Source organism: Fluviibacterium sp. S390 (genome assembly GCF_049800695.1).
Classification (GTDB): domain Bacteria; phylum Pseudomonadota; class Alphaproteobacteria; order Rhodobacterales; family Rhodobacteraceae; genus Meridianimarinicoccus.
On sequence record NZ_JBNAFN010000007.1, the window covers coordinates 111,994 to 167,611 of the forward strand.

At 64.9% G+C, this 55,618-nt stretch carries 56 protein-coding genes and 1 tRNA gene (2 of these 57 running past the window's edge); 24 read left to right on the forward strand and 33 right to left on the reverse strand.

Features of this window, described 5'->3' with window-relative positions; translation table 11 throughout:
- From ACP15K_RS07855 to cysE, 5 genes are all read left to right on the forward strand, one after another.
- A protein-coding gene (locus ACP15K_RS07855; RefSeq protein WP_193141634.1) for a DUF2163 domain-containing protein crosses the window boundary here: on the forward strand, positions 1-93 show its end. The gene continues 795 nt to the left of window position 1, outside the view; the window shows 93 of its 888 coding nt (coding positions 796-888); its start codon lies off the left edge, out of view; it ends in the stop codon at positions 91-93.
- Positions 90-530, forward strand: a complete 441-nt coding sequence (locus ACP15K_RS07860; RefSeq protein ID WP_193141633.1) for a peptidase — start codon at positions 90-92, stop codon at positions 528-530. Before ACP15K_RS07855 ends, ACP15K_RS07860 begins: the two co-directional genes overlap by 4 nt.
- Before the next feature lie 2 nt (positions 531-532).
- The gene (locus ACP15K_RS07865) at positions 533-4,456 is read left to right on the forward strand and encodes a baseplate multidomain protein megatron (RefSeq protein ID WP_424990214.1); all 3,924 of its coding nucleotides are present in this window, start codon (positions 533-535) and stop codon (positions 4,454-4,456) included.
- Positions 4,449-5,159 (forward strand): DUF2793 domain-containing protein, encoded by a 711-nt coding sequence (locus ACP15K_RS07870; protein WP_424990215.1) that lies wholly within the window; start codon positions 4,449-4,451, stop codon positions 5,157-5,159. Before ACP15K_RS07865 ends, ACP15K_RS07870 begins: the two co-directional genes overlap by 8 nt.
- A gap of 69 nt (positions 5,160-5,228) precedes the next feature.
- The gene (gene cysE, locus ACP15K_RS07875) at positions 5,229-6,026 is read left to right on the forward strand and encodes a serine O-acetyltransferase (protein WP_193141630.1); all 798 of its coding nucleotides are present in this window, start codon (positions 5,229-5,231) and stop codon (positions 6,024-6,026) included.
- 14 nt (positions 6,027-6,040) lie between these two features.
- Here cysE and ACP15K_RS07880 read toward each other — a convergent pair whose 3' ends face one another.
- From ACP15K_RS07880 to ACP15K_RS07895, 4 genes are all read right to left on the reverse strand, one after another.
- Positions 6,041-6,331, reverse strand: coding sequence for an FtsB family cell division protein (locus ACP15K_RS07880; protein ID WP_193141629.1), 291 nt, complete (start codon positions 6,329-6,331; stop codon positions 6,041-6,043).
- 88 nt (positions 6,332-6,419) lie between these two features.
- Positions 6,420-7,628 (reverse strand): MFS transporter, encoded by a 1,209-nt coding sequence (locus ACP15K_RS07885; RefSeq protein ID WP_193141628.1) that lies wholly within the window; start codon positions 7,626-7,628, stop codon positions 6,420-6,422.
- 241 nt (positions 7,629-7,869) lie between these two features.
- Positions 7,870-8,796 (reverse strand): class I fructose-bisphosphate aldolase, encoded by a 927-nt coding sequence (locus ACP15K_RS07890; RefSeq protein WP_193141627.1) that lies wholly within the window; start codon positions 8,794-8,796, stop codon positions 7,870-7,872.
- 99 nt (positions 8,797-8,895) lie between these two features.
- The gene (locus ACP15K_RS07895) at positions 8,896-10,086 is read right to left on the reverse strand and encodes a phosphoglycerate kinase (protein ID WP_193141626.1); all 1,191 of its coding nucleotides are present in this window, start codon (positions 10,084-10,086) and stop codon (positions 8,896-8,898) included.
- 213 nt (positions 10,087-10,299) lie between these two features.
- Here ACP15K_RS07895 and ACP15K_RS07900 point away from each other — a divergent pair, with 213 nt between their 5' ends.
- The 3 genes from ACP15K_RS07900 (at position 10,300) to ACP15K_RS07910 (ending at position 12,218) form a co-directional block, all read left to right on the forward strand.
- Positions 10,300-10,812, forward strand: coding sequence for a peptidylprolyl isomerase (locus ACP15K_RS07900; RefSeq protein ID WP_193141625.1), 513 nt, complete (start codon positions 10,300-10,302; stop codon positions 10,810-10,812).
- Positions 10,805-11,362 carry a peptidylprolyl isomerase gene (locus ACP15K_RS07905; protein WP_424990260.1) on the forward strand — a complete coding sequence of 186 codons (558 nt, stop codon included), beginning with the start codon at positions 10,805-10,807 and terminating at the stop codon, positions 11,360-11,362. Before ACP15K_RS07900 ends, ACP15K_RS07905 begins: the two co-directional genes overlap by 8 nt.
- A gap of 568 nt (positions 11,363-11,930) precedes the next feature.
- On the forward strand, positions 11,931-12,218 hold the full coding sequence (locus tag ACP15K_RS07910; protein ID WP_424990216.1) for a hypothetical protein: 288 nt from the start codon (positions 11,931-11,933) through the stop codon (positions 12,216-12,218).
- Here the strand turns inward: ACP15K_RS07910 and ACP15K_RS07915 are convergent.
- Positions 12,182-13,153: a GNAT family N-acetyltransferase gene (locus ACP15K_RS07915; RefSeq protein WP_424990217.1), complete on the reverse strand. Its 972-nt coding sequence runs from the start codon at positions 13,151-13,153 to the stop codon at positions 12,182-12,184. The genes ACP15K_RS07910 and ACP15K_RS07915 overlap by 37 nt on opposite strands.
- A gap of 45 nt (positions 13,154-13,198) precedes the next feature.
- Here ACP15K_RS07915 and ACP15K_RS07920 point away from each other — a divergent pair, with 45 nt between their 5' ends.
- Complete coding sequence (locus tag ACP15K_RS07920) at positions 13,199-13,348, forward strand: hypothetical protein (RefSeq protein WP_193141937.1); 150 nt, start codon at positions 13,199-13,201, stop codon at positions 13,346-13,348.
- A 93-nt stretch (positions 13,349-13,441) separates the two neighbouring features.
- Here the strand turns inward: ACP15K_RS07920 and tyrS are convergent, their stop codons facing one another.
- On the reverse strand, positions 13,442-14,695 hold the full coding sequence (gene tyrS, locus ACP15K_RS07925; RefSeq protein ID WP_424990218.1) for a tyrosine--tRNA ligase: 1,254 nt from the start codon (positions 14,693-14,695) through the stop codon (positions 13,442-13,444).
- Between the two features lie 99 nt (positions 14,696-14,794).
- On the opposite strand from tyrS, the gene ACP15K_RS07930 reads away from it, so the two are divergent.
- The 3 genes from ACP15K_RS07930 (at position 14,795) to ACP15K_RS07940 (ending at position 16,627) form a co-directional block, all read left to right on the forward strand.
- Positions 14,795-15,916, forward strand: a complete 1,122-nt coding sequence (locus tag ACP15K_RS07930) for an anhydro-N-acetylmuramic acid kinase (RefSeq protein ID WP_424990219.1) — start codon at positions 14,795-14,797, stop codon at positions 15,914-15,916.
- Between the two features lie 105 nt (positions 15,917-16,021).
- The gene (locus tag ACP15K_RS07935; protein WP_424990220.1) at positions 16,022-16,423 is read left to right on the forward strand and encodes a hypothetical protein; all 402 of its coding nucleotides are present in this window, start codon (positions 16,022-16,024) and stop codon (positions 16,421-16,423) included.
- A 30-nt stretch (positions 16,424-16,453) separates the two neighbouring features.
- Positions 16,454-16,627 carry a hypothetical protein gene (locus ACP15K_RS07940; protein WP_193141620.1) on the forward strand — a complete coding sequence of 58 codons (174 nt, stop codon included), beginning with the start codon at positions 16,454-16,456 and terminating at the stop codon, positions 16,625-16,627.
- Positions 16,628-16,655: 28 nt separating this feature from the next.
- Here ACP15K_RS07940 and ACP15K_RS07945 read toward each other — a convergent pair.
- The 8 genes from ACP15K_RS07945 to ACP15K_RS07980 all read right to left on the reverse strand — a co-directional run bounded on the left by ACP15K_RS07945 (position 16,656) and on the right by ACP15K_RS07980 (position 25,386).
- Positions 16,656-16,729 (reverse strand) — tRNA-Gly (locus tag ACP15K_RS07945).
- 304 nt (positions 16,730-17,033) lie between these two features.
- Positions 17,034-18,437 (reverse strand): M20 family metallopeptidase, encoded by a 1,404-nt coding sequence (locus ACP15K_RS07950; protein ID WP_424990221.1) that lies wholly within the window; start codon positions 18,435-18,437, stop codon positions 17,034-17,036.
- A gap of 8 nt (positions 18,438-18,445) precedes the next feature.
- The gene (locus ACP15K_RS07955) at positions 18,446-19,852 is read right to left on the reverse strand and encodes an amidohydrolase (RefSeq protein WP_424990222.1); all 1,407 of its coding nucleotides are present in this window, start codon (positions 19,850-19,852) and stop codon (positions 18,446-18,448) included.
- Between the two features lie 20 nt (positions 19,853-19,872).
- Positions 19,873-20,877, reverse strand: coding sequence for an ABC transporter ATP-binding protein (locus tag ACP15K_RS07960; protein ID WP_226925849.1), 1,005 nt, complete (start codon positions 20,875-20,877; stop codon positions 19,873-19,875).
- Entirely contained in the window at positions 20,874-21,851 is a 978-nt protein-coding gene (locus tag ACP15K_RS07965) for an ABC transporter ATP-binding protein (protein ID WP_226925848.1), read from the reverse strand. The genes ACP15K_RS07960 and ACP15K_RS07965 overlap by 4 nt, the downstream gene beginning before the upstream one ends.
- Entirely contained in the window at positions 21,848-22,771 is a 924-nt protein-coding gene (locus ACP15K_RS07970) for an ABC transporter permease (RefSeq protein WP_424990223.1), read from the reverse strand. Before ACP15K_RS07970 ends, ACP15K_RS07965 begins: the two co-directional genes overlap by 4 nt.
- The gene (locus ACP15K_RS07975) at positions 22,768-23,745 is read right to left on the reverse strand and encodes an ABC transporter permease (RefSeq protein WP_424990224.1); all 978 of its coding nucleotides are present in this window, start codon (positions 23,743-23,745) and stop codon (positions 22,768-22,770) included. The genes ACP15K_RS07970 and ACP15K_RS07975 overlap by 4 nt, the downstream gene beginning before the upstream one ends.
- A 60-nt stretch (positions 23,746-23,805) precedes the next feature.
- On the reverse strand, positions 23,806-25,386 hold the full coding sequence (locus tag ACP15K_RS07980) for an ABC transporter substrate-binding protein (RefSeq protein ID WP_193141614.1): 1,581 nt from the start codon (positions 25,384-25,386) through the stop codon (positions 23,806-23,808).
- Between the two features lie 181 nt (positions 25,387-25,567).
- Between ACP15K_RS07980 and ACP15K_RS07985 the strand changes: the two genes are divergently transcribed.
- Positions 25,568-26,479, forward strand: a complete 912-nt coding sequence (locus ACP15K_RS07985) for a LysR family transcriptional regulator (protein WP_424990225.1) — start codon at positions 25,568-25,570, stop codon at positions 26,477-26,479.
- Here ACP15K_RS07985 and ACP15K_RS07990 read toward each other — a convergent pair.
- The 7 genes from ACP15K_RS07990 to ACP15K_RS08020 form a co-directional block, all read right to left on the reverse strand.
- Positions 26,476-28,017: a M81 family metallopeptidase gene (locus ACP15K_RS07990; protein ID WP_424990226.1), complete on the reverse strand. Its 1,542-nt coding sequence runs from the start codon at positions 28,015-28,017 to the stop codon at positions 26,476-26,478. The two genes, ACP15K_RS07985 and ACP15K_RS07990, sit on opposite strands and share 4 nt — an antisense overlap.
- A 113-nt stretch (positions 28,018-28,130) precedes the next feature.
- The gene (locus ACP15K_RS07995; RefSeq protein ID WP_424990227.1) at positions 28,131-30,185 is read right to left on the reverse strand and encodes an ASKHA domain-containing protein; all 2,055 of its coding nucleotides are present in this window, start codon (positions 30,183-30,185) and stop codon (positions 28,131-28,133) included.
- Positions 30,186-30,574: 389 nt separating this feature from the next.
- Positions 30,575-31,072 carry a cupin domain-containing protein gene (locus ACP15K_RS08000; protein WP_424990228.1) on the reverse strand — a complete coding sequence of 166 codons (498 nt, stop codon included), beginning with the start codon at positions 31,070-31,072 and terminating at the stop codon, positions 30,575-30,577.
- Positions 31,073-31,186: 114 nt separating this feature from the next.
- A complete protein-coding gene (locus tag ACP15K_RS08005) occupies positions 31,187-32,137 on the reverse strand; it encodes a methyltetrahydrofolate cobalamin methyltransferase (RefSeq protein ID WP_424990229.1) in 951 nt (316 codons plus the stop codon).
- Positions 32,134-32,808 (reverse strand): HAD family hydrolase, encoded by a 675-nt coding sequence (locus ACP15K_RS08010; protein ID WP_424990230.1) that lies wholly within the window; start codon positions 32,806-32,808, stop codon positions 32,134-32,136. Before ACP15K_RS08010 ends, ACP15K_RS08005 begins: the two co-directional genes overlap by 4 nt.
- Complete coding sequence (locus ACP15K_RS08015; RefSeq protein WP_424990231.1) at positions 32,808-33,752, reverse strand: methylenetetrahydrofolate reductase; 945 nt, start codon at positions 33,750-33,752, stop codon at positions 32,808-32,810. Before ACP15K_RS08015 ends, ACP15K_RS08010 begins: the two co-directional genes overlap by 1 nt.
- 26 nt (positions 33,753-33,778) lie before the next feature.
- Positions 33,779-34,075 carry a virulence factor gene (locus ACP15K_RS08020; RefSeq protein ID WP_193141606.1) on the reverse strand — a complete coding sequence of 99 codons (297 nt, stop codon included), beginning with the start codon at positions 34,073-34,075 and terminating at the stop codon, positions 33,779-33,781.
- A gap of 176 nt (positions 34,076-34,251) precedes the next feature.
- Here ACP15K_RS08020 and ACP15K_RS08025 point away from each other — a divergent pair, with 176 nt between their 5' ends.
- Positions 34,252-35,370, forward strand: a complete 1,119-nt coding sequence (locus ACP15K_RS08025) for a Ppx/GppA phosphatase family protein (protein ID WP_424990232.1) — start codon at positions 34,252-34,254, stop codon at positions 35,368-35,370.
- A 12-nt stretch (positions 35,371-35,382) separates the two neighbouring features.
- A complete protein-coding gene (locus ACP15K_RS08030; protein WP_424990233.1) occupies positions 35,383-36,105 on the forward strand; it encodes an RlmE family RNA methyltransferase in 723 nt (240 codons plus the stop codon).
- Positions 36,106-36,676: 571 nt separating this feature from the next.
- Here the strand turns inward: ACP15K_RS08030 and ACP15K_RS08035 are convergent.
- The 5 genes from ACP15K_RS08035 to ACP15K_RS08055 form a co-directional block, all read right to left on the reverse strand.
- The gene (locus tag ACP15K_RS08035) at positions 36,677-37,531 is read right to left on the reverse strand and encodes a UDP-2,3-diacylglucosamine diphosphatase (RefSeq protein WP_424990234.1); all 855 of its coding nucleotides are present in this window, start codon (positions 37,529-37,531) and stop codon (positions 36,677-36,679) included.
- Between the two features lie 89 nt (positions 37,532-37,620).
- Positions 37,621-39,222 carry a response regulator gene (locus ACP15K_RS08040; protein ID WP_424990235.1) on the reverse strand — a complete coding sequence of 534 codons (1,602 nt, stop codon included), beginning with the start codon at positions 39,220-39,222 and terminating at the stop codon, positions 37,621-37,623.
- 103 nt (positions 39,223-39,325) lie between these two features.
- Positions 39,326-41,044 carry a methionine--tRNA ligase gene (gene metG / locus ACP15K_RS08045; protein WP_424990236.1) on the reverse strand — a complete coding sequence of 573 codons (1,719 nt, stop codon included), beginning with the start codon at positions 41,042-41,044 and terminating at the stop codon, positions 39,326-39,328.
- 82 nt (positions 41,045-41,126) lie between these two features.
- Entirely contained in the window at positions 41,127-41,696 is a 570-nt protein-coding gene (locus ACP15K_RS08050; protein ID WP_193141600.1) for a YceI family protein, read from the reverse strand.
- Positions 41,697-41,782: 86 nt separating this feature from the next.
- The gene (locus ACP15K_RS08055; RefSeq protein ID WP_193141599.1) at positions 41,783-42,376 is read right to left on the reverse strand and encodes an ImuA family protein; all 594 of its coding nucleotides are present in this window, start codon (positions 42,374-42,376) and stop codon (positions 41,783-41,785) included.
- Positions 42,377-42,516: 140 nt separating this feature from the next.
- Here ACP15K_RS08055 and ACP15K_RS08060 point away from each other — a divergent pair, with 140 nt between their 5' ends.
- Entirely contained in the window at positions 42,517-43,560 is a 1,044-nt protein-coding gene (locus ACP15K_RS08060) for an aldo/keto reductase (RefSeq protein WP_193141598.1), read from the forward strand.
- Here the strand turns inward: ACP15K_RS08060 and ACP15K_RS08065 are convergent.
- Together ACP15K_RS08065 and ACP15K_RS08070 are read right to left on the reverse strand one after the other, a co-directional pair.
- Entirely contained in the window at positions 43,554-44,246 is a 693-nt protein-coding gene (locus ACP15K_RS08065) for an NUDIX hydrolase (protein WP_226925847.1), read from the reverse strand. The two genes, ACP15K_RS08060 and ACP15K_RS08065, sit on opposite strands and share 7 nt — an antisense overlap.
- A 17-nt stretch (positions 44,247-44,263) precedes the next feature.
- Positions 44,264-44,656, reverse strand: a complete 393-nt coding sequence (locus ACP15K_RS08070; protein WP_193141596.1) for a DUF983 domain-containing protein — start codon at positions 44,654-44,656, stop codon at positions 44,264-44,266.
- A gap of 198 nt (positions 44,657-44,854) precedes the next feature.
- Between ACP15K_RS08070 and ACP15K_RS08075 the strand changes: the two genes are divergently transcribed.
- From ACP15K_RS08075 to ACP15K_RS08090, 4 genes are all read left to right on the forward strand, one after another.
- Positions 44,855-45,364 (forward strand): EF-hand domain-containing protein, encoded by a 510-nt coding sequence (locus tag ACP15K_RS08075; protein ID WP_424990237.1) that lies wholly within the window; start codon positions 44,855-44,857, stop codon positions 45,362-45,364.
- Between the two features lie 65 nt (positions 45,365-45,429).
- Entirely contained in the window at positions 45,430-46,017 is a 588-nt protein-coding gene (locus ACP15K_RS08080) for an RNA polymerase sigma factor (protein ID WP_394355461.1), read from the forward strand.
- Positions 46,010-46,390 carry a hypothetical protein gene (locus tag ACP15K_RS08085; RefSeq protein ID WP_424990238.1) on the forward strand — a complete coding sequence of 127 codons (381 nt, stop codon included), beginning with the start codon at positions 46,010-46,012 and terminating at the stop codon, positions 46,388-46,390. The genes ACP15K_RS08080 and ACP15K_RS08085 overlap by 8 nt, the downstream gene beginning before the upstream one ends.
- Before the next feature lie 4 nt (positions 46,391-46,394).
- Positions 46,395-46,895 carry a periplasmic heavy metal sensor gene (locus tag ACP15K_RS08090; RefSeq protein WP_424990239.1) on the forward strand — a complete coding sequence of 167 codons (501 nt, stop codon included), beginning with the start codon at positions 46,395-46,397 and terminating at the stop codon, positions 46,893-46,895.
- 2 nt (positions 46,896-46,897) lie between these two features.
- Here the strand turns inward: ACP15K_RS08090 and ACP15K_RS08095 are convergent, their stop codons facing one another.
- The gene (locus ACP15K_RS08095; RefSeq protein ID WP_424990240.1) at positions 46,898-48,301 is read right to left on the reverse strand and encodes a diguanylate cyclase; all 1,404 of its coding nucleotides are present in this window, start codon (positions 48,299-48,301) and stop codon (positions 46,898-46,900) included.
- Between the two features lie 77 nt (positions 48,302-48,378).
- On the opposite strand from ACP15K_RS08095, the gene ACP15K_RS08100 reads away from it, so the two are divergent.
- The 4 genes from ACP15K_RS08100 to ACP15K_RS08115 all read left to right on the forward strand — a co-directional run bounded on the left by ACP15K_RS08100 (position 48,379) and on the right by ACP15K_RS08115 (position 51,178).
- Positions 48,379-48,666: a DUF3572 domain-containing protein gene (locus ACP15K_RS08100; RefSeq protein WP_193141591.1), complete on the forward strand. Its 288-nt coding sequence runs from the start codon at positions 48,379-48,381 to the stop codon at positions 48,664-48,666.
- An 81-nt stretch (positions 48,667-48,747) separates the two neighbouring features.
- Entirely contained in the window at positions 48,748-49,464 is a 717-nt protein-coding gene (locus ACP15K_RS08105) for an HAD family hydrolase (RefSeq protein ID WP_424990241.1), read from the forward strand.
- Positions 49,465-49,535: 71 nt separating this feature from the next.
- Entirely contained in the window at positions 49,536-50,129 is a 594-nt protein-coding gene (locus tag ACP15K_RS08110; RefSeq protein ID WP_424990242.1) for a heme NO-binding domain-containing protein, read from the forward strand.
- Positions 50,126-51,178: a diguanylate cyclase domain-containing protein gene (locus ACP15K_RS08115; RefSeq protein WP_424990243.1), complete on the forward strand. Its 1,053-nt coding sequence runs from the start codon at positions 50,126-50,128 to the stop codon at positions 51,176-51,178. Before ACP15K_RS08110 ends, ACP15K_RS08115 begins: the two co-directional genes overlap by 4 nt.
- Before the next feature lie 37 nt (positions 51,179-51,215).
- On the opposite strand, the gene ilvN is transcribed toward ACP15K_RS08115, so the two are convergent.
- The 4 genes from ilvN to gyrA all read right to left on the reverse strand — a co-directional run.
- On the reverse strand, positions 51,216-51,785 hold the full coding sequence (ilvN, locus tag ACP15K_RS08120) for an acetolactate synthase small subunit (protein ID WP_193141588.1): 570 nt from the start codon (positions 51,783-51,785) through the stop codon (positions 51,216-51,218).
- Between the two features lie 27 nt (positions 51,786-51,812).
- Entirely contained in the window at positions 51,813-52,928 is a 1,116-nt protein-coding gene (locus tag ACP15K_RS08125; RefSeq protein WP_424990244.1) for a gamma-glutamylcyclotransferase family protein, read from the reverse strand.
- A gap of 23 nt (positions 52,929-52,951) precedes the next feature.
- Positions 52,952-54,703 carry an acetolactate synthase 3 large subunit gene (locus ACP15K_RS08130; RefSeq protein WP_193141586.1) on the reverse strand — a complete coding sequence of 584 codons (1,752 nt, stop codon included), beginning with the start codon at positions 54,701-54,703 and terminating at the stop codon, positions 52,952-52,954.
- A 291-nt stretch (positions 54,704-54,994) separates the two neighbouring features.
- Positions 54,995-55,618 carry the 3' end of a DNA gyrase subunit A gene (gyrA, locus tag ACP15K_RS08135; RefSeq protein ID WP_424990245.1) on the reverse strand. The gene runs 2,133 nt beyond the window's last position, so the window shows 624 of its 2,757 coding nt (coding positions 2,134-2,757); its start codon lies off the right edge, out of view; it ends in the stop codon at positions 54,995-54,997.

A 55,618-nucleotide genomic window follows, 5' to 3' on the forward strand; every position in this document is an offset into this window, starting at 1 on the left:
TTCCGTGGCTTTCCGGACATTCCCGGCGACGATTGGCTGATGGCCGTGCCCAAACGCGCGGGTCGCAACAACGGCGGGAGCCGGGTGCGATGAGCCGGGCACAGCAAAGCATCGCGGTTGCGCGTGGCTGGATCGGCACGCCCTATCTGCACCAGGCCACCACCTGTGGCGCGGGCTGCGATTGCCTTGGGCTGCTGCGCGGGATCTGGCGCGAGCTCTACAGCGCCGAGCCCGAACCGGTGCCACCCTACAGCCCCGACTGGTCGGAACCGCAGGGCGAGGAACGGCTGCTGGCCGCCGCCCGCCGCTGGCTGGTGGCGCGACCGCCGGGGTCCGAGGCGGCGGGCGATGTGCTGCTGTTCCGGATGCGTGACGGCATGGTGGCCAAGCATCTGGGGCTGCAATCGGCGACCGGACCGGAAGCGGCCTTCATCCACGCCTACGCGCGGCACGGGGTGGTCGAAAGCCCCCTGTCGCAGCCGTGGCGGCGGCGCATCGTGGCGCGTTTTGCATTTCCCGAAGGAGCCTGATCATGGCGACACTACTTCTTTCAGCCGCCGGTGCGGCGGCGGGCAGCGCGCTTGGCGGCTCGTTCCTGGGCCTGTCGGCGGCGGTCATCGGCCGGGCGGCAGGGGCGACCATCGGACGGGCGATCGACCAGCGGATCATGGGCAGCGGCTCGCAGGTGGTGGAGCGCGGGCAGGTGGACCGCTTCCGCGTCACCGGGGCCTCGCAGGGAGCGCCGATCCCGCAGGTCTTTGGCCGCATCCGGGTGCCGGGACAGGTGATCTGGGCGTCGAATTTCGAGGAAAGCCGCAAGGCCACCCGCGTCGGCGGCGGCAAGGGCGGCGCGCCGAAATCCAAGGTGCGGACCTACAGCTACAGTGTCAGCCTCGCGGTGGCCCTGTGCGAGGGTGAGATTTCCCGCGTCGGGCGGATCTGGGCCGACGGGCAGGAGATCCGCACCGACCAGCTGTCGTTGCGGGTCTATCGCGGCAGCGAGACACAATTGCCCGATCCCAAGATCGCCGCCGTGGAGGGAGGCGCCAATGCCCCGGCCTATCGTGGCACGGCCTATGTGGTGTTCGAGGATCTGCAACTGGAAGCCTATGGCAACCGGGTGCCGCAATTCAGCTTCGAGGTGATCCGCCCCGAGCAGCCCGCCTTTCAGGATGCCGACGGCGCGATGGTGGACGGGGTGCAGGCGGTGGCGCTGATCCCCGGGACCGGCGAGTACGCCCTGTCGCCCGAGCGGGTGCACTATGTCGAAGGGTTCGGGCTGAAACGGTCGGCCAATGTGAACAGCCCCGGGGGTCGCACGGATTTCACGGTGTCCATGGACGCGCTTGAAGAAGAGCTTCCCAACTGCAGGGCGGTGTCGCTGGTGGTGTCCTGGTTCGGCGATGACCTGCGCTGCGACCGCGCCAAGATCCGCCCCAAGGTCGAACAGAGGTTGGCCGATGGCGACCCGGATGCCTGGCGGGTTGCCGGGCTGGAGCGGTATCAGGCGCAGGAGGTGCCCAAGGATGGTGGCCGGTCGATCTATGGCGGCACGCCCTCCGATCGCAGCGTCATCGGTGCGATCCGCAACCTGAACGCACGCGGGCAGAAGGTGATATTCTATCCCTTCATCCTGATGGACCAGATGGCGGGCAACGGGTTGAGCGATCCCTGGACCGGGGCGGCAAACCAGCCGCCGCTGCCGTGGCGCGGGCGGATCACGACCTCGAAAGCGCCGGGACAGCCCGGCAGCCCGGACAAGACGGCGGCGGCGGCAGGGCAGGTGCGGGCCTTTTTCGGCACGGCGCGGGCATCGGATTTCAGCATCTCGGGCGACACGGTCACCTATACCGGCCCCAACGAATGGTCGCTGCGCCGGTTCATCCTGCACAACGCGGCGCTGTGCAAGGCGGCGGGCGGGGTGGAGTCGTTCTGCATCGGCTCGGAAATGCGCAGTCTGACCCAGATCCGCGACAGCCAGAGCGGCTTTCCGGCGGTGGCCGAGTTCAAGGCGCTGGCGGGCGAGGTGCGGGCGCTGCTGGGCGGCGCGGTCAAGCTGGGCTACGCGGCGGATTGGTCGGAATATTTCGGCTACTCGCCCACGGATGGCAGCGGCGATCACCTGTTTCACCTTGACCCGCTGTGGGCCGATCCCGAGATCGATTTCATCGGCATCGACAATTACATGCCGTTGTCTGATTGGCGCGACGAGGCCGGTCATGCGGACGCGGGCTGGGGCTCGATCTATGACCTCGACTACCTGAAGGCCAATGTGGCGGGGGGCGAGGGCTATGACTGGTATTATGCCAGTGCCGCCGACGCGCAGGCGCAATTGCGCAGCCCGATCACCGATGGTGCCTATGGCCAGCCCTGGGTGTTCCGCTACAAGGATCTGCGCGGCTGGTGGAGCAGCCCGCATCACAACCGCATCGGCGGGGTGCGGGCAACGGGGGCGACGCCCTGGGTGCCGCGCAGCAAGCCGATCTGGTTCACCGAGCTGGGTTGTGCGGCCATCGACAAGGGCACCAACCAGCCCAACAAGTTCCTCGATCCCAAGTCGTCGGAATCGGTGCTGCCACGGGCCTCGACCGGGGCGCGGGACGATCTGATCCAGATGCAATACCTGCGCGCCATGTTCGGGTTCTGGTCCGATCCGGCGCAGAACCCGGTGTCGGGGGTCTATGGTGGGCCGATGGTGGACATGAGCCGGGCCTTTGTCTGGGCCTGGGACGCGCGGCCTTATCCGTGGTTTCCCGGCCGCAGCGATGTCTGGAGCGATGGCGACAACTACTTGCGCGGGCATTGGCTGAACGGGCGGACGGGGGCGCAACTGCTGTCCACCGTGGTCCGCGAGATCTGCCAGCGTGCCGGGGTGGCCGACCCGGATGTGACCGGGTTGCACGGGTTGGTGCGCGGCTATGCGGTGGGCCAGCCCGAGAGCGCCCGCGCCGCACTTGAACCGCTGATGCTGGCGCATGGGTTCGACGCGCTGGAGCGTGAAGGGCGGCTGGTGTTTCGGTCGCGCGGCGGGGCGGCGGATGCGGTGCTGGGCAAGGACGACCTGGCGCAACATCCCGAGGAGGACGGCGATCTGTCGGTTCTGCGCGCCGCTGACAGCGAGGTGCCCGGAAGGGTGCGGCTGGACTATGTGGCCGCTGATGGCGGGTTCGACGTGGCCTCGATCGACGCGGCGGTGCCGGGGGGCGAGGTTGAAAACGTGGCCCGGTCCGAGTTGAACATGGTGCTGACCAAGGCCGAGGCGCGCGGGCTGGCCGAACGCTGGCTGGCCGAAGGCCGGATCGCGCGGGACACGGTGAAACTGGCGCTGCCGCCCAGCCGCATGGATCTGGGGGCGGGCGATGTGATCGACTTGCCGCATGGCGGCAGTATGGGTCGGTTCCGGGTGGATCGCTGCGAGGACGTGGGCGTGCATCTGCTGGAAGCGGTGCGCGTGGAAACGCCGGTCTACCAGCCGGGCCCGGCCATCGAGGAGTTGTCGCGGATCGCCGCCTTTCCCGCGCCGGTGCCGCCGTCGCCGGTGTTTCTGGACCTGCCCTTGCTGCGGACCGAGGATGTGCCGCACGCGCCCTATCTGGCGGTGGCCGCACGGCCCTGGCCGGGAGAGATTGCGGTCTATGGTTCGGGCAGCGACAGCGACTATGACCTGAACACGCTGGTGGACCTGGGCGCGCGGGTCGGGCTGACCCGGACTGAATTGCTGCGTGCGGCGCCCGGGCGGCTGGATCGCGGCGCGCCGCTGACGGTGGAAATCCCCGATGGCGCGCTGAGTTCGGTGAGCGAGGCGGAATTGCTGAACGGCGCCAACGCGCTGGCCATCGGTGACGGCAGCCCCGGCAATTGGGAAGTGCTTCAGTTTCGCCGCGCCGATCTGGTGGGACCGGATCTGTTCGATCTGTCGGAGCGGTTGCGCGGCCAGTTGGGCAGCGACGGGATGATTCCGGATATCTGGCCGGCGGGCAGTCTGGTGGTGGTGCTGGACGCGGCTCTTGTGCAGATCGCGCTGGCCTCGGGCGCGCGGGGTCTGACCCGGCACTATCGCATCGGGCCGTCGGACCAGCCCTATACCGATCCCAGTTTCGTGCATCAGCAGGCGAGTTTCGCGGGCAACGGGTTGCGGCCCTATGCGCCGGTGCATCTGCGCGCCGAGGTCACCCTGTCGGGCGATCACCGGCTGCGCTGGATCCGCCGCAGCCGGATCGACGGCGATCTGTGGTCGCTGCCCGAGATCCCGCTGGGCGAGGCGCAGGAGCGGTATTTGCTGCGCATCCGGCAGGGCGCGATCAAGCGCGAAGTTACGGTGACCAGCCCGCAATGGACCTATGACGCCGCCAGCCGCGCAGCGGATGGTGTCAGCGGACCTTACACGCTGGAAGTGGCGCAATTGTCGGACCGTTTCGGTCCGGGACTTTTCGGAAAGGTGACGATCAATGGCTAATACGGCAAACCTTGGGCTGCCCCTTGTGATGGAAGCGCAGGCCCAGAAGCATGTGACGGTGAACGCAGCGCTGGCGCGGTTGGATGCGGTCTGTAAGACCACCCTGCTGTCGGTGACGCAAACCACGCCGCCGGTCAGTGCCGTCGATGGTGCGGCCTATGGCGTGCCGCAGGGCGCGAGCGGGGTCTGGGCGGCGGAAGTCGGCAAGCTGGCGGTGTTCGACAATGGCGGCTGGGTCTATGTGACCCCGGCGGCGGGCTGGCGCGGCTGGGTCGCGGATCAGGGCGTGCCGGTGTTGCACGACGGGCAGGGATGGGTTGCACACGCGGTGGCGGTTTCGCCCAATGGGGCGGCCAGCCTGATGCAGGTGATCGAGGTGGATGTGCCGGTGGGGACGGGGGCGTCGGTGACCACGGCGGCCATTATTCCGGCGCGTTCCGTGGTGCTTGGCGTCACCGGGATCGTCACCTCGGCGGTGAGCGGCGCGTGCAGCAGCTGGCGGCTGGGCGTGCCCGGCGGGTCGGGGCAATACGGCACCGGGCTGGGCCTTGGACTGGGGTCTTGGGTCGAAGGGCTGAGCGGTCAGCCGCAGGCCTTTTACGCCGACACACCGTTGTTGATCGAGGCCGAGGGCGGCAGTTTTGCGGTAGGCAATCTGCGGCTTGCCGTGCATCTGATGCGGCTGCAAGTCCCGCGAGTGTGAACGGGTCGGGGTGGAAACCGGCGGTCAATCGGCTTAAGTTGCTTCGGTACGCAACGTCGGGAGGCCGCCATGTCCAACCCAAAGACGCAGTTCGCTGCCTTCGATCCTGTCTGGGCACAGGTGACCGAAGAAGCGCAGGCGACCATCCGTGACGAGCCGCTTCTGGGCGGGCTGGTGCATTCGAGCATCCTGCATCACCCGTCGCTGAGCCGCGCGCTGTCCTACCGGTTGTCCATGAAGCTGGCGTCGGCGGAAATGCCGGACCAGCTTTTGCGCGAGATCGTCGAGCAGGCTTTCATCTCGGATCCCGGGATCGAAGAAGCCGCGCGCGCCGACCTTGTGGCGGTCTATGAGCGCGACCCGGCCTGCCATCGCATGATCCAGCCGATCCTGTTCTTCAAGGGCTACCAGGCCATCCAGGCCTACCGCGTGGCCCATTGGCTGTGGCAGGAGGGCCGCCGCGACATGGCCTATTTTGTTCAGATGCGGGTGTCGGAACTGTTCGGCGTCGATGTGCATCCGGCCGCACGGCTGGGCAAGGGGATCATGATCGACCACGCCCATTCCATCGTCATCGGCGAAACCGCCGTGGTCGGCGACAACGTCTCGATGCTGCATTCGGTGACCCTTGGCGGCACCGGCAAGGAAGATGACGATCGTCATCCCAAGATCAGCGACGGGGTCTTGATCGGGGCCGGGGCCAAGGTTCTGGGAAACATCCGGGTCGGCCATTGCTCGCGCATCGCGGCCGGGTCGGTGGTTTTGGACGAGGTGCCGCCCTGCACAACGGTGGCCGGCGTGCCGGCGAAGATCGTGGGCGAGGCCGGCTGCGATCAGCCCGCCGTCACCATGGATCAGCATATCTGAGGACGGGCGCGGCCCTAGCGGATGATCAGATCATCGGCGCGCATCAGGCCCAGAACCTCGCGCGCGCGCTCGTCCAGCAAATCCAGATCCAGGAAATTGTCGGACAGGCGGTGGGTCTTGTTCTTCAGGGCATCCACCTGTGTCTGAAGCGCGTCGCGTTGCGCTTCAAGTCGGGTCTGGTCGGCCTCGATCTCCAGCCGGCGCAACACGCCGAGATCGCCTTGCAGGGCTGCAAAGGCGAAGTAACCGCCCAGCATGACGGCGACGGTGGTGTAGATCAGGAAGCCGAAGCCCGAACCCTGCATGTGACTGCCTCAGATATTTTGGACCGACATTGCCACAGGATGTGTGCCCTGTGAATCCCAAATCGGCGGGCGCGCGCGGGTCGGGCGGCTAGGACGCAGACACCGACCGGCGCCGGACCAGCAGCAGGATGGTGCCCAGGACCGTCAGATTGACCAGTCCGGCGATGACCGCGTTGGCGTAGGTCCAGTAGTAGGCCCCGGTCAGGTCAAAGAACAACCCGCCCTGCCAGCCGCCCAGGGCATGACCCAGCCAGGCCACGGCCAGAACGACCCCGGTGGACATGGCCCGCCGCGCAGGGGGGGCGAAGGCCTGAACCGTGACCAGAACGCCGGTCATCACGCCGCCGTAGCCAAAGCCATACAGCGGCGAAAACAGCCAGAACGCCTGCATCGATCCCAGCAGGACGAAGCCCATCATCAGGGTCGTTTGCCAGGCCGTCGCGGCCATCCATGACCGGGCGGCGCCGATCTTGTCGGCCAGCATGCCAAAGAAGATGCGTCCGCCGATGGCGGCGATCAGTACGACCAGCAGCGGGCCGCCCGCCTCGGCGCCGACGCCGCAGACCTCCTGGATCAGTGGCACCAGATGCATCAGCGGCACCGCCATGCCGGTGCAACAGCCCAGAGCCGCCAGCGACAGGGCCGGCAGGATGATCCAGGCGGGCAAGACAGGAGCGGTTGCCGTTGCCGCCGTGGCGCGACCTTGCGATTGCGGCGGGGATCGCATCAGGAACGACAGCGGCACCACGGTCACGGCAACGACCACCCCGAGGATTGTCATCGCCGACTGCCAGCCGGAGGCCTGTATCAGATGCCCCGCCGCGAAGGGCACCATGCCCTGACCTAGCGCCTGACCGGCCGACGCGATGCCAATGGCCAGCCCGGTGCGGGTTCGAAACCAGCTGCCAACCAGGGCGATGACCGGGGCGAACAGGCTGCCGCCGCCGACGGCGCCCGCAAAGAAGAACAGGGTGTAGAACTGGGCCAGCGACTGCGCATTGGCGGCCAGCATCAGCGCGCCGGACAGCGACAGCGCGCCGATCAGGCAGATGGTGCGCGTGGCGATCCGGTCGGCCAGAAACCCCATGACGATGCCGCCGGTGGCAATGCCGATCAGGCCGAAGGAATTGATCGCCGAAACCTGTGCCCGTTCCCAGCCGAAATGGACTTCCAGCGGCACCAGGAACGCCGACAACCCGTTGACCAGGGTGCCCATGGAAATGCCCAGGATGAGGGCTGCCGCAGCGACAATGGTCCAGCGATACGCAGGTTGGGAAATGTCGGTTCCAGCCGTCATGGTCAGCCCTTCTCATACAGCATTCGGCCGCCCGAAGACGGCCATGGCTGATCCCTGCCGGTCCAGTCTATGCGCGCCCTGTGTCATTTGCCACGAAAATGCGGGGCAGGGGGCGTCGCTGGGGCGGTCCTGAACGCGCAGCCGCCCGGTTGTTTGCATTGCGCCGTCGGCCTGTCGGCGGGCGACGCGGAAAACGCCCGAAGCAGGCTCCGGGCGATTCTTCAGGGCTTAGCGCCTGGGATCAGGCTTCGCCCTTGTAGATGGCAATCAGCTTGCCCAGCATGTCCAGCGCGTCGGCCTTGGTGCGCTGGAAGCTGTTGCGGCCGATGATCGAGCCGTTGCCACCGCCGTCGCGGATGGCGCGGGCGTCGTCATAGACGCTGTCGGCGCCTTTCTTGGCACCGCCCGAGAAGACGATGATCCGGCGACCGTTCATCGAGGACTGCACGCAGTGGCGCACGCGCTCGGCCTGTTCGGCGATCGAGATCTGCTGCTCTTCATAGACCTTCTTGGCCTCGGGCAGCATCAGATGATCGGTGGACAGTTTCACCTTGATGACATGGGCGCCCAGCAAGGCGGCCATATGGGCGGCATAGGCGGCCACGTCGATGGCGGTTTCGCCGTCCTTGGTGACACCTTCGCCCCGCGGGTAGGACCAGATCACCGTGGCGATGCCCTTGGCGGCGGCCTCTTTGCGCATCGCGACGATCTCTTCCATCATCGAGATGGCGCAGTCGGAGCCGGGGTAGATGGTGAAGCCGATGGCGGCACAGCCCAGACGCAGCGCGTCATCGACCGAGGCGGTCACGGCCTGATCCTTGCCGGCGGAACCTGACATCAGCGAGTTGGCCGAGTTGCACTTCAGGATGGTCGGGATCTGACCGGCAAACGTGTCGGCACCCGCTTCCAGCGGCCCCAGCGGCGCGGCATAGGCCGAAAGCCCCGCGTCGATGGCCAGCTGGTAGTGGTAATGCGGGTCATAACCTTCGGGGTTGGGCGCAAAGCTGCGGGCAGGGCCATGTTCGAACCCCTGATCCACGGGCAGGATGATCATCTTGCCGGTACCGCCAAGCGCCCCCTGCATCAGCATGCTGTGCAGCTTTGCCTTCACGCCGGGGGTCTCGCCCTCGTAGTTCTTCAGGATGTTCTTGACGATTTCAGTGGTCATGCGTTTGCACCTTTCACGGGTGAGGACTGGTTAATCTGATAGGCAAGCGCCCTCGGCGGTTCAACGTCTGTGACCGCTAACAGGCACAATATATCGCGTTCAGCCTTCCAGAGCAGCCACGCCCGGCAGGGTCTTGCCCTCCATCCACTCAAGGAACGCGCCGCCTGCGGTGGAGATATACGAGAAATCCTGCGCCGCGCCGGAGGTGTTCAGGGCCGCCACGGTGTCGCCGCCGCCGGCCACCGAAACAAGCTTGCCGTCGCGGGTCAGCTCTGCCGCCGCAAGAGCGGCCGCGTTGGTGGCCGTGTCGAAGGGCGGGATTTCGAAGGCGCCGAGCGGGCCGTTCCAGATCAGTGTCTGGGACTGGGAAAAGACGGCCTTGATGGCTTCGACAGCCTCGGGGCCGGCGTCCAGGATCATCGCATCTTCGGGGCAGGCGTCGCTGGACACGGTTTCGCTGTCGGCCCCGGCCTTGAATTCGCGTGCCACCACCACATCGGCGGGCAGCAGGATCGTGCAGCCCTCTTCGCGGGCCTTCTCGACGATTTGCAGCGCGGTTCCGGCCATGTCGGGTTCGGCCAGGGAATTTCCGATCTGGGCGCCCTGCGCCACCAGGAAGGTGTTGGCCATGCCGCCGCCGATCACCAGCGTGTCGACCTTGGCCACCAGGTTGCCCAGCAGATCCAGCTTGGTCGAGACCTTGGCCCCGCCCACAACCGCCGCCACCGGGCGCCTGGGGGTTCCAAGCGCGCCTTCCAGCGCCTCAAGCTCGGCCTGCATCAGACGTCCGGCGCAATTGGGCAGCAGTTTCGCGATGCCCTCGGTCGAGGCATGGGCGCGGTGGGCGGCGGAAAAGGCATCATTGCAATAGACATCGCCAAGGGCGGCCAGCGAGGCGGCGAAACGCGCGTCGTTCTCGGTTTCCTCGGCATGAAAGCGGGTGTTTTCCAGCAGCAGCACCGTGCCCTCGGCCAGGCCGCCCACGGCCAGTTTCGCGGGCAGGCCGATGCAATCCTCGGCGAAGGCGACCGGCACGCCCAGAATTTCTTCGACCGCGCCGCGGATGTGGCTGAGCGACATCTCCGGCACCACCTGTCCCTTGGGTCGGCCGAAATGCGCCAGCAGGACCGGTTTGCCGCCCTTGGCGAGAATGGTGTCGACGGTGGGCTTGATCCGTTCGATGCGCGTGGCGTCGGTGACCTGGCCATCAGCCATGGGGACGTTGATGTCCACCCGGGTCAGGACCACCTTGCCGGTCAGATCCATGTCATCGAGTGTTTTCCAGGCCATCCGGCATCTCCCTTAACTGGTCTGCTTTCCTTTCACCCTGAAACCGGCAAGAGGTCAATCGCCTCCTCTCAAGGGGGCCGTGGTCGCGGCATTGCGTCTCAAGCACACAACGGTGATCTGGCGCTGAGGCGGATCGGGTCTGGACCTTCGGGGCGGACCCGGCCTAGGGTCGCGCGGATTCATTCTAGTCGAACCACACGAACGGAGATCGGTATGGCCGAGATCAAAGACCCTGAAAACACCATCCTGATGGAACTGAAGGGCGGCACCGTGGTGATCGAACTGCTGCCGGACATCGCGCCGATGCACTGCGATCGCATGAAAGAACTGGCGCGCAGCGGCGCCTATGACAACGTCGCCTTCCACCGGGTGATCGACGGCTTCATGGCCCAGACCGGGGACGTGCAGCACGGCAACATGGAAAAGGACTTCAACATCCGTCGCGCCGGAACCGGCGGCTCGGACCTGAAGGATCTGCCGGCGGAATTCTCGGGCATCCCGCATGATCGCGGGACGCTGGGCGCGGCGCGGTCGCAAAACCCGAATTCGGCCAACAGCCAGTTCTTCATCAACTTCACCGACAACCACTTCCTGAACCGCCAGTACACGGTCTATGGCCGGGTGATCGACGGGATGGAGCATGTGGATGCCATCACGCGGGGCGAGCCTGCGGCCAACCCCGACCGGATGATCAGCGTCAAGGTGGCGGCCGATGCAGATGCGTAACACCGCCTTTGCCGTTGCGTTGAGCCTGTGCGCCGCGCAGGCCGGCGCCACCGGCCTTGAGATCGAGGTCGATGGCGAGGCCCAGGGCACCATCACCATCGACCTGCTGGAAGACGTGGCGCCGAAACATGTGGAGCAGATCACCGCGCTGGCCTCGGAAGGGGCCTATGACGGGGTGGTGTTTCACCGCGTCATCGACGGTTTCATGGCGCAGACCGGCGATGTGAAATTCGGCAAGACCGGTGATGATTTCAACATGCGCATGGCGGGGCGCGGCGGGTCGGACCGGTCCAACCTGCCGGCGGAATTCTCGGACGTGCCGTTTGAGCGTGGCACGGTGGGCATGGCCCGGTCGCAGGATCCCGACAGCGCCAACAGCCAGTTCTTCATCATGTTCGGGCAGGGCAGTTTCCTGAACGGCCAGTACACGGTCGTGGGTCGGGTCACCGACGGGATGGACGTCGTTGACGCCATCAAGCGCGGCACCGGCGCCAATGGCACCGTGGTCGGCGCGCCCGACCGGATGGTGACCGTCAAGGTCACCGAGTAAGCCAAACCTGACCCGTCCCGGTGCAAGGGGCGGGTCTTTTGGCTTCGCAAATCCCTCAGAAAATGGTACAACTTCCCCTGCGTCAATGGCCTGATCGGGTGCTGGCGCACAGGGAGGAGACCAGGATCAGACGTGTTTGAGCGGCCTTTTTTGGCGGCCCCTTCGGCGCTGTGCTGAGTGCGTTGTTTCAGGCTTGTGCCGAGGTCAACGCCAACGTGCCATTCGGGTGGCCTCACAGTTTGGGCCGACCGGAATGCCCCGGCCAAGGGGCGGGCGTCCATGACGGTCAAAACGTACTGATTGCCTCGTCCCTGGAGTTTCACGATGCCATCCCCACCAGCGACGTTCCGTTGCCGGCGGGGCTTGGCCTGGTTGCCTCGGCCCTCGCGGGTCTGGGGTTGTTGCGCTATCGTCGCCGGACTGCCTGAGCCGGTGGCGCGCGCACGGGGCGTCGCCATCGCGTGACACCCCCTTCGCATGGGCCCTCTTTGTGGCCATCCTGATCCCAAAGCGGTTCGAGGAGTGTCCATGCGAAGCACTATCCAAAAAACCCACGTACCGGCCCGGAATGGGGGTGTTGGCCCGTGTGGCCGCGACCGATCCGGTGCGCCGGTTGCGGATTTTTTCCGCTGTGCAGCTTCGGCATGGCCGTCGAACGCCGGGTGGAGCGGCCGGTGTTGAGGGTGCGCGGGTTGGGGTGCTGACGGGACCCGACCTGGCGCTGCTGCCGGTGCAGTTGGAAAGCAGGGCCGACCTTTCCGCCCGCGGGCGCGACGCGGCCACGGACCGGGATGTGAGCAAAGGTGTGCTGCCTGCGTTTCATGCCTTCTGGCCCGACGGCACCTGGATGCGCTGACCTCTGGGCCACAGCCGCGCCACCAGCCGCGTGCCCGGCGCGTCGATCCAGGTGTGCCCCAGTGCGCGGGGGATCGCCCCGGTGCCCAGCTTGAACCGCGCCAGTCCCGGGGCCGTCTCGGTGTCCACCAGATCCAGATCCAGCCGCGTGCAGCCCTGCGCCGCCGCCCAGAGCATCGCCCGCCACAGCAGCAGGTTGGCCGCCCCGGTGTCGCGCCCCTGCGGCGAGGACCATGCCATGTGATAGCTGGCGGTGGGCGCATGCAGCAGCAGCAGGATACCGGCCACGCGCACCCCCGCAAGATGGGCCGTGAACACCTGCGCCGCACCGGGAGAGGCCGCCGCGAAAGCCGCCGTGAACCCCGGCGGCAATCGCCGATAGCCGCGCGCCCGGGCCTGCTGCGCCTCGGCCCGCAGCAGCCAGTGGCCGGTGTCGCCGGTCATTGGCGTCTGCTGCACCTCAAGGCCCGAGGATTCAGCCCGCACCAGCCGGTTGCGCCATTTGCCCCGCAGCCGCGCCCGCATCGCCGCCGGGCCGCCGCGCAGGTCCAGTTCCGCCACATGCGCTGGGGTCATCATCGGCAGGTAGCCGAAGCCTTCCAGCGGATCACCCTGCGCCCCGATCTCAGGCGTGGCGATGAGGCCCGCATGTTCAAGCCGCAGCCGCGCCAGCAAATCCCGCAACGCGGGTCTTCGCGCAGCCACCGGAACCTGCGCGCCCCAAACCGGCCCGCGCGACAGAAGCGCCACCCGGCCAAGCCCCGGCCAGCGCCGTACCAGCACCTGCGCGGTGGCCAAAGGGGCGGCCGCGTCGCCCAGCACGAAACTGCGCACCTCGCGCCCCCACACCCGGCAGGCGCGCCCATAGGCCGGATGCTGCTGCAAGGCGGCCTCGGCCACGGGATGTTTGAAAGGGGTCTCGCGCCACTCTGCCATGCCCCTGTTAACCCCGATGCAAGCTAAGCCGGGGTTAATGCGGCTATGAAACCCCGCCTGACATCGGTGTTCGGTCACCGCATCCCCAGCCCCCGCGCCACGCCGGCGGGGCTGTTCTGGCTGGCGGCCCTGATGTCGGTGCCGGTCTTCGTGCTGCTCAGTCTGCTGGAAGCGGTGCTGCGCTGGCTCTTGTAATGCCGGGGATCACCGCCTGTCCGCGCCCGTGCAACGCAAAACAGGCGCCCGACCCGAGGATCGACCGCCTGCCTGATCGCCGCCCATGGCGGGTCAGTTTTGCAGAACCACCAGCGCGTGCCGCTTCTTGCCCGCCGACAGTTTGATCGGGGCCGAAAGCGCGCCCGCGTCGATCATCAACCCGGCGTCGGTCAGCGGCGCATCGTCCAGCTTCGCGCCATTGTCCGAGATCAGACGCTTGGCCTCCTTGCCCGATTTTGCCAGACCGGTTTTCACGATCAGCTGCACGATCGAGATGCCATCGCCCAGATCGGACGCGCTGAGGGTCAGGGTTGGCAGGTCGTCGCCGGCACCGCCCTTTTCGAACACCTCGCGCGCGGTGGCCTCGGCCGCCGCCGCCGCTTCGGCCCCATGCAGCAGGCCGGTGACTTCGTTGGCCAGACGGATCTTGGCTTGGTTGATTTCCGAGCCTTCCAGCGCGCCCAGACGGTCGCATTCGTCCAGCGGCAGTTCGGTGTAAAGCTTCAGGAAGCGGCCCACATCGGCGTCGGTGGTGTTGCGCCAGAATTGCCAGAACTCATAAGGGCTGAGCATGTCGCCGTTCAGCCAGACCGCGCCGCCCTGGCTTTTGCCCATCTTCTTGCCGTCCGAGGTGGTCAGCAGGGGCGAGGTCAGGCCGAATATCTGGTTGTCCAGCACCCGGCGGGTCAGGTCGATGCCGTTGACAATGTTGCCCCATTGGTCCGAGCCGCCCATCTGCAACCGGCAGCCGTAGCGGCGGTTCAGTTCAAGGAAGTCATAGGCCTGCAGGATCATGTAGTTGAACTCAAGAAAGCTGAGCGATTGTTCACGGTCCAGCCGCGATTTCACCGATTCAAAGCTCAGCATCCGGTTGACCGAGAAATGACGCCCGATGTCGCGCAGGAAATCCAGGTAGTTCAGGCTGTCCAGCCATTCGGCATTGTTCAGCATCAGCGCGCCGGTGTCGCCCGCACCGTAGTCGAGGTAGCGGTCGAAGACCTTCTGCATGCCGGTGATGTTGGCGTCGATCTGCTCGGGGCCCAGCAGCGGGCGTTCATCCGACCGGAACGACGGGTCGCCCACCTTGGTGGTGCCGCCGCCCATCAGGGTGATCGGCTTGTGCCCGGTCTTCTGTAACCAGCGCAGCATCATGATGTTCAGCAGATGGCCGACGTGCAGCGACGCCGCCGTGGCGTCATAGCCGATATAGGTCGGCACCACCCCGGCCAGCATGGCCTCGTCCAGTCCTTCAAGATCGGTACAGTCCGCCAGAAAGCCGCGGCTGACCATCACGTGCAGAAACTCTGATTTCGGGTGGTAGGTCATATCGGATCGGTCCATCTTTGCGCAGGGGCGCGCGTGTTGGCGCGCGCGGAAACAAGGATGGCGCGCGCGAGTTGCCGGGCGCTTATACGGGGTAGGCCGATGAAGGGAAAGACCATCACAGCGGGCCAGGTGGTGCGCGCCATCGGCTGCATGACCGGCACCTCGCTGGACGGGGTGGACGTGGCCGGTCTGGACACCGATGGCGAGCGGATCTTCGGCTTTGGCCCGTCCAGCTATCGCGGGTTTTCGGACAATGAAACGGCGGTGCTGCGCGCGGCGCTGGGGCGCTGGCCGGGCGATCCGGGGGTGGCCGAAGCCGCACAGGTGATCGAGGCGGCGCATCTGGATCTGCTGCGTGATATGGGCGGCGATCTGATCGGCTTTCACGGCCAGACGCTGGCCCATGATCCGGGCCAGCGCGGCACCCATCAGACCGGCAATGGCGCGCGGTTGGCCCGCGAGCTGGGCCTGCCGGTGGCCTGGGATTTCCGCAGCGCCGATGTGGCCGCCGGCGGACAGGGGGCGCCGCTGGCCCCGGTGTTCCACTTCGCCCTGGCGCAATGGATCGGGGCTGTGTCCCCGGTGGTGTTCCTGAACCTGGGCGGCGTCGGCAACATCACATGGGTCGATCCACGGGCCGAAGCGCCCTTTGCCCCCGGTGCGATGCTGGCCTTCGACACCGGCCCGGCCAATGCGCCGATCAACGATCTGATGCGCACGCGGCGCGGGGTGGGGCAGGATGCGGGTGGCGCACTGGCCGCACAGGGCCGCCCCGACCGCCAGATCGTGGACGCCTTCGGCGCGCATCCGTATTTTCGCAAACCGCCGCCGAAAAGCCTGGACCGCGACGATTTTGCCGGGCTGGCCGAGGCGGTGGCCGGGCTGGACGATGCCGATGCAGCGGCGACCCTGACCGAAGCGGCGACGCTGGCCGTGGCCCGCGCGCTGCAAATGGTGCCACGCCCGCCGTCGCGGGTCATCGTTTGCGGGGGTGGCCGGCGCAATGCCACGCTGATGGACCGCCTGCGCCACCATCTGTCCTGCGACACGGCTCCGGCCGAGGATGCCGGGCTGGATGGCGACATGATCGAGGCGCAGGCCTTCGCCTATCTGGCCGTGCGCTGTGCCCGCGGCCTGCCGATCAGCGGGCCGGACACCACCGGCGCTCCGGCCCCGATGAGTGGCGGACAGCTCTCATGGCCTGCAACGGGGCGGCCATAGCCCCCTGTTTTCACCGTGCCTGCCTTTCCTTGTGCCGGTGCGCTGCTATCCTCATCGCGGAGCGCGCATGTGTTCCCCAACAACGCCCTACTGCGAGGAGATCCCATGTTTCGCATTCCCCTGCTGGCCGCCGCCCTGGCCCTGGCCAGCCCCGCTTTCGCGCAGATGTCCGAGGACGTGCATTTCCAGAAGGGCAACTTTGGCGCGATGGTCACGGGCACCATCAAGGGCCACGACTATTTCGATCACAAGCTGCGTGCGAAGGGCGGGCAGCAGATGTTCGCGGAATTGCGCGTCGCCGAGACCAACGGCAACGGCACGATCTATTTCAACATCCTGCCGCCGGGCAGCGATAGCGCGGCAATCTACATCGGGTCGCGGGATGGCAATTCTGCCCTCATCGACCTGCCCAAAGACGGCATCTACACGATCCGCACCTACCTGATGGGCAACGACAGGGACAGCGGCAAGACCGTGAGTTACAACCTCGATCTTTCAATCCAATAGTCTCTAGACACACAACACCAGGAAACAACCATGCATATCGACCTCGTCCACGCCGCCATCTCGGCGGTACTGATCCTGCTCACCATCGCTGGCATGCGCCACTTTGGAATCGTTGATCGCGAGCACAAGAAGTGGGACTGGAAACTCTTTGCCGGGGTCTTCGTGGTGATGCTGGTGTTCAACCTCATCTGGCCGGCCTTCTGAGGCGGCAAGGGGTCTGACACGCAAGGACTGGAGCGGGTGAAGGGAATCGAACCCTCGTCTTAAGCTTGGGAAGCTCCTGCTCTACCATTGAGCTACACCCGCAGCGGTGTTCCGATTATCACTTGGTGCGAACCGGCTTCAAGCCGAAAGTGTATCGGCGGCCCATACAGATCGAAATCCCCGCGATCACGGACAATCAGGCGTGACGCGCAGCCACCACATTTCACCAAAGAACTGCGGAACAGAAGTTCCGAGATCTCAGTCGCGGCGTCCGGCGCTCTTTCGGGGTCATGTTTGTTCGCTGCATCGCCAGGGCGCGCGCCGAATGGGTCGCCCGCCCTGGCGACGAAGCCCTGGTTGCCAAAGCCGCTGGCCTCGATTTGTTCGCGCCACTTTCTGTTGTGTTCTAGGCAGGCGCTGCGGTTCGGGCGGGCCCGCCCGCGTGACCGATATCCCAGAAAAGACCGGCCATCAGGGTCAAGGCGTCGTGCGAGACAGACTTCAGAACATGCTCGTTCGGGGCATGCTGGGAACAGCCGCGATAGGAGTGCGGCACCCAGACGGTCGGAAGCCCCAGGATATCCGCGAAAACCTCGTTGGGAAGCGACCCGGCCAGGTTGGGAAGGACATGCGGTGCTTTGCCAGAGGTGTGTTCCAGCGAGCGCGCGACGAACTTCACCCATGGATGATCCGGGGGCAGCCGCGTGGCGTTGAAGAACGCGCGTTCGTGTGGGACGATCTGAATGTCCTTGAACCCTTGCGCATCAAGATGCCTGCGCAACGCAGGCAAGATGTCATCCAGATTTGTGCCGACGACAAAGCGCAGCTGACACGCCGCTTTGGCATGACCCGAAATCGCGTTTACGGGTGCTTCTGGGACGCCGCTTTTCATGGCAAGCACTGCGAAGCTGTTCCAGCCGAACACGCGCTCGGCGGGTGTCAGGTCTTCCTGTCCCCAGTCCTCGTCGATCTCGGGACCACCGTCCCCCTTGAGCGGCAGGTCTCGCAGAGCGGCGCGAATATCGTCGGTCAGGCTGGTGGTGCGCCATTCCGGCACCTGAATTTGCCCGCGCGCATCCGTGATTGTCGCCAAGGCCTGTGCAAGGATCATGGCAGGATCAGCAAGCAAACCGCCCCAATTGCCGGAATGGTGTGCCCCGTCTCGCAGATCCACGATGAGGTCGAATGATATGCCGCCGCGTGCGCCCATGAACATCGTGGGGGTGTCGGACTGAAGGCGAGGGCCATCGGAGGCAATCAGGACATCTGCAGCCAAGGCATCGGTGTTTGCCGCGCAGAATTCTGACAGTCCCGGAGAGCCCATTTCCTCGCCCATCTCGACAAGGATGCGGCTGTTGAACCCGAGCGATCCGCGGGTGTCGATGACGGCTTTCAAGGCCGCCAGGTTGATCAGATGTTGTCCCTTGTTGTCGGCCGTGCCGCGCCCGTAAAGCCGGTTCCCCTCGTCGACAAGGCGGAACGGGTGAAGGCCGTCGCGCCACTGATCGGTTTGCGCTCGGATCACGTCACCATGGCCGTAAGTCAGGATGGTAGGGAGTGTGTCGCCCTCGATACGTTCGGCGACAAGGAACGGGCCAGCGTCCGGAGCCGGGTTTTCATGGATCTGGCATGTGAAGCCCATGGCGTTCAGGCGCGGTATCAGCGCTTGTTCCAGGTATCGGGGCAGTTCGGCGGCCTTGTCGGGCGTCTGGCTCTCTGTTTCATGGCTGACCAACGCGCCCAAATCGCGGGCGAAGCCGCCGGTTTCGAAGTACCGGGAGGCGGCGTGAATGGCGGCTGCGCGTGTCATGGTATCTGTCAGACCGGAGGGCGCACATCATCCGGAATCGGACAGGTATAGGGCGTCTCCTCAAGGTGTTCCTGATGGGTCTCGCGCGCGGCGGCGAGCAGGGCCTGGTTTTCGACCAGTCGGCACGCCGTGGCCGCCATTGTCTTGGCCGCATAGATCATCCCCTTGTGGGCGGCTGGGGCCTTGCCTTGCGCGACGGTTTGCCAGGTGTGGAACGGCGTGCCGATGGCACAGGTGGCCACGCGCGCCTGCACTGTGGGCACCGCCCAGCTTACGTCACCCACATCCGTTGAACCCTCACCGCCGTCGCTGTGACGGTCGAGCGGTGCGATGAAATCGCAAAGCGCGAGGTCTTTCACCGGCTTCGCGCCGATCCGCTTGAAGGTCGTGTCGATGTCCGCGGCCGTCAGTGTTGTCTGGATTTCGCGGGCAAAGGCATCATCGGCGTCATCAAAGGGAACCGGTCCGAGCTTTTCAAGCTCGAGTTGCATCGCTTCTTCCAGCGGGCGGTTTCCAAGCAGGTTGGAGACGCCGGAGAACACCTGGCTTGTAACCTGGGTGCTGGTCATCAGGGCCGCGCCATCGGCAATGTTGCGGACGCGTGTGACGAGATCAGTCAGTTCTGGTAGTGAACTGGCGCGAATGAGCTGTCGTACGGTGGCTTTCGCCTGAACCACGTTCGGCGCGACACCCCCCGCATCAAGATAGGCGTAATGCACGCGCGCGCTGTCGGGCATGTGCTCGCGCAGGTAGTTGACGCCGATATTCATCAATTCGACAGCGTCGAGCCCGGACCGGCCCAATTCGGGTGCGCCGGCTGCGTGCGCGGCCTTTCCGTGGAATGTGAAATCGATCCGGGTGTTCGCGAGCGATCTTGCTTCGTTCACACCGGTAAAGGTCGCAGGGTGCCAGGAGATGGCCGCGTCCACGTCATCGAACAGTCCTTCGCGCACCATATAGGTCTTGGCTGCACCCCCTTCTTCGGCAGGACAGCCATAGTAACGGACGCGCCCCTTGATGCCGTTCTCGGCCATCCAGTTCTTGACGGCAGTCGCCGCCAGAAGGGCGGCGGCACCAAGAAGGTTGTGCCCGCAGCCATGGCCATTTCCGCCTTCTTCAAGCGGTTGATGCGAGGCCACACCGGGGGATTGGCTGAGATAGGGCAGCGCGTCGAATTCGCCGAGGATGGCGATGACGGGACCTTCGTCGCCGGCCTCCCCGATCACGGCGGTCGGGATGCCAGCGGCGTTTTCGGTGACCTTGAAGCCCTGCGACTCCAGCATCCGCGTGTGCTCTGCTACCGACTTGTATTCAGCGTAGAGAGTTTCGGGCGTGTCGAAAACGCGATCTGACAGGTTGATGAATTCATCGCGATGACGGTCGACGTGGTCCCAGATTGGATCGGCGTTCTTCAAGGGTGTCTCCATTTTCAAATTCAAACGGTCTCGCCGTGTTCCAACAGGCAGGCGGTTTCGCGTCCGCCGCGACCAGGTTTGAGGTCGGGAACGGTGGAACGGCATTGGGCCGTTGCAACAGGACAGCGTGGGTGAAACGTGCATCCCGGCGGCGGGTCGAGCGGCGAGGGAATTTCCCCCGTGATCGGTTCGAACGCGCGGCGGCGTTGATCAAGGCGGGGGGCTTCGGCCAGAAGCGCCTTGGTGTAGGGATGGCGCGGATCAGAGAAAATCTCTTCGGTCGTTGCGCTCTCGACGATCCGGCCCAGATACATGATCGCGACACGGTCGGCGATATGTTCGACCACGCTCAGGTCATGGCTGATGAACAGATAGGTCAGGCCCAGTTCCTCGCGCAGGTCCATGAACAGGTTGATCACCTGCGCCTGGATCGAAACATCAAGCGCGGCGATGGCCTCGTCGCAGACCAGGAACTTCGGCTTCACGGCCAGTGCCCGCGCGATGCCGATCCGCTGGCGCTGGCCGCCGGAAAACTGGTGCGCATAGCGCTTCTTCAACGATGGGTCGAGCCCGACCTTGCGCATCACGTCATCTACGTACTGGGGAATTTCGGCCTTGCTGACGATCCCCTGCATCCGGGGCGCTTCACCGATGATGTCCTCGACCCGCATCCGCGGATTCAGGCTGGCGAACGGGTCCTGAAAGATCATCTGGATGGCCAGCGTGGCCGCGCGTTTGTCTGCCCCGGTCAGCGTGGCGACGTCCTTGCCTTCATAGAACATTTGCCCGTCGCTTGCCGCATGAATGCCGGCAACGACGCGCCCCAACGTGGACTTCCCGCAACCGGACTCGCCCACAAGGCCCAGCACTTCGCCCTTCAGGATCGACAGGTTGACGTTGTCGACCGCGTGAACGGTTTCTTCGCGAATGTTGGCGCCCAGCCGCTGGGCAATCTTGCCCGCCACGTCCAGCCGCTTTGTGAAACGTTTTGAAACGCCGCGAATTTCGACCAATGGTTCCGTCAAATCACGCTCTCCGCCGCTTGCTGCGGATTGAAACACCGCAGGCTCCGACCGTCGATGTCTTCGATGGAAGGCCGGCGGCCACACGCCTCGGTCCGGGCATGGCAGCGCGGCCCGAACGCGCATCCGTCTGGAAGTGCGAGCATGTTCGGCGTCATGCCTTCGATCTGGAACAGGCGCTTGCCGCGACGGTTCGCTGTCGGTACCGACCCGAGAAGGCCAGCGGTGTAGGGATGCAACGGGCGGTCGATCACGTCGTCGATGCCGCCCTGTTCGACGATCCGCCCGGCGTACATGACCGAAATCCGCTCGGCCAGACCGGCGACGACGGCCAGGTCATGGGTGATCCAGATCATCGCGGTGCCGGTCTGCTTCGTCAGCTTTTGCGCCTCATGGATGATTTGTGCCTGAATGGTCACGTCGAGCGCCGTGGTCGGCTCGTCGGCGATGATAAGATCCGGCTTGTTCAGGAAGGCCGTAGCAATCGCCACGCGCTGCCGCATCCCGCCTGAAAGCTGATGCGGATAGGCTCGCAGACGCTCTTCCGGTGACGGAATGCCGACCAGGCCAAGTGCATCGCGGCTCCGCTCCCACGCGGCGTGCTTGGATACGGACTCATGCGCAAGGATGGCCTCGATCATCTGCGTGTCCACCCGCAGCACCGGGTTGAGGGTCATCATCGGATCTTGAAAGATCATCGAAATGCGGTTGCCGCGGAGGCTTTGCAGACGATCCTCTTTCGCGTTCGCGATCTCTTCGCCGTTGAACTTGATGGAGCCTTCGACGATCCGGCCCGGCGGGTCGATCAGGCCGAGAATGGAAAAGCCGGTGATCGACTTGCCCGAACCGGACTCGCCGACCAGACCCATGATTTCGCCCTTGGAGACGGTGAAATCCACCCCGTCCACGGCCTTCACCACGCCGGCATGTGTGAAGAAGTGGGTCTTCAGCCCGCGAACGTCGAGAACCGCACTCATTTCTTCAACCTCGGGTTCAGAACGTCGCGCAGATGGTCGCCCACAAGATTGATCGAGACGACCGTCAGCAACAACGCCAGCCCCGGGAACACGGAAATCCAGTAGCGCCCGGAAAGCATGTATTCGAACCCGTTGGCGATCAGAACGCCAATCGACGGCTCGGTCTGGGGCAGGCCCACGCCAAGGAAGGACAATGTCGCTTCCAGCGAGATTGCGCTTGCCGTCTGGACGGTGCCCACCACGATCAGCGGGGCCATGCAGTTGGGAAGAATGTGCCGGAAGACAATCCTGAAGCGTGAAATGCCAAGGCATTGCGCCGCTTCGACATATTCCTTGCCACGCTCGACCATTGCGGTCGCGCGCACCGTTCTGGCGTAGTAGGCCCACTGCGCGATCACCAGTGCAAAAATGATCTTGTCGACCCCTTTGCCCAGGGCCGCAACCATCATCAGCGCCACCAGCGACGCCGGGAATGACAGTTGAAGATCGACGATGCGCATGATGATCGCCTCGATGCGTCCTCCCGCGTATGCCGCGATCAGCCCGATCGCCATGCCGATCAGAAGTGCAATGACACCAGAGGCAAGACCGACCGTCAACGAGATGCGCAGGCCGTACAGAATGGCCGAATAAAGATCGCGCCCGGAGCCATCCGACCCCAGCCACATCGTGTATCCATCGAAGGATTCTGAACCCGGCGGCAAACGCCCGTCCATGACGCTGACTTGCGCAAGGTCGTAAGGATTTTGCGGTGTGATCCACGGCGCGAGGACAGCGAGAAGCACGATGATCAAAAAGACAGCCAGCGCCCCTGTCGCGATCCTGCTTTCGAAGAACTCGGCGCGAAAACGCTGGAACGGCGTTTCAACCTTGGCAGGTATGCTGGAACTCAGCGCGGGATCTGCAGCCGTGTCGGTCATGCGCCTTGATCCTGCAAACGGACCCTGGGATCGAGGATCGAATAGAGGATATCCACGATCAGATTGATCAGGACGAAGAAGAGCACGATGATCATCAGATAGGCGACAACAACAGGCCTATCGAGTTGCAGGATCGCGTCGATCAGAAGCTTTCCCATCCCGGGCCAGGCGAAGATCGTCTCGGTCACGACGGAAAAGCCGATCAGGCTTCCGAATTCCAGTCCCATCACCGTGACAACCGGGATCATGATGTTCTTCATCACATGTACAAGGATGATGCGCCGGGTCGATAGCCCCTTGGCGCGGGCATATTTCACATAGTCCAGCCCCATTGCCTCCCGGACACCCGCGCGTGTCAGCCGGATGGCGAGCGAGATCTTCAGGAGTGCAAGATTCAGCGCGGGCAGGAAAATATGGCTCAGGCCGTCCAGCGTGAAAAGGCTGCTATGGATGCCGAGAAAGGTTCCGAGATCGCCACGACCCGTCGCCGGAACCCAGCGAAGTTCGACAGCGAACAGCATGATCAGCATGAGGCCGACCCAAAACGTGGGCAGTGAAAAGCCGAGGATAGAGGCCGCCATGATGCCCTTGGATATCCCGCTGTCCGGGTAAAGTCCGGCAAAGAGCCCCAGGGGGATGCCGATGACAATCGCCAGGATAAGGGCCGAGAAGGCCAATTCCATCGTCGCCGGCATATGGTGCAGGATCAGTTTCAGCGCGGGCTCGCCGAAAATGAAGCTGTTGCCGAGATCCCCCTGCGCGGCACCTTTCAGGAACAGCCAGTATTGCTCGAGGATCGGCCGGTCCAAGCCAAGCCGGCTGATCGCGGCTTCGATGTCGGCCTGATCGGCATCGGGACTGACCAGCATATAGACGGGATCGCCAATGATATTGACACCGAAGAAGACGATCACCGACATCATGAAGACCACCAGCAAGGCCTGCAGTAGTCTGCGAATGATGAAAACGGTCATGCGGTCTTACCCTGGAATTGGGATCCGGGCCACCGTGCAGGCGGCCCGGATGCCGTGCGATTACTCTTTCACAACGCCTGTCGCGAGCGTGTATTCGTCGGTGCGCGCGATGTAGCTGAGGCCTTTCTTGGCCGCCCAGGTGTTGACCTGGAAGTGGGTCGGAATGATCGCCACGTTTTCGATCGCCCGCTCGGTTGCCTGCGCCAGAAGCTCCTGGCGTTTGGCGTCGTCAACGGTGCGCAGAGCTTCTTCGATAAGCGCATCGGTTTCCGCATCCGAATGTCGGCCACGGTTGGACGAACCAAAGCCCGCATCCTTGTCAAAGGTGTGGATCAGCGATTTCAGCGGCGAAGATGCTTCGCCGGACCCGGCACCCCAACCCACAAGGATGAAGCTGAATTCCGGCAGGCCTTCAGGCGAACCTTTTGAGGCGCGCCCGAAATACACGGAACGGGGCATTGTCTCGACCGCGGTCTTGATCCCGACGCGCGTCAGCATCTGAGCAATCGCCTCGGCGATCTTTGCGTCGTTGATATAGCGGTCGTTCGGTCCGTGGATGGTCAGTTCGAAACCGTCAGGGTACCCGGCTTCGGCCAGGAGCGCTTTCGCGCCGTCCGGATCGTAGGCCACCACGTCAAGATTGTCCGAGACGCCGAAGAACCCCTCGGGCAAAAGCTGACCGGCGGGAAGGGCGACACCCTCCATCACCCGATCGACGATGGCGTCACGGCTGATCGCCATGCTGATGGCCTTGCGGACGCGGACATCCATCAGCGGGTTCTTGATGTCTCCTCCGCCATTGGCCTTCACGAAGGGCGAGTTTTCGCGGAACTGATCCATGTGGAGATAGATCACGCGGTTCGAGACACCCTGGCTGAGCTGGATGTCGTCATTGCCCTTCAGGGTTGTGATATCGGTGGTCGGAACACCCGAAATCATGTCGACGTCACCGGCAAGAAGCGAAGCCACGCGGCTGGGGCCGGATGTAATCGGGCGGAACTCGACTTCGGACCAGATGGGTTGATCACCCCAGTAGTCGTCGTTGCGAACAAGAACGATGCTTTCGCCCGGTGTGTAGCTCTGGAACTTGAAAGGGCCGGTCCCGATGGCTGCGGTGCCCGCGTTGAAGTCCTCGGTCGTCGAGTCGCAGCCAACATCCGAGATCACAGGGATCGTCGAAATGTCGTTGCCCATCAGAGGGTAAGGTGCTGCCGTCTTGAAGTGCACGGTGTAGTCGTCGATCTTGATGACTTCCTTGCCCTTCAGATAGGTCCCATAGCCCGAGGGCGAATTCGGAACGTTGGGCGCGCGCGCCATGGTGCAGACCACGTCGTCAGCATTGAAGTCGCTGCCGTCATGGAACTTGACGCCTTCACGCAGTTTGAATTCCCAGGTCAGATCATCGACCGGCTTCCAGGAAACGGCCAGCCCCGGCGACAGGCGCTGCTTCTCGTCCTGGGCGATAAGGCGGTCAAAGATATGCACCGACATTGCATTGTTCGGGCCGAGGTTGTGGAAATGCGGATCCAGCGACGTCGGCTCGGAAGCGAGACCGATCGTCAGTTTCTCGGCCGATGTGGCACCGGCTCCGATGGCCAAAATGCCGAAAGCGACCGCAGTCGCTGCTGTGAGTTTCCTCATCAGAAAAAGACTCCCTGTTTGCCTGGCGCTTGCGAACTGCCGAATCTTTGTCCGACACTGCGCCCTAGGTGCAAATGCTAGCTACCACAAAAATCATTGCCAATACTGATCTCTATGCAGTTATGCATAGATCAACCCATGTAGTTGGATGCGCGTCCACGCCTCAAGAGGATACCTCGACATGACGGAACACCGGCACAGGCTTCGCGAGTTTGAATCGCTGAGAGCCGTCATCACGACAGGCACCACCATCGGCGCAGCCCGGCGGCTCGGGATATCTCAGTCCGCCGTGAGCCGCTCCTTGTCCCAACTGGAGGCCAGGGTCGGCCGGTCACTTTTCCTGCGGCGGTCCGGGCGTATTGATCCGACGGACGAGGCGCTGAGGCTGAACGACAAGCTGGACCCCATCTTCGAGACGCTTGCCGACATCGAAGGCGCGGAATGGGCCACGCCCGATGACGCACCGTTGCGACTGATCGTGCCGCCAACCCTTGCCCACCACTTTATCATTTCCAGGGTTGCGAGCTTTCTGAAAAAGAATCCCGGCAAACAGCTTCAACTTGATATTCAGGCGACGGATGTGCTTGTGGCTGGCATCCTCGATCTGCGCTACGATCTTGGGCTGACCAGTGCCATGATCCAGCGGTCCGGGGTGCATCTTGTGCCCTGGCGCCGCAGCCAGGTCGTCTGTGCCATGCCGGTGGGGCACCCGCTTTCCGAAAAGCGGGTTGTCACGCCCCAGGATCTGGAAGGCGTTGCCCTGGTTGAGTTCTTGCGACGCATGGGAACGCGGGCCATCACCGAGCAGATCTTCGCGCGCGCGGGCGTGCATCCCAAACAAGTCGCCGAGACGGCCACGAACATGGCGGCCCTGGAACTTGTGCGCGAAGGATTGGGAGTGACACTTATCAACCCGTTCCCGCTGTTGGCGTCGGGTCTGGAGGGCATTGTCGTCCGTCCCTTTGACGCCGCCATCTTCTATGACACCAGCTTTGTTCTTCCGTCGGGAAGACCCCCGTCACAGCTTGCTCGCCAATTCATGCAGTTTGTCAAATTGACGACGCCGAACGACAAGTATTCCGAGCCCGTCTAGCCAGGGGGAAGGGGCGACCATTCGGTATGCGCATCCATCGGATAATTGGGGCGTGGCAAATGCGCAAAGGGCCAGCGGTCGTGGACCGGAGAGGTCAAGCCCGACGTGTCGACCTCGTAAACCTGGCTAGGCGCGAACCAGCCGGAAAACCCGGCGCGGAAATGGCCCCGCGATTTTACGACAACCGTGCGTGCAGCGGCGATATCCAGGCCGAACATATGAAAGAAGACAGGATCTGCGGTCTGCGTACGATCGGTAATTACCACAGCCGTGACACCCCCAATGCGAAGCGCCGCAGATGGTCCCAAGGCCATTCTCCGATCGGCCGTCATGCCCCGTTTACCCACGACATCGCCGTCATGCAGCGCCAGGACTTCCGCGTCGGCTTCGAAAGGTGCGTCCCAACGCCCCCAGGCGGTGGTCGTGTCGCAAGACCGGTTGAAGCGCGCCCGGAACCGGTTGCCGACGCCCACGCGATGAGCCTCGAGCGCGAGTTCAGGGTCGCAGAAAGATCCAAACAAGCAGTCGTCCACACCCGCCTGGCAGAGCGCCGCCAACAACTCCGTCGTGCGACCACTGCCGCCGCCTCCGGGGTTGTCGCCGGCGTCCGAGAAGATCACCGGCGTTCGCCCATGTTCGGTCGCAATCGTCACCGCTGCACTTAGGGATGTCAGTCGCCGGACGAAGTCCTTGCGCAAAGACCAGGCCATATCCGCCAGTTCGACCGCCAGAGCCGCCGCACATTGGGCGTCTTCGCGCGCCGTTACGACGATACTCAGCCCGTTGTCTGGCGTGTCCGAGAAAAGGAAATTGCCGAAGACAGAGACATTGAGGATCTCGCTTCGATACTCGGCCTGCCGACGTTGTCCATGATCGATCAGGGTGCCGTAAGGGTGTTCAGCGGTCAGAAGCGTGACCGAGGCGGGGACCAGCGGCAGCTTCACATGCGCAATCTTGGGCCGAACACCGGACGACAGAATACGACGAAGCGAAAAGGCAGCTTCCTCGCCGCGTTCGATCTGATCCACATGAGGGTTCGTGCGGTAGCCCACGATCAGGTCACAGGCATCGACCATGCGCTGCGAGATATTCGCGTGCAGATCAAGCGTCGCGATGATCGGAACTTCCGGGCCGACGACGGTTCGGATGCGCGACATCAACAATCCGTCCGGATCATCATCGTGTTCGGCGACCATGGCGCCGTGATTGCAGATGTACACCGCGTCCAAGGGTTCGGCTGCTCGCAACCTGTCTTCGCATGTTGCAACAATCTCTTCGATCACCGCCGCGCGCACCGGCCCCGCTGGGTGACTCGCCGCCAGAAGGCACGGCACGGGCGTCCAGTTTCCGGTTGCATCCATGGCGCGGACAAAGGCGGCGAACTCGGTCGCCAACTTCGGAGCGACCGACCTGGCCTCATCCATGAGATCTTCGCCAGTGAGCCAGGTCAGGGATACGAAATCGCTTTTTTCGGCGGGCGGCGCGAAGCGATTGGATTCAAGAATAGCACCAAGCAGAGCGATCCTGGGCCTTGCCATGAATATTGCCTCTCACAAATGGACGCGCCTTGAGCAGACAGGAAGATCTGTACCGGATCAACCCACCTTGCAACTTGCAGCGGCGTCGCCCTTGCGGACACGTGAGCCTTTTCTCAGCCGCGCCGCCGCCGTCTGCGGCGGCCGCCATCGCCTTCGCCGCCGCCGCCACCGGCCCCGAACCCGACGTCGGGTAGGGTCACGATCCGGCGCAATTCGGCGAATGGATCGGTGGCGTGGGGCAGGGCGTTGGCGTTGACGAAATGTTCCTGGAACTTCGGCGCGATGGCAGTTTCGACCTTGGTGATCCGGCGCACCGTTGCCTCGATCTCGTCCCGCGCGGCGCGGGAATGCAGGGCCATCCGCGCCCCGGTTCCGGCGGCATTGCCCGCCGATTGCACCTTGTCCAGCAGGCAGTCGGGGATCATGCCCAGCACCATCGCGTGCTTGGGCGAGATATGCGCGCCAAAGGCCCCGGCCAGCACCACCCGTTCGACATGGTCCACGCCCATCTCGTCCATCAACAGCCGCGCGCCAGCGTACAAAGCGGATTTCGCTAGCTGGATCGCGCGGATGTCGCCTTGCGTCACCGAGATCAGCGGCCCGCCCGTCGCCCGTGCATCATGCAGCACATAGGAATGGGTGCGCCCGTCGGGGACCAGCCGGTCGCTGCCCGCCGCCTCGGCCGAGCCGATCAGCCCTGAGGCATCCAGAAGACCGGCCATGCGCATTTCCGCAACCGCTTCGATGATGCCCGAGCCGCAGATGCCGGTGATGCCCGAGGCGGCGGTGGCCGCGTCGAAGGCGGGATCATCCGACCACAGGTCGCTGCCGATGACGCGGAACCGGGGGATCCTGGTGACCGGGTCGATCTCGACCCGTTCGATGGCGCCCGGGGCGGCGCGCTGTCCGGCGCTGATCTGGGCACCTTCGAAGGCCGGACCGGTGGGCGAGGAACAGGCCAGCACTTGTTCGCGATTGCCCAGCAGGATCTCGGCATTGGTGCCCACGTCCACCACCAGAACCAGATCGTCGGAGCGGTCCGGCGCTTCGGCCAGCGCCACGGCGGCGGCATCGGCACCCACATGGCCCGCGATGCAAGGCAGCACGTACAGGCGGGCGCTGGCGCCGGTGTTGGTCAGCCCCAGATCCCGCGTCGACAGCCGCAGCGCATCGGAGGTCGCCAGCGCGAAGGGCGCCTGACCCAGTTCCAGCGGGTCGATCCCCAACGCCAGGTGGTGCATGACCGGGTTGCAGACCAGCACCATCTCGAAGATCAGCCGCGTCTCGATCCCGGCCTGGCCTGCCAGATCGGCCAGCAGATCGTTCAGGGCGGTGCGCACCACGGCGGTCATCTCGCGGTCGCCGCCGGGGTTCATCATGCCATAGGACACGCGGCTCATCAGGTCTTCGCCAAAGCGGATCTGCGGGTTCATGATCCCGCCCGAAGCCAGCACCGCGCCCGACGCCAGATCGCACAGATGCGCGGCAATGGTGGTAGAGCCAAGATCGACCGCCACACCGTACAGCCCGCCGTCGTGCAGGCCGGGCCAGAGATCCAGCAGCACCGGCGCGCCGTGGCCGTCGTCATAAACCGCCACCGAAACCTGCCAGCCGCCCTTGCGCAGCGCCGGTTGCAGGCGGGCCAGCACCGGCAGACCGGCGGTCAGACCGGCAACACCCCATTGCGCCTGCAGCGCCCTTGCCAGCCGTTCGAAATCGCCCGTGGGCTCGTGCATGTCGGGTTCTTCGACCTCGACCACGTACAGCCGGGTGACCGGGTCCATTTTCATCACCCGGTCCGAGGCCGCCTTGCGCACGATCTGGCGGTGGACCTGGCTTTCCGGGGGCACGTCGATGACCACATCGCCGGTGATCTGCGCCTGACAGCCCAGCCGCCGCCCGTCGATCAGCCCGCGCTTGGACTTGTAGCGTTCTTCGACCGCGTTCCAGCCCGACAGGGCTTCGGTTCCCACATGGATGCCATGCTTGGGGAAGTCTCCGAAGGCCGGGGTGATCTGGCAGCGCGAGCAGATGCCGCGCCCGCCGCAGACAGAATCCAGATCGACGCCCAACTGGCGTGCGGCGGTCAGCACCGGGGTGCCGGGCGCAAAGCGCCCGCGTTTGCCCGAGGGCAGGAAAACGACAAGGGGATCTTTCGGCGCGGTCACGGGATGTCCTCTGGTTTGGCTTGTCGCACGGGGTGCGGGCGGTCAGACTGACGCCCTTTCGAACGTTCATGCAAGCTGAAGGGGCATGACCCATGCCTGACACCGACCTTCTCGAACCGTCTGCGACGCGTCAGGTGCTTTCCTTCGGCCGCCTGCGCATTCCAGGGTCTTGAAGGCGGCGCTGCGGCAGTGTGCTGATGCTGACCCGCGAAAAAACCGCCGGTGTGGTGCTGGTGCCCTGGACCGGCGGCACCTGTGGCGCAGGGGGTGCGGCACGCAATGACCGCGCCACCCCGTGGTTGTCCATCATGCCCCCGAAATGGCCCGCATCCCCGTGGGATCGGCCAATTTTCTGACCGAACTGTGGCATCTCACAGGCTGAGCGTGGACTATTGCAGCGTCGTGTCGGCGCTGTAGTCCTCCGACAGGGCATCCATCAGGTCCAGCTGGCGGGCCTGCACGGCGGCCACGGCGGGGGCCTTGGGTGCGGCATCCATCAGGAACTGATACTCGATCTCGCTGAAGCTGTTGGCCGGGAAAGTATAGAGGATCTGCGCATCTTCGGTATCGGCGAACATGCCATGAATGGCGCCACCGGGGATGAAGATGGCGGTACCGGGGGTCAGCTCGTGCGCGACACCGTCCACCATGATCCGCGCCCGGCCCGACAGGCCGAAATAGGTTTCGGGATGGGCATGGCGGTGCAGCGCCAGACAGTCGCCGGGACGCAAATGCGCCACGCCGCAGGTCAGGCCGGAGGTCTCGGTGCGGTCGGCGGTGAACAGGGTCTGCCAGCGCACGTTGCCATAGTCCGGGTCCGAGAAACTCTCCATCGGAAGCTCTGCGCAGTGCAGGATTGTGGCCTGTGACCCGATATCTTTCGCCATGCTGCGCCTCCCGTCGCTACTGGTCCCGATAGACGCGGGATGCCGAAACGCGGCGGCCATGTCGCCTTTGAAAGCGGCATGGCGCGGGTCGTTTTCAGACCGGGGCGCGCAGGCTCAGGCCCGGCGGCGGCGACGTCCGCCGCGTCCGCCGCTGGCGGCCTGGGAGGCTTCGGCGAACGGCGTGCCGTCGCGGGTAGCTTCCAGCACGCGGGCAAAGCGGATCCATTCGCTGCCGTTTGGATCGTGGTTCATCAGGAAGTTGGCGGCGCGGATCGCCTCCATCTCGACCGGGCGGACGGGGTTCATGATGGCGCTGGTCATGCCCGCGCCGATGGCCATGGGCAGGAAGGCGGCGTTGATGCCGTGGCGGTTGGGCAGCCCGAAGGAGATGTTCGAGGCCCCGCAGGTTGTGTTGACCCCCAGTTCCTCGCGCAGCTTGCGCACCAGCGTGAACACCTGCTGCCCGGCACTGCCCATGGCGCCCACCGGCATCACCAGCGGATCGACCACGATGTCATGGGCCGGGATGCCGAAATCGGCGGCGCGCTCGACGATCTTCTTCGCCACCGCGAATCGCACCTCGGGATCTTCCGAAATGCCGGTGTCGTCGTTCGAGATCGCCACCACCGGCACGTTGTATTTCTTGACCAGCGGCAGCACCAGTTCCAGCCGGTCTTCCTCGCCCGTCACCGAGTTCAGCAGCGGGCGGCCCTTGGCGGCGGCCAGCCCGGCCTCAAGAGCGGCGGGAACCGAACTGTCGATGCACAGGGGGACGTCGACCAAGCCCTGCACCAGTTCGATCACGGCGGTCATCAGCGGCGGTTCGGTCTCGTTCGGGTTGGGGTTGGAATTGTAGACAACGCCCGCGTTGATATCCAGAACCATCGCCCCGCAGGCCACCTGTTCCAGCGCGTCCCGCTCGACGGTCGAAAAATCGCCTGCTTCCAGTTCGGCGGCCAGCTTCTTGCGGCCGGTCGGGTTGATGCGTTCCCCGATGACGCAGAACGGCTCGTCAAAGCCGATGGTGACGGTCTTGGTCTGGGACTCGACAACGGTGCGGGTCATGGGCGGGCTCCTGTAAGGCGGTCGAGCATGGGGCCGAGCGCGGGGGCAGTGAAATCCTTGATGGTCATCGCCGCACCCGCATCGCGCAGGCTGTCGGCATCCAGCGAGCTTTCCAGCCCGACGGTGTAGACACCCGAAGCCGCAGCAGAGTGTACGCCCGAAGGGCTGTCTTCGAAGGCAATGCAGCGGGCGGGATCGGCGTTCAGCGCTGCCATGGCGGCCAGATAGGGGTCGGGATGCGGTTTGCCCCGATCACATTCGTCGCCGATGACAAGGGTGTCGAAGGCGTCGGCCAGGCCGATGGCGGCCAGCATGACCTCGGCGTTGATGCGCGGGGCGTTGGTGACCACGGCAAGGCCCAGCCCATCGGCACGGGCGCGGGCCAGCAGGGGTTCGACCCCGGCGGTGGCGGGGGCCGCGCCGCCCAGCCGGTCGCGGAAGGCCGCTTCCTTGTCCCATGACAGTTGCGCGGCATCTTCGTCGGGGAAGAACTCGGTGAAGATATCCTCGTTCAGACGGCCGTGCATGTGGCGCAGGTAATAGGCGTCGTCGATGGCGACGCCACGGGCGGCAAACAGGTCGATGAAGATCTGCGCGTGCAACGGATCAGAGTGCAGCAAGGTGCCGTCCAGATCGAACAGCAGCGCGGCAGTCTGGACGGGCGATGGCATCAGGCGGCGGCGATCGCGGCAGGTTGGCCCGACGCACCGCCATGGGCGCGGGTCCACTCACAGGTGGTCTTGATACCGCCCAGCGGAAAGAAATGCACCCGCGCGATGGAGAAGTCCGGATGCGCGGCCTTGTGGGCCGCGAGATCCGACAGGAAGTCGATGGGTTCGAACGGCAGCACCAGCTTGGTCACATCACGGGCGCGGCGTTGCAGCACCCGCAGCGAGGGGCCGACGCCGCAGGTGATGGCGAACTTGATCATGGTCTGCAGCTTGGCGGGGCCGGCCACGCCGATGTGGATCGGCAGGTCGATGCCTTCGGCGGCCAGCCGGTCGGCCCAGGCGATGACCGGCGCGGCCTCGAAGCAGAACTGGGTGGCGATGGCCATTTTCGCATCAGTGCGCGCCGCGAACGCCTGTTTCCAGCGCAGCGCCTCAATCACCATCTTGTCGCCACCGTCGGGATCGATGTCGCGGCTGCCCTCGGGATGGCCCGCCACGTGCAGGCGTTTGAACCCGGCCTTGTCGAACAGCCCGGTCTCCATCAGTTGCATCGAGCTATGGAAGTCGCCCTTCGGCGCGGCCACGCCACCGGCCAGCAGCAGTGCCTGATCGACCCCGGCCTCGCCCTGATAGCGGGCGATCCAGTCTCCCAGCGTGGCCTTGTCGCGGATGATCCGGGCCGGGAAATGCGGCATCACGGCAAAGCCGTCGCGTGCCAGACGGGCGGCGGTGGCGACCATGTCCTCGATCGGGGTGCCGTCGATATGGGCGATGTAGACGCGGGTGCCGGCGGGCAGCAGGGCGCGGAAATCCTCGACCTTCTCGGCGGTGCGCGGCATCACCTCGATCGAGAACCCGTCCATCAGGGCCTCAAGCTGGCCCGATGTGCGCGGCGCCTGGGCCACAGAGGCGGTGGTCCGAGGTTTGAAGTTCAGAAGCGCCATGGCTTTCTCCCAGATGGTCCTTGGGCTCATGCCCAGCCGTGGTTGTCGATCAGCGCCTTCAGGCGCGCGGTATCAAATTCGGCATCCAGCGCCGCGGCAGTGGTGTCGGCGGCGGTGGTGTCATCGCCGTCGACCGGGATCGGGTCGGCCTTGCGCCATTGCGCAAGGTAGTCGTCGGTGCCCGCCATGCCGGCCTTCATCGCGGCCCGGTCGATGGCCTGTTCGAAGCGTTCGGGCAGGGCGCGTTTCACCCCGCGCCGTCCGCGCCCCACGATGACCTGCGCCGGGATATCGCGCCAGTAAACGATGATCACATCTGCCATGAACGACACCAATTGAACCTGTCCCAGCGGTAACAGGTCGCCTGTCCGCGCCAAGGTCGGATTTCGACACCGCGGCCGTATTCCGCGACCTTGTTCGCTGCCGCGGACGATCATGCGCGCTTGCGTCGCAGAAGTGTCACGCTTAAGTTGGCCTCAACTAGCGATGGAGGGCGCAGATGACGCCCAGGCGTTCCAGGCGCGCGGCGGCGATCCCGAAAACGGTCGAGCCCGCCGGTGCGTCTCCCGTTTCCAGAGAGCCTTACGCGGCGCTCGATCTGGGAACGAACAGTTGTCGTATGCTGATCGCCCGCGCTGAGGGCGACCAGTTGCGCGTGATCGACAGCTTTTCCAAGGCTGTCCAGTTGGGGGCCGGGTTGGAAGCATCCGGTGCCCTTTCTCGCATATCTGTGAAACGCACGGTGCAGGCGCTGCGCGTCTGCCGCCGCAAGCTGGAACAGCATGGCGTCACCCGGATGCGGCTGGTGGCGACCGAAGCCTGCCGCCGTGCCCGCAATGGCAATGCTTTCATCAACCAGGTGCGGCGCGAAACCGGGTTGACGCTGGATGTCATCACGCCCGAGGAAGAAGCCCGCCTTGCGGTCGTCAGTTGCGGCCCGCTGGTGCAGGAAACGTCGGAACAATTGCTGGTGGTGGACATCGGCGGCGGCTCGACCGAACTGGTCTGGATCGACCTGTCGGCGGTACCGACCGGGGGGCGGTCGGCGGCGATCATGGCGATGCACAAACAGTCGTTTGCCGATCTCGGCAACGGGGTGCGGGTGGTGGACTGGATCTCGGTGCCGCTGGGGGTGGCGACGCTGCGCGACAAGTTCTCGGATGTCGAGGACGATGCCGGGGCCTTTGCGCTGATGAGCTGGTTCTTCGAGGAGCATCTGGCAGACTTCGCGCCCTACACCAAGGATCACACCCGCGCCGGCTTTCAGATCGTCGGCACCTCGGGCACGGTGACCACGGTGGCGGCCTCGCATCTGGGGCTGCGCCGCTATGATCGGTCGCTGGTGGATGGGCTGGTGCTGAGTTCCGACCAGATCGACGCGGTGATCCACGACTACCTGCGGCTGGGCCCGGACGGGCGGCGCAGCGATCCGCGCATCGGGCGCGACCGGCACACGCTGATCATGCCCGGTGCGGCGATCCTGCAGGCGCTGATGCGGCTGTGGCCGACCGACCGGCTGTCGGTGGCGGATCGGGGTTTGCGCGAAGGGCTGCTTTACGCACAGATGAGCGCGGACGGGCTGTTTTCGCCCAAAGGCCACGAAAAGGCCCAAGGCTGAGAGGCAAGACCAATGGCTAAGAATACAAGCGGGCGCGGCATGCGCGACTTGCGGGTGCGGGTCAAGACGGCGCGGGGGCGCAAGCTGTCCTCGACGCGCTGGCTGGAGCGGCAGTTGAACGACCCTTACGTCCAGCGGGCCAAGGCCGAGGGCTATCGCGGGCGGGCGGCGTTCAAGATCCTGGAACTGGACGACAAGTACCGCTTCCTCGTGCCCGGCGCGCGCGTCGTTGATCTGGGCTGTGCGCCGGGCGGCTGGTGCCAGGTCGCGGTGCGGCGGGTCAACTCTCTGGGCGAGAAACAGGGCAAGAAAGTGGGCCGGGTCATCGGCCTGGACCTGCAGGAGGTCGAACCGATCCCCGGGGCCGAAATCCACGTGCTGGACTTCCTGGCCGATGGCGCCGACGACCTGGTCAAGGAATGGCTGGGCGGGCCTGCAGATGTGGTCATGTCGGACATGGCGGCGGCCAGTTCCGGGCACAAGCAGACCGACCATTTGCGCATCGTGGCCCTGTGCGAGGCTGCCGCCCAACTGGCTTTCGACGTGCTGGAAGAAGGCGGTACCTTCGTCGCCAAGGTGCTGGCTGGCGGTGCCGAAAGCGAGCTTCAGTCCCTGCTGAAAAAGCGTTTCACCAAGGTTGCCAACGTGAAGCCGCCCGCATCCCGGTCCGACAGTTCCGAAAAGTTCGTGGTGGCCACCGGGTACAAGGGGCCGTCCGCTTCTGAAGCCGACTAGGGCGATTGCCCCCAGCGACGGGCAGACCGGGAAGATCGGGGCAGGGCTTGCCAGATCCGCGATTTTCGCTGAATAGCGCCGGTGTCTGACATCACCTGGCCTGCGTTTGCCCCGCGCCTTTGCACGGGTCGGACCATGATGTGCCGACGTGCACTGCAGAGGTTACGACGAAGGATATATCGATCGGTGGGAATTTTTCCCGCCACCGCATGGCCGCGAAACGGAGGATGCACGCAAGCCGTCCCGCCGGTGTCACGCGCCAGACCGGCGAGAACCTGCGTTGGATCGGCGCGGGGCGGTGACCTCCGACACCCAACCGCCGGGGGGGCGTCCAGATCGGCGATCAACGGGTCGCGGCCCGGAAGACCCTGCTTGCTGTCCCACCAACGCCACAGGCACGGGCAACAGATCCACCATGTCGGCTACTGGGCATAGCCCAGACCCTGACACAGTTTCGAAAACACCCGTTCACGCAATCCGTTGCGGCTGAGTGCGGAATTCCGGTGAACGGCGTCGCCCAACTGCCCGCAGGCGAGATCGGTTTACGTCATGGGATGCCAATCGTGTTCGCTCAGGCGGCGGGTTCGGAGTCTTCGGTCTTTTCATGGGGCGCCGCGCCGCGTTCTGTGGCCTTGGCCTTCAACTTGCGGCGATGGTTGGCCTGTCGGGTCTTGCGGGCCCAGTCGATCAACTTCAGCGTGCCGTCAGGACGCTCGACGATGGCGGTGCAGCTTTCGACCCAGTCGCCGCAGTTGAGGTACTCCACGCCGCCGACCTGGGTCAGTTCGGCCTTGTGGATATGGCCGCAGATGATCCCGTCATAGCCGCCGCGCACGGCTTCATCCGCCAGCACGGACTCGTATTCGCCGATGTAGTTCACCGCGCGTTTGACGGTCTGCTTGGCCCAGTTGGACAACGACCAGTACTGCCCGCCCCACAGCCGCCGCACCCGGTTGAGCCACGTATTGGCCCCCAGCACGAACTTGTAGGCGCGGTCGCCCAGATGGGCGAGCCACTTGGCGTTCACCACCACCACGTCGTACTGGTCGCCATGGGTCACCAGAAAGCGGCGCCCGTCAGCGGTCAGATGCTCATGGGTGATCTTGACTTCGATGCCGCCGAAATGGGTGCCGACATAGTTGCGCATGATCTCGTCATGGTTGCCGGGGATATAGGTGATGGGCACGCCGGCATGGGCCTTGGCCAGCAGCGCCTCGATGACGTTGTTGTGGGACTGCGGCCAGTGCCAGCCGCGCCGCAACCGCCAGCCGTCGAAGATGTCACCGACCAGCACGATCCGGTCGGCGTCGTGACGGCGCAGGAAATCCAGCAGCATGTCGGCCTGGCAGCCCCGCGTCCCGAGGTGGATGTCGGACAGGAACAGGGTGCGATACCGCGGCCGGCGGGAGGGGACATCGGGCGTCATGGGTCAAGCCCTTACGCCAAGGATCGTGACGCAACCATGATAAAAAGGGAGACGCAGGCGACTCGGCGGCGAACGGCGGGCGGGGGGCGTCAGGCGTGCTTGACGGACCTGCGCGCACCAGTGGGGTGGTTGCGGGAATAGCGCGACAACAGTGCCTCCAGCCTTGTGCGTTCGAAGGGCTTGGGCAGGAAGGCATCCATCCCGGCGCTGAGATAGCTGTTCTGGTCGCGCACATGCGCCGAACAGCCGATGATCGGCACCTCGCCGATGGGACCGGCATCGCGGATTTCCTTGGTCGCCTTGATGCCGTCCATATGCGGCATCATCACGTCCATGATCACCAGATCGAACTTCTTGCGCTTGACCGCGTTGACCGCGTGCACGCCGTTCTCGGCGATGGTGACCCGGTGGCCCAACTCGGTCAGCAGATCCTGCATCAGAGCGCGGCTCATGTCATTGTCCTCGGCCACCAGGATATCCAGCCCGGCGGGGCGCGGTTCGGGATCGACGATGATCGGGGCCTTCTCGGTCGCCTCTGCGGCCTTGTCGGCGCATTCATAGCCCACGTCGAGTTCGAAGAAGAAGGTCGAGCCTTCGCCGGGCCGCGATTGCACGCCGACCTTGGCTTCCATCGCGGTGGCGATCTCGTGGCAGATCGACAGGCCCAGCCCCCAGCCGGTGGAGGTGTTGGAAAACCCCGAGCCGACCTGCACGAAGGGGCGGAACAATTGCGCAAGCTCATCTTGGGTCATGCCGGGGCCGGTGTCGTCCACCTCGAAGCGGATGGTCATGCGGTCGCCATCGCGGGCGACCTCTTCCACGGACAGGGTGATGCGGCCTTCGCGGGTGTATTTCACCGCGTTGGCCAGATAGTTGTTCAGCACCTGCTGGATGCGCGAGCGGTCCGAGATGATCTTGGCGGGCAGGCCCTGATCCTTGGCGATCCGCATCCGCAGACCCTTTTCGGTGGCGCCGGTCTGCCACCAGTCGGCGATCTGCTCCAGAAAACAGTCCAGATCAAAGGTTTCCCGCGCGATCTTCAACTGACCGGTCTCGATCTGGCTGAGGTCAAGCAGATCGTTGAGCATTTTCATCAGGGTGCTGCCCGCGCTCTGGATCGCGTCCACATGGCTTTGGCGGCGTTCGTCCAGCCCCGACATCTTCAGCAGTTGCGTGAAGCCAAGGATGGCATTCATCGGGGTGCGGATCTCGTGGCTCATGGCGGCCAGAAAGCGGGACTTGGCCTTGCTGGCCTCTTCGGCCTCGGCGATGGCGGCGCGCAGGGCGGCCTGGGTCGCGCGGGCTTCGGAGTTGTCGTACATCACCGCCAGCGCCCGCTTGATGCGGCCATCGGTGCCCATATGCGCCTTGGCCGAGAGCACCACCGGCAGGGCGGTGCCATCCTTGCGCCGGAATTCATACTCGGCCCCGTCCATGGTGCCGCGAGCGCGGAATTCCTGTTCGACCTGCGCCAGCGCCTTGGCCTGACTGTCCGGCGTCAGGAAATCGAACGAGGGTTTGCCGATCATCTCGTCGGCGGCATAGCCCAGGGCCTCGGCCATGAACTCGCTGACCCGCACGACGCGCCAGTCGGCGTCGACGGAAATCATGTAGATGGGGGCCTGATCGAAGAATGCGTCGAAGGCCGCGTCGGTATTGCCGGTCCACTGGTTCAACAAGACACGCTTCATATCAACTCCCGCACCGGCGACGATTGCTGTCCGCAAACGGACCTGTCGCGCCCGCTACTATGCCGGGACTGCGGCAAGTTGTCCAGAAGCTGCCGGCCCGACCTTAGTCGCGCACACCCGAAAACCGCGATTGCCAGTCCTCGCGATCCTCGTCGGCGATCTTGGCGAACAGGACCTCGGGCACGGTGAAGGCATGGCCGGGCTGCATCCGGTCCAGTGCCTTGCGCACGTCCTCGGGCCAGGGGCTGTCGCCCAGGGCCATGGCCTCGGTCAGCTTGGCGCTGGCATCGGGGATAAAGGGGGCCGACAAGGCCGCGTAGAGCCCGATCAGGTTCAGCGCCAGACGGACCACAGCGGCGGCGGCCTCGGGGTCGGTCTTGAACTGCGCCCAGGGGGCGGCGTCCTGCAGGTATTCGTTGCCCAGCACCCAGATCGCCCGCAGCTCGGCGGCGGCCTTGCGGATCTCGATGGCGTCCATGTGATCCTGATAGGCAGCGACACGGGCTTCCAGCGCCGCGATCAGCGCCGCTTCGCGGTCGCCATAGGTGCCGCCAGCAGGCACTTCCTCGCCGAATTTCGACCGGCAGAACTTGGTGATCCGGCTGACAAAATTGCCCAGGACGTCGGCCAGATCCTTGTTCACGCTGGTCTGGAAATTTTCCCAGGTGAACTCGCTGTCGGAGTTTTCCGGCGCATGGCTGAGCAGCCACCAGCGCCAATAGTCGCTGGGCAGGATGTCCAGTGCCTGATCCATGAACACGCCGCGCCCCTGGCTGGTCGAGAACTGACCACCATCGTAGTTCAGGTAGTTGAAGGACTTGATGTAATCCACCAGCTTCCAAGGATCGCCCGAGCCCTTGATCGTCGCCGGGAAGCTCAGGGTGTGGAACGGCACGTTGTCCTTGCCCATGAACTGCACATAGCGCACGTCGTCGGCGCCCTTGTCGGTGCGCCACCAGCGTTCCCAGTCGGCCTCGGTCTTGCCGTTGGCCTCGGCCCATTCTGCGCTGGCCGCAATGTATTCGATGGGGGCATCGAACCAGACGTAGAAGACCTTGCCTTCCATGCCGGGCCAGTCGGCCTCGCCACGTTTGACCAGCACGCCCCAGTCCAGATCGCGGGTGATGCCGCGATCCTGCAGACCGTCGCCGTCATGCAGCCATTTCTTGGCGATCGAGGTGGTCAGCACCGGCCAGTCGGTCTTGGAGGAGATCCAGGCGTCCAGATCATCCTTCAGGGCGGACTGGCGCAGATACAGGTGCTTGGTCTCGCGCACTTCCAGATCGGTCGAGCCGGAGATGGCCGAGCGCGGGTCGATCAGGTCGGTGGGATCGAGCTGCTTGGTGCAGTTCTCGCACTGGTCGCCACGGGCCTTGTCATAGCCGCAATTGGGGCAGGTGCCTTCGATATAGCGATCGGGCAGGAAGCGGCCATCGGCATGGGAATAGACCTGACGCTCGCTGACTTCCTCGATCAGCCCGTTGTCGGCCAGACGGCCCGCGAAATACTGGGTCAGCTTGTGGTTCTGCGGGCTGGAGGAGCGCCCGAAATGGTCAAAGGACAGGCGGAAGCCTTCGGCCAACGCCGATTGGGTCTTGTGCATCGCGGCGCAGTATTCGGCCACCGGCTGGCCGGCCTTTGCGGCGGCCAGTTCGGCGGGGGTGCCGTGTTCGTCGGTGGCGCAGAGGAACATGACCTCGTTGCCGCGGGCGCGTTGGTAACGGGCGTAAAGATCGGCCGGCAGCTGGCTGCCCACCAGATTGCCCAGATGCTTGATCCCGTTGATATAGGGGATCGCCGAAGTGATCAGAATTCGTGCCATTGGTCGCTGTCCCATCTGCTGCCGTTGCCCGACCGCGCCCGTGTAACGCAGCTTTGCGGCAAGGGCCAGATGGCGCAGAGGGTCAGGGCGCCTCGATCCGCGCGAGGATGCGCAACCCGACCACATCGCCCACCAGATCGCTGTAGCCCGAGGCGCCGAAATCGCTGCGCCGGATCTGGCCGGTCAGCAGCACCGACAGGCGGCTCAGGTCGCCGGCGTTGGTGCCGCGCTGGCGATAGATCTGCGCATCCAGCACCAGCGGGCGAGTGACGCCGCGCAGGGTGACATCGCCAGTGATCCGCGCGCCGCCCGCAAGGGCCGTGACCCTGCGCGAGACGAAGCGGATGAGCGGAAAGCGGGCGGTGTCCAACACCTGCGGCGATTTCAGCGCCTGCGTGACGAAGCCGACGCTGGTGCGGCTGCGGGCAGCATCCAGTTCCACCACCGCGCGCGAATTCGCGACCCGGTCGAAGTCCAGCCGCAGATCGGCGCGGACCACCGGCATGGTGCCGGTGCCGGGGGTTCCGCCCAGCGAGTAGGTGAATTCCACCGTCGAGCTGGAAGTATCCAGCGCATAGTCGCGCGGCTCGGCCAGCAGCGGGCCAAGGGGCAGCAGGATCAGCAGACCAAGAAGGCGGGCCAGTCGGGACATGCACCACTGGTAGCGCAGAACCGGCCCGTGTCGGGGAAACTTTTTCGTGTCATGGGCCGTGCTTGCGTGGCCGTGAGGCCGGGTCGCTACATCAGCGCCGCGGCGGCGGTGGGCAGATGGTCCAGCTGCCAGCGGGCCGGCGGGGCGGTGCGGGCGCGCAACCGCTCCAGCCGCCAGCCCAGTCGATCGGCGGTATGGGTCGGGGTCAGCGACCAGCGGCTTTCCACCCCGCCAGCCCCCCCCGTGCCGGGTGTCAGGATCAGCCCCAGCGGCGCGCGGCCCCGCGCTTCGGCCCCCGCCTCGGCGGCCAGATGCAGGCGGCGCACCGGGGTCAGCGGCGGCGGGCCGGGCAGTTCGGCCACCGCCAGCGCCACCGCGCCCGACCGCAGGCTTTCCTCAAGACACCACAGCAGATCCTCGGCCCGCTTGGCCTGCACGAAGATCAGCCGCCCCGGCAGACCGGCCACGCCGATGCCTTCGGGATTAAGCTGTTCGGCCTGCCATTCGGGGCGGATCCAGATCACCGGCCCCTCGGTTCGCGCCGCCACTTCCAACGCCAGGCTGCGCCGGGCCGGGCCGCAGATCTCATGGACGCGGCCGGGCATCAGCGCCATCTCTCCGATCACCGGCAAAAGCGGGACGGGGCGATGCGGCGCGCGGTGCAGGCGAAGATGTTCCATGCCGCCAATTTAGAATGTTCCTGATATGTTCTCAAGCCCGCTGTGCAGATCCCGGGCAAAACCCGGTCAGGGGGCAGAGGCTTCTTGTCTCTCGGACATGCCCGGACTACCTGCCTGTGAGCGATAACGAGGGGACCGACATGAAAAAGAACCCACTGGGCCGCACCGAAACGATGGTCACTGACCTGTGCCTGGGCAGCATGACCTGGGGTACGCAAACCCCCGAAACCGAAGCCCACACCCAGATCGACATGGCGCTGGACCACGGCATCAACTTCATCGACACCGCCGAAGCCTATCCGGTGAACCCGATGAAGGCCGAGACCGCCGGCCTTACCGAACAGGTCATCGGCACCTGGATCGCCAAGAGCGGCCGCCGCGACGAGGTGGTTCTGGCCACCAAGGTCGCCGGTGCGGGCAGCATCTGCCACGATGGCGCGCCGATCTCGTCGAAACTGATCGACAAGGCGCTGAAGGATTCGCTGGCGCGGCTGCAGACCGACCATGTGGACCTGTACCAGCTGCATTGGCCCAACCGTGGCTCTTACGCCTTCCGCCAGAACTGGACCTTCGATCCGTTCGGCCAGGACCGCGCCCGGACCGTGGCCCATATGGAAGACACGCTGGCCGGGCTGAAAAAGCACGTAGAGGCCGGGCGCATCCGCCATGTCGGCCTGTCCAACGAATCCGCCTGGGGCACGATGATGTGGCTGGAGGCGGCCCAATCCATCGGCGCGCCGCGCATGGTGTCGATCCAGAACGAATATTCGCTGCTGTTCCGCATGTTCGACACCGATCTGGCCGAGGTCGCCGCGCACGAGCAGGTCGGCCTGCTGTCCTATTCACCGCTGGCCTGCGGGATGCTGACCGGCAAGTACCGGGACGGCGCCTGTCCCGAAGGCTCGCGTCTTGCGGTGGGCACCAACAAGCTGGGCGGACGGTTCACCGACCGCGCGCAGGAGGCGGTGGAAATCTATGCCGCATTGGCCAGTGACCATGGTCTTGACCTGGCCCACATGTCGCTGGCGTTCTGCCGCGCACGGCCGTTCATGACCTCGACCATCTTCGGGGCCACCACGGTGCCGCAGCTTGAGCACATCCTGGCCGGGATCGAGGTCAGCCTGCCGGACGAGGTGCTGACGGCGATCAATGACGCGCACCGCGCCTTCCCGATGCCCTATTGAGTCGGCCCCTGTTCCTGCCCTTTCAGGCGCTGGAACAGGGATTCCTCGTCATCGTTGTTGAAGAAGGGCACGCTCTCGGGCGGGGCGTTCCGCGTGATCAGTGCGGCCACTTCGGCCAGCACCACCTCGGTGATGAAGGGCAGGTCGAAGCTGCGGGCCTGCCGCAGCGGGATCCACTGCAGGTTCGACAATTCGTCCGACGCACGGCTGAAATCATCGGGGTCGCTGGCCAGCCCGTCGGTCGACGCCAGAAAGAACCGTGCATCAAAACGCCGGGGCCGTCCCGGCGGGGTGACGGCGCGAAAGATGAACCGAAGGGCGCTGGCGTCGGGCAGATGGCCGGTGGCGGCAAAGCTCTGCCAGTCGTCAGGCGCAGGCCGGGGCCAGTCGCCGGGCGTGCCCAGGATCAGGCCGGTTTCCTCCCAGATCTCGCGGATGGCGGCGGTCAGAAGCGCATGGGGCAGGGCCCGGGCGCATTCCTCGGCCAGCCGGGACCGGCACAGGGCGTCGGGCTGACCGGCCAGCGGAATGTCGGCATCGCCCGCATCCACGGCCCCGCCGGGAAACACGAACTTGTTGGGCATGAAGGCCGCGCGCGCGCCGCGCTGCCCCATCAATATCTCGGGCGCGGTCGGATTGCGGTACAGGATCACCGTTGCCGCATCGCGGATCTTGGTCTTGTCCAACGCCGGTCCTCCCTCGTCTAGGCTTCGCTGGGCACGGCACCGAAACCATGCATCCGCCGCGCCCATTGCACACCCACCACCAGCCCCTTCATCCGGGGCAGCAGGAACAGCGACAGCGCCACGCAGGCCACGGACAGCACCGTGGCCATCATCATCGGCGAGGGCCGCAGCTGCACGAACATCACGTGGATCAGTACCCCCATCAGGTGGCCCACCACCAGAATGGTCAGATAGGCCGGCCCGTCGTCGGCGCGCTGGTGGGACAGATCCTCGCCACATTCGGCGCAGCGATCGACCACCTTCAGGTAGCCCTGGAACAATTTGCCCTTGCCGCAATTGGGGCAACGGCACATCAGTCCGCGCCGGATCGCACGTCCGGTGTTGCGCTCTGTCAGGCTGTCGACGGGCATGGCGTGGTCCTTGTTACATTCCGGTTTTCGCAAGTTTCGCAAGATAGGTCCGGCCTGTGCTGCCCTGAATGTGGTGCATTGTCCCGCCGTGCCCAAGAAAAAATTTTCACCTTCGGCGACGGAACCGCCGGGATGGCCCGTTTCAGAGATGCATACCGGGTGCAACACCGGCCCGGTCGAAACCAAAGGACAACGACAATGAAAAAGACAACTGCAGTGCTGGCCCTGACCGCTCTTGTGGCTCTGCCGATGGCGGCAACGCCGGTTCTGGCGAAAGGCGGCAAGGGCCCCGAGATGACCTTCGAGACCCTGGACCTGAACGGCGACGGCGGTATCACGGTGGAAGAACTGACCGGCCAGCGCGCCGCGCGGTTCACCGCGGCAGATGCCAATGGTGACGGGGTTCTGAGCGTCGAAGAGATGCAGGCCGCGGCCGAGGCCGAATTCCAGCAGCGCATGGGCGGCCGTATGGAGAAGATGATCGAGCGGCTCGATGCCAATGGCGATGGCGCGATCTCGCTTGAGGAATTCGAGGCTGTCGGCGGCAGGAAGGCCGACCGGGGCGCCCGGATGATCGACAAGCTGGATGCCAATGACGATGGCGTTGTCGATGCCGAGGAATTCGCAGCCCATAGCGGCAAGCGGGACGGCAAGGGGTCGCGTGGCAAGCACGGCCACGGTCAGGAACATGGCGGTTTCTGGCGCTAACGCCCTGACAAACACGGGCCCGGCCGCTACACCGGTCGGGCCTGTTTCCAGATTAACGGACACGCATGACCCGTATGGCCTTCGATGCCGGATCCCGAGACGAAGACGCCATCCTGTTGGCCCGTTACGCAACGGGCGACCGGGTGGCGGCGCGCGAACTGGTGCAACGCCTGTCGCCCTCGGCCCTGGCCGTGGCGCAGCGGATGCTGGGCAATCGCGGCGATGCCGAGGACGTGGTGCAAGAGGCGCTGCTGCGGCTGTGGAAGATCGCGCCGGACTGGGAAAGCGGCCGGGCGCGGGTGTCGACATGGCTCTACCGCGTGGTGCTGAACCTGTGTACCGACCGGTTGCGCAAGCATCGGCCCGCGCAGATGCCCGAGGGCTGGGATGCCGAAGACGACGCGCCGGCCGCTTTCGAGGCCTTGCAGACCAAGGCGCGCACGGCGGCGCTGGACCAGGCGCTGCAGACGCTGCCCGACCGTCAGCGTCAGGCCGTGATCCTGCGCGAGATCCAGGGGCTTGCGAACCCGGAGATTGCCGGGATCATGGAGATCTCGGTCGAGGCCGTGGAAAGTCTCGTCGCCCGCGGGCGCCGGGGATTGAAAGCCGCGCTGAGCGGCAAACGCGAGGAATTGGGGTATGCCGATGACTGACCGACAGGACCAGTTTTCCGATGCCGCGCTGGACGACATGTTCGCCAGCGCGCGCCAGGATATGGCGACCCCGGTGCCCGATCCCTTCCTGGAACGCTGCATGGGCGACGCGCTGGAGGTTCTGGATGACCGGCTGGCGGCCAAGCTGGCGCCTCGCAAGGCACGTCGGCAGCCCGTCGCGCGGCTGATCTCGGCGCTTGGCCGCATGGCCGTGCCGGCAGGGCTGACAGCCTCGGCGCTGGTCGGGGTCTGGCTGGGCGGCTGGGCCGAAAATACCGGCTTGCTGACCGGGGACGCGGTTGTCAGCAGTGTGATGTCCAGCGACCTGACCTATCGGATCCCCGAGATCGTCTCGCTGTGGGGAGGATACTGAACCCATGCCCAGATTACGTCATTTTCCCTGGCTGAAGATCGTTCTGACAATCTCGCTGGCCCTGAACCTGCTGGTGGCGGGGCTGGTGTTCGGCGCGGTCACCAGTCGCGAGGAATCCCGCCGCGCCCTGCCGCTGGAACGGGAGCGGGCACAGGTCGCCCTGCTGGCCGTGTTGCCGCGCGACCATCGCGACGCGGTGCGCTCGGCCCTGAAATCCGGGGGCGAGGGGCGGTCCGAAGGGCGCGATCAGGCCCGCGCCGACCAGGCAGATTTCGTGGCGGCCCTGCGCCAGCCTGAAGTGTCGGCCGAGGAAATCGCGGCCCTGTTGCAGGCGCAGCGGTTGCGGCGGTCACAGGGCGCGGAACGGTTCGAAGTGATTCTGGCGCAGGAGATCGCGCGCATGTCGCCCGACGCGCGGGACGATTATGCCAGACGGCTGGAGCGGGTGCGCCGCTGGGATCGGGACGATCACCACGGCAAGCCTTCCAAGGATCGCGTCCGTTAGGATCAGGCCGCGAATCCGCTGGCGGCAACGACCTTGTCACGTCCATCTGCCTTGGCCGAATAAAGCGCCTTGTCGGCTTGTGCCAGAACCACATTCATCGGGTTCAGCGCCGTGACCGCATCGTCGGACAGCTCCGCCACCCCGGTGCTGATGGTCACCCGGATAGGTGCGGCAGAGGCGGATGGCGCCGTTACCGGCGTGCGGCGGATCAAGTCGCCGATCCTGTCGGCCAGTTGATGCGCGCCCGCGCGATCGGTGCCGGGCAGGGCGAGGATGAATTCCTCCCCCCCGCTGCGGATCAGCAGGTCTTGCGGCCGGATCGCCTCGGTCAACCGGTGGGCCACTTCCACCAGCACCGCGTCACCGGCGGAATGGCCGAAGGTGTCGTTGATGTCCTTGAACCGGTCCATGTCCATGGCCAGAAGCGACAGCGGTGTGCGGTTTTCCAGCGCGGCGATGCAAAGCCGCTCCAGCCGGGGAAAGGCGAACCGGCGGTTGTAAAGCCCGGTCAGCGGGTCACGTGCGGCCAGTCGCAGGCCGGTCTGCACGAAGTCGCGCAGCTGGTCGATCCGATGCTTTTGGGTCATCTGGGCTTCGATGCGCGCTGCAAGGTTGCGGGCGTCGAACCCGTTCAGAAGCACGTCGTCCGCCCCCAGATCCAACGCCATCGCGGCCGTATGGAACTGACCGCTGCGGTCATCGGTCACCACGACCATGCGCCCATCCCGCGCCGCCGTGCGGCTGCGCAGATCCGACAGAAGCGACAGGCTGTCGCCCTGCTGCAGATCGTTTGCCGACAGGACGATGACTGCCGGGCTTTCGTCCTGCGGCATCGCCAGAAGCGCCCGGTCGGGATGATCTGTCGTGATCCGATGTCCCCGCAGCAACGGGCGCAGTTTCTCTGCCCAGCTTTCGGCGCAGCCCGGCTGTTTTGCGAGGATCTTGATGTGATGCCCGCCCAGGAACGTGTCGCCGGTCTCCGACATCCCCAGATCATGCAGCCCGCGCGCCTGGTGCAGCGCCTCGGCATGGGCACGCATGTGCCGTTGGCAGCGGCGCAGACTGGCCAGCAGGAGCGCGCTGTCCACCGGCTTGGGCAGAACCACGACGGCGCCGGCCTTCACCGCGTCGACCTGAAATTTCGCGGTAGGCGCACTGGCGGTCATCAGAACCGCCGGGGCCGCGCCATCGCGGCGTTCGGTCACCTGGCGGCAGATCGCAAGCGTCGCCTGAGGATCGTCGTCGCAGTCCAGAACCAGAAGATCGGTGGCCTGCCCGCGCAGGGCCGGGAACACCTCGTCCCGTGTTTCGACGGTCTTTACGTCGTAACAGGCCGCGGCAAGCTTGCAGCGAAGGACGATGCGGTTCACCGCCACACTGTCATGGATCAGAATGCGTCCAGTCATGTTAGAGCTTTCCCGCAACCCGGTGGATACCGTAACTCTTCGGCAGGAACGGTTAAGAAAGAATTGAACTTATGAGAATGACGCCGATGACTCGTGAAGATGCGCAGGTTGTCGCCTTGCAGGCGGTTGGTTTTCTGGCAGGCACCGACGACCTGGTTTCGGTCTTCATGGGGGCCACCGGCATCGGGCGCGAAGATCTGGTCACCGGCATCGACACCCCCGAAGTGCAGGCGGCGGTTCTGGATTTCGTGCTGATGGATGACCAATGGGTGCTGGCCTTTGCCGAGGAAACCGGCCGCCCGCCCGAGACCGTCGCGCTGGCCCGCGCCGCCCTGCCGGGGGGCGACGATCGGCACTGGACCTGAGTCGGGGCGCACTCGCGAATACCGGGGAATTGTCAGCTTGGCCCTGATCCGGCATAGTGCCCGCCACCGGGGAGGACACCGATGAGGCAAATAAAAGCGATCCTTTTTGACAAGGACGGCACCTTGTTCGACTTCAACAAGACCTGGGCAAACTGGTCGCAGAAGTTCCTGATGCATCTGGCCGCTGACGACCTGGCGCGCGCGCGCAGTCTGGGTGACGCGGTGGGATTCGACATCACTGCCGGAATGTTCCGCAAGGACAGCATCCTTGTCAGCGCCACGCCACACGACATCACCGATGCCCTGCTGCCGCACCTGCCGGGCGCCACGAAATCCAACATCCTGCGGCTGATGTCACGGTTGACCGCCGAAGTGCCCCAGGCTGAAGCCACGCCGCTGGAGCCGCTGCTGTCCGAACTGATCGTGCGCGGGCTTGTTCTGGGGCTGGTGACCAACGATACCCTCGAACCGACCCGCCGCCATCTGCAGGAATTTGGCGTGACCGAGGCCTTTGCCATGGTGCTGGCGTCTGATTCCGGCTTCGCGGCCAAGCCCGCACCGGACATGCTGCTGGCCTTTTCGGAAACCGTGGGAATCGATCCCGCCGAGATCGTGATGATCGGCGACAGTTCCCACGATCTTGTGGCCGCGCGCGCCGCCGGCATGCCGTCCATCGCGGTTCTGACCGGCATTGCTGACCGGGCGCAGCTGGAGCCTCTGGCCGATGCGGTGCTGCCCAGTGTGGCCGGCCTTCCCGGCTGGCTGGACCAGCGCTGTCCGACGCGCAGCGCCGCATAACGCCCTGCCGCCGTTGGCGATTTGTTAAACCTTGGCCGCTACCCCGAAGTCTGAATGGATGGAGGGCGGCAATGCATGGACTGATCAACCGTGCGATTCAGTGTTTCGTGCGGGACACCTGCGGACCCGATGCCTGGGAGCGGCTGGCGCGGGTGGCCGAACTGCCACCGTCGGGGTTCGAAGCGATGTTCGTCTATGACGACCAGATCACCGAACGCATGCTCGACACCGCCGTTTTGCTGTTGGCCAAGCCGCGCGACGTGCTGCTGGAGGATGTGGGCACCTACCTGGTTTCGAATCCCAATGTGGAACCCCTGCGGCGTTTGCTGCGTTTCGGCGGCGAGACCTTTCTGGAATTCCTGCAGACGGTGGATGATCTGCCGCGCCGGGCGCAACTTGCCCTGCCGGATCTGGAACTTCCGTCGATCGAAGTGATCGGTGTTGAAGAGGATACCTTCCGCATCGGCTGCCACTGGGCCCACGCCGGATTTGGCCATGTTCTTGTGGGGATGTTGCGCACGCTGGCCGATGATTATGGCGCGCTGGTACTGCTGGATCATCACGGCTGCGAGGATCAGGTCGAAACCGTGACCGTGCAGGTGTTGCGCGAGGGGTTCGCGGTTGGCCGCCCCTTTCAACTGGCCTCTGAAGGGCGCGCATCGTGACGCCGCCGGTGATTCTGGGGGCCGGCGAAGGCGACGCGCTGATGCCGCTGCACATGCGGCTGTCGCCTTGCGGAACGATCCTGCACACCGGGCCGACGCTGGCCAAGCTGCGCAAGGACAGCACGCTGGTGGGCCGGAAGCTTTTCGATGTCTTCCGCCTGCGCCGTCCGCATCTGACCGGCGCGTCGCCGCAACTGTCGCGGCTGATCCGGCAACGGTTGCAGGTACAGTTTCGCGAACCGCCGGAAACCTCCCTGAACGGGTTGATGGTGACGGATGCCACGGGGGAGTCGCTGTTGGTGAATTTCTCCTTCGGAACGGGGCTGGTCGATGCGATCCGCGACTATGACCTGCATCTGCCCGATTTCGCCGCCACCGATCCCTCGATCGAAATGCTCTATCTGATCGAGGCCAACGCCACGGTTCTGGACGAATGGCGCCGCCTGAACCTGCGGCTGCAATCCGCCAAGATGGAGGCCGAGAAACAGGCCTATACCGACACGCTGACAGGGCTGCGCAACCGGCGGGCGCTGGATCACGTTCTGGGCCGGCTGGTGGAGGCGGGGGAGCCTTTCGGCGTCATCCATCTGGATCTGGATTTTTTCAAGCAGGTCAACGACACGCTGGGCCATGCGGCCGGCGATCACGTGCTGCAGGTGGCGGCCAGGGTCATGGTGCAGACCACGCGCGCGCAGGACACGCTGATCCGCGCCGGGGGCGATGAATTCGTGATCCTGCTGCCCGGCACCGTGGATCACTCCCATCTGCTGCGCCTTGCCGAACGGCTGATCGAACGGCTGGAAGAACCGATCCCATTCGGCGACGAGGTCTGCCGCATCTCCGGCAGCGCCGGGATCACCGTCTGCCACGGCGGCGGCAAACCCGCCGACGCCGTGTTGCAGGAGGCGGATGAGGCGCTCTATGCCTCGAAAGCACGCGGACGCGGATGCGCCACGCTCTACCGGGCCGTCGCCGGTGCCAGTGTCGCGCCGTTCGAACGCAAGGCAGCCAGGGGCGACGACGGGCCAACCACCGCCGCCAGCGGGTAGCGCCGTCCGTACCTGCCGCCGGTCAGGCGGGTCGGGATCAGGCGGAGATCGGACCCCGTGCCAGCGCGGCCACGCCAGTGCGTGCGATCTCGACCAGACCCAGGGGACGCATCAGATCGGCGAAAGCATCGACTTTTTCGGGGGTGCCGGTGATTTCGAAAACGAAGCTGCTCAACGAGGTGTCGACGACGCTGGCGCGGAAAATGTCGGCAACGCGCAGTGCTTCGACGCGGCGCTCGCCCTCGCTTTCGACCTTCACCAGGGCCAGTTCGCGTTCGACGGCTGCCCCTTCCACGGTCAGATCGTGCACATCGTGCACCGGCACCATGCGGGCCAGCTGGGCCTTGATCTGCTCGATCACCTGCGGGGTGCCGACGGTGACGATGGTGATCCGCGAGCGATGCCCGGTGTGGTCGATCTCGGCCACGGTCAGGCTTTCGATGTTGTAGCCGCGCCCGGAAAACAGACCGATGACGCGGGCCAGAACGCCGGCTTCGTTGTCGACAACCACGGCCAGGGTGTGACGCTCGATTGTCTCGGCCAGATGGCTGCGCAGATCATAGGCGGAGTGCTTTGAAGTGCCCTTCTTGATATGTAGTGGTGACACGTCTGCGTCCTTTCGCGTGAGAGTATTCTAGTGTGTTTCGAGGGGCGGCTGCCGATGTTCGGAAAGCCGCCCGATATAGTCGTCTGGCAGGCCCTGTGCCCGGGCTGCGGCAAGGATCAGCTCCAGATAGGCGCGGTCCGGGGGCGGCGGGTCCGACTGCGGGATGGCCACATGCACCCCGCACACGTACCGATTGCCCTGCGCGTCTTCAACCTCGATGGCCTCGCGCTTGTAGGCGCTGGGATCTTCGATCTCGTCCATCTTGCGCAACTGTTCCTGCGACAGGCGCCAGATCACGCCATGAACGAAACTGCCTTGGGTGGGCGCAATGCTGGCCACCGCGCCATTGGCATAGGTGCCTTGCCGGTTGAACACCACATCATGGCCGGAGAGCACGCCTTTCCCGATCAGCTCGACATCTCCGATGCGCCGCCGGATCTGGTCATGATCCATGTTCGACCCGAAGGAGAAGTAGTTGACCTTGCCGCACATCATCACTTCGGCCTCGTTCGCGGTGTTCAACTTTCGGGTGGCCGTTGACGCGTTGCACAGTGCCAGGATCTTGTCGGCGAGGTGGCGCGCGACTTCGGGACGCCGGTGCAGGAAGATCGCGGTACCGGCCAGCCCGCTGGGGTTGTTTTCGCTCAACAATCGCGTCGACAGCATCAGTTCGACCACGCAGTTTCTGGCATCCTTGGGATCGATGACGCAGGTGGACACGAGTTGTCCGGGGCTGGCGTCGTTGAGCAAATGCATGTGGAAGCTGTCCTTGTGACCCTCGACCAGAGACCCGACCAGGCGTACCCAGTCGGCGTCGCAGATCGATTGCGATTGCAGCCGATACACCTGAACCCCGTTTTCAAGCGCGGTCCGAAATGCCTTGTGATACCGCGCGACGATCTTCTGGCCGGCGGTGCCGGACTTGAAGTTGAACCCGTCCCCGGTGACATAGACCTCGGATTTGGCGTTCGCGATGCTCTCGCAGAAATAGTCGTAGAACTCCTCGTTATAGCCGCCGTTGGCAGGTTCCTGGAAGGTTCTGACATGGGCGTTGCGCCACCAGGGGCGCTTCAGTGCAGACTGTGTCACATTCGTGGCCACAGTTCTGGTCACCGATGCCAGAATGCCTTCCAGGATTGCCATGGGACGTGTCCCTTCTGTCCGGTTCAGACCAGGACGGCCCCCGAGGATCCGATCGCGTCGGCCACCGCCGCATCGCCCAGCAGCATCGAGTTGTGCGGCTCGCCCGACGGAATCATCGGGAAGCAGTTCTCATGCTTTTCCACCAGACAATCGAAGATCACCGGCCCGTCGTGGTCGAGCATCTCCATGATCGCATCATCCAGTCCAGCGGGATCCTGGCAGCGGATGCCCTTGGCGCCAAAGGCTTCGGCCAGCTTGACGAAATCGGGCAGGGCTTCGGACCACGAATGGCTGTAGCGTTCGCCATGCAGCAGCTGCTGCCACTGGCGCACCATGCCCAGGCGTTCGTTGTTCAGGATGAACTGCTTGACCGGCAGACGGAACTGCGCCGCCGTGCCCATTTCCTGCATGTTCATCAGCCAGCTGGCCTCGCCGGCCACGTTGATGACCAGCGCGTCCGGATGCGCTACCTGCACCCCGATCGAGGCCGGAACGCCATACCCCATGGTGCCCAGCCCGCCCGAGGTCATCCAGCGGTTCGGATCCTCGAAGTTCAGGTACTGCGCGGCCCACATCTGGTGCTGGCCAACCTCGGTGCAGATGTAGCGATCCCTGTCCTTGGTCAGTTCTTCCAGGCGCTGCATTGCGTACTGCGGCTTGATGACCGTCTCCGAGCCCGTGTAGGCGAGGCAGTTGACGGTTTTCCATTCCTCGATCTGTTTCCACCATTTGGCCAGCGCCTCGCGGTTGACCTTGCGACCGCGCGCCTTCCAGACCTTCAGCACGTCTTCCAGCACATGGCCGACGTCGCCGATGATCGGCACATCTGCGTGGATGACCTTGTTGATCGAAGACGGATCGATGTCGATATGCGCCTTCTTCGACTTGGGGCTGAAATCCTGCACCCGTCCGGTGATCCGGTCATCGAACCGGGCGCCGATGTTGATCATCACGTCACAGCCGTGCATGGCCAGGTTGGCCTCGTACAGGCCGTGCATTCCCAGCATCCCCAGCCAGGCATCGCCCGACGCCGGATAGGCGCCCAGACCCATCAGGGTCGAGGTGATCGGAAAGCCCGTCGCTGCCACCAGTTCACGCAGCAGTTGCGATGCCGCGGGACCGGAGTTGATGACCCCGCCACCGGTGTAGAAGATCGGCCGCTTGGCGGTTTCGATCAGTTCGACCAGCTTCGTGATCTGATCCAGATCGCCCTTCACACGCGGCTGATAGTGCTGGGTCTTGGCCTTGTTGATCGGTGTGTACTTGGACGAGGCGAACTGCACATCCTTGGGAATATCGACCAGAACCGGCCCCGGACGCCCGTTCATGGCGACGTGGAAGGCCTGGTGGATGACGTTCGACAGATCCTGCGTGTCCTTCACCAGCCAGTTGTGCTTGGTGCAGGGCCGGGTGATGCCGACGGTGTCGGCTTCCTGGAAGGCATCGTTGCCGATCATGAAGGTTGGCACCTGGCCAGACAGAACCACGATCGGGATCGAATCCATCAGCGCGTCGGTCAGCCCGGTCACCGCGTTGGTGGCGCCCGGTCCCGAGGTCACCAGCGCGACGCCCGGCTTGCCGGTCGAGCGCGCATAGCCTTCGGCGGCATGAACCGCGCCCTGCTCGTGACGCACCAGGATGTGCTTGATGTCGTTCTGCTGGAAGATCTCGTCATAGATCGGAAGCACGGCGCCGCCCGGATATCCGAAGACCACGTTCACGCCCTGTTCCTTCAGGGCCTGAACCACCATTTTCGCGCCGCTCATCTGGGTCATCGCTTTGCTCCGTGCTTTCGTCTTGCGATCTGTTCTGTCGACATAAAAAAACCCCCGGTTTCGTCGGGGGCGCATGGGATCATATTGTGGTGCCGTTACCGGCCCATGCGCCATTTTCCAACTTCTACTACAAGAATTTTCACGTCTTGGACTCCTGTTCTGGGCGCTGACATTATGACCGGCCTGAAAGGGCGTCAACCGCTAATCTGGGCATTTTCGTTGCGCCACCCGGGTCGGGTGGCGCAAGAATGTGACGCAGATCGCCGCAACCGGGCAACGTCTGCTGTCAGGTCAGCTCTCGTCAGCGCCGGTATCGGCATCGTCTTCCGCCTCGTCCTCGCCCTGATCGGCGATGCGGGCGACCGAGACGACCTCTTCGCCATCGGCGGTGTTGAACACCTTGACGCCGCCGGCCGCGCGCGACCGGAACGAGATGCCGTCGATGGGGCAGCGGATCGACTGGCCTGTCGAGGTGGCCAGCATGATCTGGTCATCCCGCTCGACATGGAAGCAGGCCACGACCGGGCCGCCGCGCAGGGCGCGATCCATCGCCATGACCCCCATGCCGCCCCGGCCCTTGACCGGGTAGTCGTGCGAGGAGGTCAGCTTGCCCGACCCGCCCGAGGTGATGGTCAGCAGCAGGTGTTCGGCCGCCGACATCTCGGCATAACGGGCCTGGCTCAGCGCCTCGTCCTCGACCTGGTCTTCCTCGTCCGGCACATCGACATCCTCGACCATGCCTTCCACGGCGCGGCGCATCTTCAGATAGGCGGCGCGTTCGCCCGGCGTGGCGTCGAAATTGCGGATCGTGGTCATGGCAACGACGAAATCGCCCTCGGCCAGCCGGATGCCGCGCACCCCGGTGCTGTCGCGGCCCTTGAACACCCGCACGTCGGTGGAGCGGAACCGCATGGC

Bases quoted from the DNA above. Each gene is read 5' to 3' on its own strand.
- ACP15K_RS08075 (WP_424990237.1), top strand. From the start codon at position 44,855: ATGAAAAAGACAACTGCAGTGCTGGCCCTGACCGCTCTTGTGGCTCTG.
- ACP15K_RS07970 (WP_424990223.1), bottom strand. From the start codon at position 22,771: ATGACCGACACGGCTGCAGATCCCGCGCTGAGTTCCAGCATACCTGCC.
- ACP15K_RS08055 (WP_193141599.1), bottom strand. From the start codon at position 42,376: ATGGAACATCTTCGCCTGCACCGCGCGCCGCATCGCCCCGTCCCGCTT.
- ACP15K_RS08130 (WP_193141586.1), bottom strand. From the start codon at position 54,703: ATGACCCAGATGAGCGGCGCGAAAATGGTGGTTCAGGCCCTGAAGGAA.
- ACP15K_RS07870 (WP_424990215.1), top strand. From the start codon at position 4,449: ATGGCTAATACGGCAAACCTTGGGCTGCCCCTTGTGATGGAAGCGCAG.
- ACP15K_RS08090 (WP_424990239.1), top strand. From the start codon at position 46,395: ATGCCCAGATTACGTCATTTTCCCTGGCTGAAGATCGTTCTGACAATC.
- ACP15K_RS07940 (WP_193141620.1), top strand. From the start codon at position 16,454: ATGCATATCGACCTCGTCCACGCCGCCATCTCGGCGGTACTGATCCTG.
- ACP15K_RS08050 (WP_193141600.1), bottom strand. From the start codon at position 41,696: ATGTCCCGACTGGCCCGCCTTCTTGGTCTGCTGATCCTGCTGCCCCTT.
- ACP15K_RS07885 (WP_193141628.1), bottom strand. From the start codon at position 7,628: ATGACGGCTGGAACCGACATTTCCCAACCTGCGTATCGCTGGACCATT.
- ACP15K_RS08060 (WP_193141598.1), top strand. From the start codon at position 42,517: ATGAAAAAGAACCCACTGGGCCGCACCGAAACGATGGTCACTGACCTG.
- ACP15K_RS08005 (WP_424990229.1), bottom strand. From the start codon at position 32,137: ATGACCCGCACCGTTGTCGAGTCCCAGACCAAGACCGTCACCATCGGC.
- cysE (WP_193141630.1), top strand. From the start codon at position 5,229: ATGTCCAACCCAAAGACGCAGTTCGCTGCCTTCGATCCTGTCTGGGCA.
- ACP15K_RS07900 (WP_193141625.1), top strand. From the start codon at position 10,300: ATGGCCGAGATCAAAGACCCTGAAAACACCATCCTGATGGAACTGAAG.
- ACP15K_RS07990 (WP_424990226.1), bottom strand. From the start codon at position 28,017: ATGGCAAGGCCCAGGATCGCTCTGCTTGGTGCTATTCTTGAATCCAAT.
- ACP15K_RS07905 (WP_424990260.1), top strand. From the start codon at position 10,805: ATGCGTAACACCGCCTTTGCCGTTGCGTTGAGCCTGTGCGCCGCGCAG.
- ACP15K_RS08035 (WP_424990234.1), bottom strand. From the start codon at position 37,531: ATGACGCCCGATGTCCCCTCCCGCCGGCCGCGGTATCGCACCCTGTTC.
- ACP15K_RS07915 (WP_424990217.1), bottom strand. From the start codon at position 13,153: ATGGCAGAGTGGCGCGAGACCCCTTTCAAACATCCCGTGGCCGAGGCC.
- ACP15K_RS07860 (WP_193141633.1), top strand. From the start codon at position 90: ATGAGCCGGGCACAGCAAAGCATCGCGGTTGCGCGTGGCTGGATCGGC.
- ACP15K_RS07975 (WP_424990224.1), bottom strand. From the start codon at position 23,745: ATGACCGTTTTCATCATTCGCAGACTACTGCAGGCCTTGCTGGTGGTC.
- ACP15K_RS08025 (WP_424990232.1), top strand. From the start codon at position 34,252: ATGACGCCCAGGCGTTCCAGGCGCGCGGCGGCGATCCCGAAAACGGTC.
- ACP15K_RS08110 (WP_424990242.1), top strand. From the start codon at position 49,536: ATGCATGGACTGATCAACCGTGCGATTCAGTGTTTCGTGCGGGACACC.
- ACP15K_RS08095 (WP_424990240.1), bottom strand. From the start codon at position 48,301: ATGACTGGACGCATTCTGATCCATGACAGTGTGGCGGTGAACCGCATC.
- tyrS (WP_424990218.1), bottom strand. From the start codon at position 14,695: ATGACCTACCACCCGAAATCAGAGTTTCTGCACGTGATGGTCAGCCGC.
- ACP15K_RS07895 (WP_193141626.1), bottom strand. From the start codon at position 10,086: ATGGCCTGGAAAACACTCGATGACATGGATCTGACCGGCAAGGTGGTC.
- ACP15K_RS07950 (WP_424990221.1), bottom strand. From the start codon at position 18,437: ATGACACGCGCAGCCGCCATTCACGCCGCCTCCCGGTACTTCGAAACC.
- ACP15K_RS08030 (WP_424990233.1), top strand. From the start codon at position 35,383: ATGGCTAAGAATACAAGCGGGCGCGGCATGCGCGACTTGCGGGTGCGG.
- ACP15K_RS08040 (WP_424990235.1), bottom strand. From the start codon at position 39,222: ATGAAGCGTGTCTTGTTGAACCAGTGGACCGGCAATACCGACGCGGCC.
- ACP15K_RS08010 (WP_424990230.1), bottom strand. From the start codon at position 32,808: ATGCCATCGCCCGTCCAGACTGCCGCGCTGCTGTTCGATCTGGACGGC.
- metG (WP_424990236.1), bottom strand. From the start codon at position 41,044: ATGGCACGAATTCTGATCACTTCGGCGATCCCCTATATCAACGGGATC.
- ACP15K_RS07935 (WP_424990220.1), top strand. From the start codon at position 16,022: ATGTTTCGCATTCCCCTGCTGGCCGCCGCCCTGGCCCTGGCCAGCCCC.
- ACP15K_RS07910 (WP_424990216.1), top strand. From the start codon at position 11,931: ATGGGGGTGTTGGCCCGTGTGGCCGCGACCGATCCGGTGCGCCGGTTG.
- ACP15K_RS08080 (WP_394355461.1), top strand. From the start codon at position 45,430: ATGACCCGTATGGCCTTCGATGCCGGATCCCGAGACGAAGACGCCATC.
- ACP15K_RS07920 (WP_193141937.1), top strand. From the start codon at position 13,199: ATGAAACCCCGCCTGACATCGGTGTTCGGTCACCGCATCCCCAGCCCC.
- ACP15K_RS08100 (WP_193141591.1), top strand. From the start codon at position 48,379: ATGACGCCGATGACTCGTGAAGATGCGCAGGTTGTCGCCTTGCAGGCG.
- ACP15K_RS08000 (WP_424990228.1), bottom strand. From the start codon at position 31,072: ATGGCGAAAGATATCGGGTCACAGGCCACAATCCTGCACTGCGCAGAG.
- ACP15K_RS07980 (WP_193141614.1), bottom strand. From the start codon at position 25,386: ATGAGGAAACTCACAGCAGCGACTGCGGTCGCTTTCGGCATTTTGGCC.
- ACP15K_RS07985 (WP_424990225.1), top strand. From the start codon at position 25,568: ATGACGGAACACCGGCACAGGCTTCGCGAGTTTGAATCGCTGAGAGCC.
- ACP15K_RS08015 (WP_424990231.1), bottom strand. From the start codon at position 33,752: ATGGCGCTTCTGAACTTCAAACCTCGGACCACCGCCTCTGTGGCCCAG.
- ACP15K_RS07965 (WP_226925848.1), bottom strand. From the start codon at position 21,851: ATGAGTGCGGTTCTCGACGTTCGCGGGCTGAAGACCCACTTCTTCACA.
- ACP15K_RS07890 (WP_193141627.1), bottom strand. From the start codon at position 8,796: ATGACCACTGAAATCGTCAAGAACATCCTGAAGAACTACGAGGGCGAG.
- ACP15K_RS08070 (WP_193141596.1), bottom strand. From the start codon at position 44,656: ATGCCCGTCGACAGCCTGACAGAGCGCAACACCGGACGTGCGATCCGG.
- ACP15K_RS08125 (WP_424990244.1), bottom strand. From the start codon at position 52,928: ATGGCAATCCTGGAAGGCATTCTGGCATCGGTGACCAGAACTGTGGCC.
- ACP15K_RS07930 (WP_424990219.1), top strand. From the start codon at position 14,795: ATGAAGGGAAAGACCATCACAGCGGGCCAGGTGGTGCGCGCCATCGGC.
- ACP15K_RS08020 (WP_193141606.1), bottom strand. From the start codon at position 34,075: ATGGCAGATGTGATCATCGTTTACTGGCGCGATATCCCGGCGCAGGTC.
- ACP15K_RS07865 (WP_424990214.1), top strand. From the start codon at position 533: ATGGCGACACTACTTCTTTCAGCCGCCGGTGCGGCGGCGGGCAGCGCG.
- ACP15K_RS08105 (WP_424990241.1), top strand. From the start codon at position 48,748: ATGAGGCAAATAAAAGCGATCCTTTTTGACAAGGACGGCACCTTGTTC.
- ACP15K_RS08085 (WP_424990238.1), top strand. From the start codon at position 46,010: ATGACTGACCGACAGGACCAGTTTTCCGATGCCGCGCTGGACGACATG.
- ACP15K_RS07880 (WP_193141629.1), bottom strand. From the start codon at position 6,331: ATGCAGGGTTCGGGCTTCGGCTTCCTGATCTACACCACCGTCGCCGTC.